The sequence below is a fragment of the Streptomyces sp. NPDC001904 genome (assembly GCF_040297005.1).
Classification (GTDB): Bacteria; Actinomycetota; Actinomycetes; order Streptomycetales; family Streptomycetaceae; genus Streptomyces.
Genome location: NZ_JBEOYI010000002.1, coordinates 104,530 through 162,057 on the forward strand (window position 1 = coordinate 104,530; position 57,528 = coordinate 162,057).

Annotated in this window: 46 protein-coding genes and 1 pseudogene; 20 read left to right on the plus strand and 27 right to left on the minus strand. The window is 72.9% G+C overall.

Annotated features, from left to right (window positions below; translation table 11 throughout):
- Positions 1-30 precede the first annotated feature (30 nt).
- From ABT127_RS02995 to ABT127_RS03020, 6 genes are all read right to left on the minus strand, one after another.
- Complete coding sequence (locus ABT127_RS02995; protein ID WP_351444145.1) at positions 31-642, minus strand: hypothetical protein; 612 nt, start codon at positions 640-642, stop codon at positions 31-33.
- Complete coding sequence (locus ABT127_RS03000; RefSeq protein WP_351444146.1) at positions 639-2,009, minus strand: hypothetical protein; 1,371 nt, start codon at positions 2,007-2,009, stop codon at positions 639-641. Before ABT127_RS03000 ends, ABT127_RS02995 begins: the two co-directional genes overlap by 4 nt.
- Positions 2,006-2,797, minus strand: coding sequence for an ABC transporter ATP-binding protein (locus ABT127_RS03005; RefSeq protein ID WP_351444147.1), 792 nt, complete (start codon positions 2,795-2,797; stop codon positions 2,006-2,008). The genes ABT127_RS03000 and ABT127_RS03005 overlap by 4 nt, the downstream gene beginning before the upstream one ends.
- Complete coding sequence (locus tag ABT127_RS03010) at positions 2,794-3,663, minus strand: zf-HC2 domain-containing protein (RefSeq protein WP_351444148.1); 870 nt, start codon at positions 3,661-3,663, stop codon at positions 2,794-2,796. The genes ABT127_RS03005 and ABT127_RS03010 overlap by 4 nt, the downstream gene beginning before the upstream one ends.
- Positions 3,660-4,229, minus strand: a complete 570-nt coding sequence (locus tag ABT127_RS03015; RefSeq protein ID WP_351444149.1) for an RNA polymerase sigma factor — start codon at positions 4,227-4,229, stop codon at positions 3,660-3,662. The genes ABT127_RS03010 and ABT127_RS03015 overlap by 4 nt, the downstream gene beginning before the upstream one ends.
- A gap of 66 nt (positions 4,230-4,295) precedes the next feature.
- Positions 4,296-7,208 (minus strand): beta-N-acetylglucosaminidase domain-containing protein, encoded by a 2,913-nt coding sequence (locus ABT127_RS03020; RefSeq protein WP_351444150.1) that lies wholly within the window; start codon positions 7,206-7,208, stop codon positions 4,296-4,298.
- Positions 7,209-7,502: 294 nt separating this feature from the next.
- On the opposite strand from ABT127_RS03020, the gene ABT127_RS03025 reads away from it, so the two are divergent.
- The 4 genes from ABT127_RS03025 to ABT127_RS03040 all read left to right on the plus strand — a co-directional run bounded on the left by ABT127_RS03025 (position 7,503) and on the right by ABT127_RS03040 (position 11,697).
- Positions 7,503-7,751, plus strand: a complete 249-nt coding sequence (locus tag ABT127_RS03025) for a hypothetical protein (protein WP_111664625.1) — start codon at positions 7,503-7,505, stop codon at positions 7,749-7,751.
- Positions 7,748-9,802 (plus strand): 4-alpha-glucanotransferase, encoded by a 2,055-nt coding sequence (malQ, locus tag ABT127_RS03030; RefSeq protein ID WP_351444151.1) that lies wholly within the window; start codon positions 7,748-7,750, stop codon positions 9,800-9,802. Before ABT127_RS03025 ends, malQ begins: the two co-directional genes overlap by 4 nt.
- Before the next feature lie 20 nt (positions 9,803-9,822).
- Positions 9,823-10,062: a hypothetical protein gene (locus tag ABT127_RS03035; protein ID WP_351444152.1), complete on the plus strand. Its 240-nt coding sequence runs from the start codon at positions 9,823-9,825 to the stop codon at positions 10,060-10,062.
- 183 nt (positions 10,063-10,245) lie between these two features.
- Complete coding sequence (locus ABT127_RS03040) at positions 10,246-11,697, plus strand: FAD-dependent monooxygenase (protein WP_351444153.1); 1,452 nt, start codon at positions 10,246-10,248, stop codon at positions 11,695-11,697.
- A gap of 9 nt (positions 11,698-11,706) precedes the next feature.
- Here ABT127_RS03040 and ABT127_RS03045 read toward each other — a convergent pair whose 3' ends face one another.
- Positions 11,707-12,210 (minus strand): MarR family winged helix-turn-helix transcriptional regulator, encoded by a 504-nt coding sequence (locus ABT127_RS03045; protein WP_351444154.1) that lies wholly within the window; start codon positions 12,208-12,210, stop codon positions 11,707-11,709.
- A 111-nt stretch (positions 12,211-12,321) separates the two neighbouring features.
- Here ABT127_RS03045 and ABT127_RS03050 point away from each other — a divergent pair, with 111 nt between their 5' ends.
- Positions 12,322-13,437 (plus strand): EamA family transporter, encoded by a 1,116-nt coding sequence (locus tag ABT127_RS03050; protein ID WP_502971635.1) that lies wholly within the window; start codon positions 12,322-12,324, stop codon positions 13,435-13,437.
- An 8-nt stretch (positions 13,438-13,445) separates the two neighbouring features.
- Here ABT127_RS03050 and ABT127_RS03055 read toward each other — a convergent pair.
- Positions 13,446-14,516, minus strand: a pseudogene (locus ABT127_RS03055) (MFS transporter); the annotation flags it as partial.
- Positions 14,517-14,623: 107 nt separating this feature from the next.
- Between ABT127_RS03055 and ABT127_RS03060 the strand changes: the two are divergent.
- Positions 14,624-15,547 carry a LysR family transcriptional regulator gene (locus ABT127_RS03060; RefSeq protein WP_351444157.1) on the plus strand — a complete coding sequence of 308 codons (924 nt, stop codon included), beginning with the start codon at positions 14,624-14,626 and terminating at the stop codon, positions 15,545-15,547.
- Between the two features lie 59 nt (positions 15,548-15,606).
- The gene (gene alc, locus ABT127_RS03065; RefSeq protein ID WP_351444158.1) at positions 15,607-16,731 is read left to right on the plus strand and encodes an allantoicase; all 1,125 of its coding nucleotides are present in this window, start codon (positions 15,607-15,609) and stop codon (positions 16,729-16,731) included.
- 224 nt (positions 16,732-16,955) lie between these two features.
- Here alc and pepN (ABT127_RS03070) read toward each other — a convergent pair whose 3' ends face one another.
- A complete protein-coding gene (gene pepN / locus ABT127_RS03070; protein WP_351444159.1) occupies positions 16,956-19,529 on the minus strand; it encodes an aminopeptidase N in 2,574 nt (857 codons plus the stop codon).
- 123 nt (positions 19,530-19,652) lie between these two features.
- Here pepN (ABT127_RS03070) and ABT127_RS03075 point away from each other — a divergent pair, with 123 nt between their 5' ends.
- Positions 19,653-20,168, plus strand: coding sequence for a DUF1203 domain-containing protein (locus ABT127_RS03075; RefSeq protein WP_351444160.1), 516 nt, complete (start codon positions 19,653-19,655; stop codon positions 20,166-20,168).
- A gap of 12 nt (positions 20,169-20,180) precedes the next feature.
- Here the strand turns inward: ABT127_RS03075 and ABT127_RS03080 are convergent, their stop codons facing one another.
- Complete coding sequence (locus ABT127_RS03080) at positions 20,181-21,341, minus strand: TerD family protein (RefSeq protein WP_351444161.1); 1,161 nt, start codon at positions 21,339-21,341, stop codon at positions 20,181-20,183.
- A gap of 66 nt (positions 21,342-21,407) precedes the next feature.
- Complete coding sequence (locus ABT127_RS03085) at positions 21,408-22,424, minus strand: aspartate-semialdehyde dehydrogenase (RefSeq protein ID WP_351444162.1); 1,017 nt, start codon at positions 22,422-22,424, stop codon at positions 21,408-21,410.
- Between the two features lie 186 nt (positions 22,425-22,610).
- On the opposite strand from ABT127_RS03085, the gene ABT127_RS03090 reads away from it, so the two are divergent.
- Both ABT127_RS03090 and ABT127_RS03095 read left to right on the plus strand, forming a co-directional pair.
- Entirely contained in the window at positions 22,611-23,135 is a 525-nt protein-coding gene (locus ABT127_RS03090) for a sigma-70 family RNA polymerase sigma factor (protein ID WP_351444163.1), read from the plus strand.
- A 1-nt stretch (position 23,136) separates the two neighbouring features.
- Positions 23,137-23,862 carry a hypothetical protein gene (locus ABT127_RS03095; RefSeq protein ID WP_351444164.1) on the plus strand — a complete coding sequence of 242 codons (726 nt, stop codon included), beginning with the start codon at positions 23,137-23,139 and terminating at the stop codon, positions 23,860-23,862.
- A 54-nt stretch (positions 23,863-23,916) separates the two neighbouring features.
- Here the strand turns inward: ABT127_RS03095 and ABT127_RS03100 are convergent, their stop codons facing one another.
- Positions 23,917-27,246, minus strand: coding sequence for a S8 family serine peptidase (locus ABT127_RS03100; RefSeq protein WP_351444165.1), 3,330 nt, complete (start codon positions 27,244-27,246; stop codon positions 23,917-23,919).
- Between the two features lie 329 nt (positions 27,247-27,575).
- Between ABT127_RS03100 and ABT127_RS03105 the strand changes: the two genes are divergently transcribed.
- Together ABT127_RS03105 and ABT127_RS03110 are read left to right on the plus strand one after the other, a co-directional pair.
- The gene (locus ABT127_RS03105) at positions 27,576-28,070 is read left to right on the plus strand and encodes an NUDIX hydrolase (protein WP_351444166.1); all 495 of its coding nucleotides are present in this window, start codon (positions 27,576-27,578) and stop codon (positions 28,068-28,070) included.
- Between the two features lie 221 nt (positions 28,071-28,291).
- On the plus strand, positions 28,292-30,058 hold the full coding sequence (locus tag ABT127_RS03110) for a TIGR03767 family metallophosphoesterase (protein ID WP_351444167.1): 1,767 nt from the start codon (positions 28,292-28,294) through the stop codon (positions 30,056-30,058).
- A gap of 73 nt (positions 30,059-30,131) precedes the next feature.
- Here the strand turns inward: ABT127_RS03110 and ABT127_RS03115 are convergent, their stop codons facing one another.
- The 5 genes from ABT127_RS03115 to pepN (ABT127_RS03135) form a co-directional block, all read right to left on the minus strand.
- A complete protein-coding gene (locus ABT127_RS03115) occupies positions 30,132-31,208 on the minus strand; it encodes a hypothetical protein (protein WP_351444168.1) in 1,077 nt (358 codons plus the stop codon).
- Between the two features lie 187 nt (positions 31,209-31,395).
- Entirely contained in the window at positions 31,396-32,715 is a 1,320-nt protein-coding gene (locus tag ABT127_RS03120; protein ID WP_351444169.1) for a vWA domain-containing protein, read from the minus strand.
- Positions 32,712-33,935, minus strand: a complete 1,224-nt coding sequence (locus ABT127_RS03125; RefSeq protein ID WP_351444170.1) for an AAA family ATPase — start codon at positions 33,933-33,935, stop codon at positions 32,712-32,714. Before ABT127_RS03125 ends, ABT127_RS03120 begins: the two co-directional genes overlap by 4 nt.
- A gap of 89 nt (positions 33,936-34,024) precedes the next feature.
- The gene (locus tag ABT127_RS03130; RefSeq protein ID WP_351444171.1) at positions 34,025-35,308 is read right to left on the minus strand and encodes a hypothetical protein; all 1,284 of its coding nucleotides are present in this window, start codon (positions 35,306-35,308) and stop codon (positions 34,025-34,027) included.
- A 124-nt stretch (positions 35,309-35,432) separates the two neighbouring features.
- The gene (gene pepN, locus ABT127_RS03135) at positions 35,433-38,030 is read right to left on the minus strand and encodes an aminopeptidase N (protein WP_351444172.1); all 2,598 of its coding nucleotides are present in this window, start codon (positions 38,028-38,030) and stop codon (positions 35,433-35,435) included.
- Positions 38,031-38,182: 152 nt separating this feature from the next.
- On the opposite strand from pepN (ABT127_RS03135), the gene ABT127_RS03140 reads away from it, so the two are divergent.
- Positions 38,183-38,824 (plus strand): mycothiol-dependent nitroreductase Rv2466c family protein, encoded by a 642-nt coding sequence (locus tag ABT127_RS03140; protein ID WP_351444173.1) that lies wholly within the window; start codon positions 38,183-38,185, stop codon positions 38,822-38,824.
- Between the two features lies 1 nt (position 38,825).
- Here the strand turns inward: ABT127_RS03140 and ABT127_RS03145 are convergent, their stop codons facing one another.
- The 4 genes from ABT127_RS03145 to ABT127_RS03160 all read right to left on the minus strand — a co-directional run bounded on the left by ABT127_RS03145 (position 38,826) and on the right by ABT127_RS03160 (position 42,920).
- The gene (locus tag ABT127_RS03145; protein ID WP_351444174.1) at positions 38,826-39,044 is read right to left on the minus strand and encodes a hypothetical protein; all 219 of its coding nucleotides are present in this window, start codon (positions 39,042-39,044) and stop codon (positions 38,826-38,828) included.
- 140 nt (positions 39,045-39,184) lie between these two features.
- Complete coding sequence (locus ABT127_RS03150) at positions 39,185-39,826, minus strand: superoxide dismutase (RefSeq protein ID WP_351444175.1); 642 nt, start codon at positions 39,824-39,826, stop codon at positions 39,185-39,187.
- Between the two features lie 135 nt (positions 39,827-39,961).
- Complete coding sequence (locus ABT127_RS03155; RefSeq protein WP_351444176.1) at positions 39,962-41,386, minus strand: amino acid permease; 1,425 nt, start codon at positions 41,384-41,386, stop codon at positions 39,962-39,964.
- A gap of 166 nt (positions 41,387-41,552) precedes the next feature.
- On the minus strand, positions 41,553-42,920 hold the full coding sequence (locus tag ABT127_RS03160) for an amino acid permease (RefSeq protein WP_351444177.1): 1,368 nt from the start codon (positions 42,918-42,920) through the stop codon (positions 41,553-41,555).
- 247 nt (positions 42,921-43,167) lie between these two features.
- On the opposite strand from ABT127_RS03160, the gene ABT127_RS03165 reads away from it, so the two are divergent.
- The gene (locus ABT127_RS03165; RefSeq protein ID WP_351444179.1) at positions 43,168-43,764 is read left to right on the plus strand and encodes a biotin transporter BioY; all 597 of its coding nucleotides are present in this window, start codon (positions 43,168-43,170) and stop codon (positions 43,762-43,764) included.
- A gap of 13 nt (positions 43,765-43,777) precedes the next feature.
- Here the strand turns inward: ABT127_RS03165 and ABT127_RS03170 are convergent, their stop codons facing one another.
- A complete protein-coding gene (locus ABT127_RS03170; protein ID WP_351444180.1) occupies positions 43,778-45,106 on the minus strand; it encodes an FAD-binding oxidoreductase in 1,329 nt (442 codons plus the stop codon).
- A 70-nt stretch (positions 45,107-45,176) separates the two neighbouring features.
- Positions 45,177-45,980, minus strand: a complete 804-nt coding sequence (locus tag ABT127_RS03175) for an LPXTG cell wall anchor domain-containing protein (protein ID WP_351444181.1) — start codon at positions 45,978-45,980, stop codon at positions 45,177-45,179.
- Positions 45,981-46,076: 96 nt separating this feature from the next.
- On the opposite strand from ABT127_RS03175, the gene ABT127_RS03180 reads away from it, so the two are divergent.
- The gene (locus ABT127_RS03180; RefSeq protein ID WP_351444182.1) at positions 46,077-47,768 is read left to right on the plus strand and encodes a serine/threonine-protein kinase; all 1,692 of its coding nucleotides are present in this window, start codon (positions 46,077-46,079) and stop codon (positions 47,766-47,768) included.
- A gap of 73 nt (positions 47,769-47,841) precedes the next feature.
- Here the strand turns inward: ABT127_RS03180 and ABT127_RS03185 are convergent, their stop codons facing one another.
- Entirely contained in the window at positions 47,842-49,251 is a 1,410-nt protein-coding gene (locus ABT127_RS03185; RefSeq protein ID WP_351444183.1) for an amino acid permease, read from the minus strand.
- 166 nt (positions 49,252-49,417) lie between these two features.
- Between ABT127_RS03185 and ABT127_RS03190 the strand changes: the two genes are divergently transcribed.
- Entirely contained in the window at positions 49,418-49,906 is a 489-nt protein-coding gene (locus ABT127_RS03190) for a ribose-5-phosphate isomerase (RefSeq protein ID WP_351444184.1), read from the plus strand.
- A 127-nt stretch (positions 49,907-50,033) separates the two neighbouring features.
- Positions 50,034-50,846 (plus strand): Fpg/Nei family DNA glycosylase, encoded by an 813-nt coding sequence (locus tag ABT127_RS03195; RefSeq protein ID WP_351444185.1) that lies wholly within the window; start codon positions 50,034-50,036, stop codon positions 50,844-50,846.
- Position 50,847: 1 nt separating this feature from the next.
- Here ABT127_RS03195 and ABT127_RS03200 read toward each other — a convergent pair whose 3' ends face one another.
- On the minus strand, positions 50,848-52,077 hold the full coding sequence (locus ABT127_RS03200) for a GNAT family N-acetyltransferase (protein ID WP_351444186.1): 1,230 nt from the start codon (positions 52,075-52,077) through the stop codon (positions 50,848-50,850).
- 210 nt (positions 52,078-52,287) lie between these two features.
- Between ABT127_RS03200 and ABT127_RS03205 the strand changes: the two genes are divergently transcribed.
- Entirely contained in the window at positions 52,288-53,388 is a 1,101-nt protein-coding gene (locus ABT127_RS03205) for a PP2C family protein-serine/threonine phosphatase (RefSeq protein WP_502971618.1), read from the plus strand.
- A gap of 251 nt (positions 53,389-53,639) precedes the next feature.
- On the opposite strand, the gene ABT127_RS03210 is transcribed toward ABT127_RS03205, so the two are convergent.
- On the minus strand, positions 53,640-54,818 hold the full coding sequence (locus ABT127_RS03210) for a cation:proton antiporter (RefSeq protein WP_351444616.1): 1,179 nt from the start codon (positions 54,816-54,818) through the stop codon (positions 53,640-53,642).
- A 157-nt stretch (positions 54,819-54,975) separates the two neighbouring features.
- Here ABT127_RS03210 and ABT127_RS03215 point away from each other — a divergent pair, with 157 nt between their 5' ends.
- Entirely contained in the window at positions 54,976-55,434 is a 459-nt protein-coding gene (locus ABT127_RS03215) for an HD domain-containing protein (protein ID WP_351444188.1), read from the plus strand.
- 4 nt (positions 55,435-55,438) lie between these two features.
- Here the strand turns inward: ABT127_RS03215 and ABT127_RS03220 are convergent, their stop codons facing one another.
- Positions 55,439-56,611, minus strand: a complete 1,173-nt coding sequence (locus ABT127_RS03220) for an acyltransferase family protein (RefSeq protein ID WP_351444189.1) — start codon at positions 56,609-56,611, stop codon at positions 55,439-55,441.
- A gap of 670 nt (positions 56,612-57,281) precedes the next feature.
- Between ABT127_RS03220 and ABT127_RS03225 the strand changes: the two genes are divergently transcribed.
- Complete coding sequence (locus ABT127_RS03225) at positions 57,282-57,476, plus strand: hypothetical protein (RefSeq protein WP_111668373.1); 195 nt, start codon at positions 57,282-57,284, stop codon at positions 57,474-57,476.
- The last annotated feature ends 52 nt before the right edge of the window (positions 57,477-57,528 follow it).

Below are 57,528 nucleotides of genomic sequence, written 5' to 3' on the forward strand. Positions count from 1 at the left end.
CGGGCGCCCCTCTTGTGCATGCGACGACGTCTAGTTCCGGTCGTCGCGCGGCCCCACGCACGCGTACAGGGCCGCGCCCGCGACGAACGCGGCCAGCGCCACGGCCCAGGCCGCGCGCTGCGGACCCGGCTGCATCGACCAGGTCAGCACCGTCGCACCGTGCAGCTTCGGATTCGAGTACGACAGGTAGACGACGCCGAGATAGACCAGCGTCGGCAGCCAGCTCAGACGGGCGCCGACGAGCACCGCGGCGACGGCGGTGAGCCCGGTGGCGCCCAGCGTGTTGCGGACCATGGCCGCCGCGCCGAACTCGTGCACGTGCCCGGGCACGGCGAGCGCGAGGACGGCCGCGGCGAGCGCGGTCAGCGCGAGCAGATGGGCGAGGCGCAGCGGCCACCAGCGGCGCACGGCGGTGCGGTCCAGTTCGCGGGCGTACTGATGGGTGCTCACCCCGATCACCGCCGAGGCGAAGAGCGGGGCCAGCGCGAGCAGCGGGACGCGCTGGTGCGGGTCCACGTACGTGTCGGGGCGCGTCGCCGCCCACAGGGTGAGCAGCGCCGTCGCGACGAGGGCGGCCACCGTCGCGGGCAGCGCCCGGGAGCGGGCGTACAGGACGAAGGGGCGCGGGGCGGCGGCGGTCACAGCGACGGCACCTCGCTCTCGGTGCGGCCGCAGCGGTCCTGCTCCGCGAAGTAGCGGGACAGCCAGGTGCGGCGTTCGGCGGGGGACATGGTGCGCAGGTGGTCGTAGGCGCGCTGCTCGGCCTTGAGGCGGCGCAGGTCCGCCTTGTCGCCCTGGCGGCGGGTGTCTCTGCGGATCAGGTCCTGAACGCGGCTCGGCGCGAGCCAGCGCGCCACCGCGTCGTCCACGATCTCGACCTTCCCCGGTGTCGTCCGGACGAACGGGCAGTCGTAGCCGTCGATCAGGGCCATGGCCGCCTCCCACCGGTACTGCTCCGGATCGGGGACGCGCCCGCGCACCAGACTCCAGCCCAGCGGGGTCAGCATCGGCAGCGCCGCCTCGTCGGCGGCCGGGCGGCCCGGCAGGTCCTCGAAGCGCACGGGAAGGTTCGCCACGCCCTTCAGCCGGTCGGTGAGCGGGCGCAGGGCCTCGGCGACCTCGGGCAACTGGCGGGCGAGAGCCGCGTTCACGCAGACCTGCGGTGCCGTCGAGTCCGTCGTGCACACCTGCCGGTGCGCGCGCGGGTCGGGCCGGGACAGGCCGTCGCCGACCTGCACGAGCAGCGTGGCGGCGACGGCCGCGGCACCCAGCGGAATCAGCGCGGTCCGGCGGCGGTGTGCGGTGTGGGCCAGGACCACGGCCGCCGCGAGGGCGAGGACCCACCAGGCGGTCAGGAACGGATGCCACCACTCGAGCACCACCGCGCGTCGGAACCCCTCGGGCGCGGGTCCGAGGAAACGCAGCCAGGTCCGGGTGGTGCCGGCCACACCGAACTGCGCGTACCCCGCGACCCCCAGCAGCGGTGCGGCCAGCCGCCAGGGCGCGAGCGCGCCCACGGCATGGCCGATCAGGACGCAGGCCACCAGCACGGCCGCGGTGCCGACGAAGGCCGTCGGGGTGAGGCCGCCCGGTGTCGCGTACGGAAGGCTGGCGAGCACGCCGCCCGCGAAAGCCAGCCCGTACGCCACGACCAGCCAGCACGCCAGGGGCAGCGCGGACACCAGCGCCTGGGCGAGCGGGCCGCGCACCGCCGCCGCCCGCAGCACGTCCGTGCCGCGCCGCCGCTCCCGGCCGCCCTGCCAGCACCCCGCCGCGAGCGCCAGCGGGCCGCCGAGCATGACACCGCCGGAGCGAAGCACGCTCATGGTGTCGGTCCAGCTGCCCTGCCAGGTGTCGGCGGTGTTGTACAGGAACCCGCCGAGCGCCACCGCCAGGACGGCGCCGGCCCACGGAGCCAGGCCCCGCAGCAGCTCGGCCCGCAGCGGATGAGGCGCCGGACGAGGCGGCGGGACAGCCGTCCGGTCCGCCACCAGGGTCGGCGCGCTCATCGGCCCGCCTCCGCGCCCCGGTGGGCGCGCAGCGCCGTGGTGTAGCCGCGCTCGATGGCGTTCCCGTCGGCCTCGGTGCCGTCGCGGCCCAGGGCCGACAGGGCCGCGGGGGTGCCCCGGTAGGCGACCCGGCCGCGTTCGATCAGGGTGACGGCCGTGCAGGCCGCCGCCACGTCCTCCACCAGGTGGGTGGAGACGATGACGGTGGACTCCTCGCCCAACTCCCGCAGCAGCGAACGGAATTCGACGCGCTGCTCCGGGTCGAGCCCGGCCGTCGGTTCGTCGAGCAGCAGCAGGCGCGGGCTGTTCACGACGGCCTGCGCGATGCCGGCGCGGCGCAGCATCCCGCCGGACAGCGACTTGAGCTTCGCGTCGATGCGGTCGGTGAGGCCGACCCGCTCGACGGCCCTCTCCACCGCCGCCCCGCTCTCGTCGGCCGGCATCTCCTTCAGCCAGGCCACGTACGCCACGAACTCGCGCACCGTGAAACCCGGGTAGTAGCCGAAGTCCTGCGGCAGATAGCCCAGTTGCCGCCGGGCGGAGCGCCGCTCGCGCGCGTTTCCCAGGTCGCCGCCGAACAGCTCCACGCGGCCCGCGCTCGGGCGGGACACCGTCGCGAGGACGCGGATGAGGGAGGTCTTGCCCGCGCCGTTGGGGCCGAGCAGCCCGTGCACCCCGGTGCCGAAGTCCAGGTCGACGGCGTCGAGGGCGGTGACGCGGCGGTGCCGGACGGTCAGCCCGGACACCCGTATCGTCCCCGCGGTCACGGGGGTGGTCGTCGTACTCACATCGTCTCCAAGCGGTCGTACGCGGACCGGCGTACGGCGATCAGGGCGGCGCTCACCACGAGCGCCGCCGCCCAGCCGGTGCGCGCCGCGGGGTTGTCGAAGCAGAGGGAGAGCTGTTCGGCGAGGCGGGCCGTGGCGGCTCCCGGCACGGCGGCCGTGGGCAGCGCCACCGCCGCGGCCCACCCGGCACCGACCACACAGGTCGCCGCGCGGCACCCGATCCAGCCGCCGAGCGCGAGCGCGGCCAGGGTCAGCGCGAGCCCCGGCAGCAGCCAGGCGGCGGGGCCGGGGCCCGGCGGGTGCGCGGCGGGCAGCAGCAGTCCGGCCGCCGTCAGCACCGGCAGGCTCACCGCGAGCACGGCGAGGGTGCGGACCAGCACGAGCCGCAGGCCGCCGGACGGGCTCGCCGCGGCGATCTCGTGCAGCGGGTCCGCGTGCCGCCCGTACGACACGGCGACCCCGGCCACCGGCATCACCGGAGCGAGGGCGAGCAGCAGCGGCCCGGCTCCGGCGTACCCGGCGCCGTACCCGAGGCCCAACGCGCCGGCCGCCACCGCGAACAGGGCGATCAGCCACGGGCCGCGCAGCGCGGGGCCCACGCTCCACCACAGCCGGCCGAGCCGCCGGGCGGCAGGCACCCGCACGGGCTCCGGTGCGCGGACGTCGGCGAGCAGCGCGGCGCGCACGTCCGCCAGGACCGGCCCCGCCGCTCCGGCGCGGGCCGCGCCCGACACCCGTACGGCACACGCCGCGCAGCTCTCCACGTGCCGCTCCACGGACCAGCCGTCCGGCTCGGGGAGCGTGCCGTCCACGTACCGGGCGGCGGCGCCCTCGGTCACGTGCCAGCCGGTGTCGGGGCCGCTCATGAGGTGCCTCCCAGGGGTTCCAGCGGTCCTGCCGCCGCCAACGCGGCCAGCGCGGACCGCAGTTCACGGCGGGCCCGCAGCGCGCGGGTCTTCACGGTGCCCTCCGGTATGCCGAGCAGCCGGGCGGCCTCCCGGGTGGTCAGGCCGTCGACGACGGTGGCCCGCAGCACGTCGCGCAGTTCGGGCGAGATCCGGTCGAGGGCGGTGCCCACGTCGCCGTACTGGAGCCCGGCCAGCACATGGTCCTCGGCGGACGGCGCCGCCCGGGCCTCGGGCGCCTCGACCCGGTCGGCCCGCGCCCGGACGCGCTGGGCGTCGACCAGGCGGCGGGCGGCGATCGTCCACAGCCAGCCGCCGGTCTCCCCGCCCCGGTGCGTCCCCGCCGAGCGCCACACCGCGAGGAACGTGTCCTGCAGCACCTCGCGCACCGTCTCCGGGTCGTCGCAGCGGCGGCTCAGGCGGGTGTGCAGCCAGCCGGCGTGCCGGTCGTAGAGCGCGGCCAGCGCGTCCGCGTCGCCCCGCGCGACGGCCCGCAGCAGCGCCCGGTCGTCTCGGTCGGCCCCCATGGGGCGGAACAGTCTCACACCCCGTCTATCGACCGGTCCCCGGCGAGCGGTTCACGGCCGCCGGGGTCAGTGGCGCGGCTCCGCCACGGCGTAGGCCTCCACCGACCACAGCGAGATCCCGTACGCGGTCGCCCGCTCGTCCCCGACGACCCGCACGAACCGCGCCCGCCCGCCGTCCGTCCCCACGGACTCGCGTCCGCCCCGCCCGTCCCGCACGGTCGCGGCGGTGCGCCAGGTGCGGCCGTCGGCGGAGGTCTGGATCCGGTACCGCGTGGCGTACGCGTCCTGCCAGCGCAGGACCACCCGGCCGAGCCGGACCGGCTCCGCGAACTCGGCCTGCCACCACTGGCCGTCCTTCGCCGGGGACGACCAACGGGTCCTGTCGGCGCCGTCGTTGGCGGCCTTCGCCGGGAACCGCGGGGTCTCGTCCGCCGAGGACGACGCGGTGGCGGTGCGGGCCAGGTCGGGGCCCGCGGTGCGCGGATGGGCGCGGACCGTCACCGTGCGGGTCTCGTCGCCGAAGGAGACGGGGATCTCGTACACCCCGGCCGGGGTGCCCCCGGGGACCGTGATGTCCACGGGGACGTCGACCCTCGTGCCGCGCGGGAGTGCCGAACTCTCCGGCGTACGGGCCCTGATGCCGTGCGGTGCCTTCGCCGTCACCCGGCCCTTCGTGTCCGCCGGGCGCCGGGACGTCAGCCGCGCCGTCACCCGCCGCGCGCCGCCGCCGATCTCCGCGTCGGTCTCGGCGCGGGCCAGCGAGAGCGTGGCGGCGGGGTCGTCGGCGCACCACGGGACGACATGGCCGACGGCGCCGCCGGGCGCGCCGGAGACCCGGACCGCGTCCGCCCGCGTGCCCCCGGCGTCCAGCTCCGTGAAGCCGCCGTCCGCGAGAGCGCCGATGCGCCGCCAGCCCGCACCGGGGACGTGCGCCTCGACCGTGCCCCCGGTGCCGGGCGTGCTCAGCACGGTGACCGTGGACAGGGCCCGCACGCGCGGGAGTCCGGCCCGCGCGCCCGCGGCCGCGTCCGCCCGGTCGGTGCCCGCCCACGCCGCGAACGCCGTCCCCGCCTTCTTCAGGAACGGGGCCAGCACGCCGTCGCCGACCGTGACCCGGTTCGCGGCGAGCCGCGTCCGCAGCCGCTCCAGACGGCGGGCCGCCGCCCAGGCCGCCGTGCCGTCGCCGCGCGCCGCCGCGTCCAGCATGTCGACGGCGGCCTCGCCCGCCCGCCCGTAGTCGCCCAGCTTGTCGCTCCAGGGGCGCACCTCGGCGGCGAGCTCCGTGCCGGCCAGCGCGTCCGGAGCGGCGCGCATCCGGCCGAACGCGTCGCGCAGGGCGCGGGCCGCCCGGTCGCGGGCCGCGTCCGTCGCCGTACGGGCCTGCCAGAACGCGGCGACGAGCGGCCTCAGGTACGCCGACTCCCGCGCGCCGAGCACCGAGGAGGCGTCGTTGGCGGCCAGTGCCGTCAGGGCCGCCCCGGCGTCCCCGTCGCCGTCCGCGAGGTCGTCGATCGCCGCCTTCCAGGACTCCCCGGGGCGGTAGTCGCGCGGGTTCCAGGCGTAGTCCGCCGACGTGAACAGCGCGATGCGGGAGGCGGCCGGCTGCTCCATCGCGTTGGCCAGCAGCGCGGCCGACCCGGTGGCCACCGCCGGGTCGCGGCCCGTGTACGGGCCGAGGAAGACGCGGTCCTGCGCGTAGTCGTTGACCGGGTAGTTGTCCATCGTGACCAGCGGATGCGCCGTGCCCGACGAGCCGAACGCCCGCCGGGTGTACGCCAGTTCGCGGCCGGAGACGGTGCGCGGCACGACCCCCACCCCGGTCCACGCCACCTGCACCCCGTCGTCGAGGGCGTGCGCCAGCGCCGTGCGGTACGCCGTCCTTCCGTCCTGGTAGTACTCGGTCGGCATCAGGGACAGCGGCCCGGCGTCCGGGTGGCGGGAGGCCAGATGCCCGGCCACCGCGTTCGCCACGGCCGCCTGCGCCCGCGCCGCCGCCCCGGGCCCGGAGCCGAACCGCCGGGCGTCCGCCGCGCAGTGCCACTCGCTATACGACACGTCCTGGAACTGCAGCTGGAAGGCGCGCACGCCGAGCGCCCACAGGGCGTCCAGCTTGCGGTTCAGGGCCTTGACGTCGGCGGCCGACGACAGGCACATCGCCTGCCCGGGGGCCACCGCCCAGCCGAGCGTGACGTGGTTGGCGCGGGCCCGCGCGGCCAGTGCCCGGAACGCGGCACGCTGCCGCGCCGGGTAGGGCTCGCGCCAGCGCGCCTGCCGGTACGGGTCGTCGCCGGGCGCGTAGAGATAGCGGTTCTGCTTGGTGCGGCCCATGAAGTCGAGCTGCGCCAGGCGCTGTTCGGTCGTCCACGGGGTGCCGTAGAAACCCTCGGTCAGTCCGCGTACCGCCGTGCCCGGCCAGTCGCGTACGACAACTCCGGCGATCGTGTGCCCCTCGGTCAGCTGCCGCAGTGTCTGCACCGCGTGGAACAGCCCGTCGCCGCCGACGCCCGCCAGCGCCACGGTCGGCCGCCCGGCCACGGATCCCACCGCGAGGCGGTAGCCGCCCGCCGGCAGGTCGCCGCGGGCCGTGGCGCCGAGCGCGCGCAGCGTCTCCTCCGCCGGGGCGGCCGTGACGACGAGCCCGGCGCCGGACGGCACCGCCGCCCCCGCGGGCACCTCACGGACGTCCCGCGCACCCGCGCCGCGCAGCAGCGTGCGCAGCGCGTCCACCGCGTACCGGTCGCTCCCCGGGGGCACGACGAGGACCACACCGCCGGGGGAGCCGGGGACCGTCACCCCGTGCGCCGAGGCCCGCAGCGACCGCGGCCGGGGCCACACCGAGGGACGGGACGGCTGTGCCGCCGTGCGGTCCGCGCCACCGGGCGGGGCCGGGGCGGCCGCCGCGCCGGCCGCGCCGCCCAGCGTCCCCGCGATGACGGCGACCGCCACAGCGGCGGCCGTCCTTCTGCGCCGGAGCTGCACGGCGTGCTCCTCGTACGGTCAATGAGGACGAAACGGTCCCGGAGTGGCTACCGACCCCACCACTCACCGGGGCCGGGTGTCAAAGCCGTGGCCGTCGTGGCGCGGCGCCCCCGCCGGGTCTGGCGGGAGAGGCGTGATCCGGCGAAGTTCTTCCCGCTTTCGCGGCCCTCTGGTCAATTTCCTTTCGCCGTTCAGAATGTGACCAGTGACACGTTGCCCGGTCGAACAGGTCTGGGGCCGCGATCTCGGGGTAGGGCTTCCGACTCACGACCCCCTTTGACGAAGGAGGCCCCCGTGGCCGCATCGGCTCAGCTTCTGCTCTCGGCCCTGTCCAAACAGGCGGACCCCGTGCTGTCCGTCACGGACCCGCTGACCGGAATCGACACCCTGTCCGGCACCGACACCACCACCTCGTCCTTCGAAGCGCCCCTGACCAGCGAGCCGGCCTTCGCCGACTACGCGCCGCTGACCTCCGAGCCGCCGCTCTCCGACGAGCTGCCGCTCACCTCCGAGCCCACGCCGAGCGGCCTGGCCGCGGGGTGAGCCTCGCCCGCCTCGCCGAGCTGTACGGCGTGGCCACCTCCTACTCCCCGTCACCGGGTGAGACCGTCCGCGCCTCCGACGCGGCCCTGACCGCCGCCCTCGCCGCCCTCGGCGTGGCCGCGGACGCCCCGGACGCGCTCGCGGCCCGGGAGGCCGAACTGGCCGCCCGCCCGGTGCCGCCCACCGTCGTGCTCTGGCTGGACGGCTCCGTCCCCGACTGGCTGCACCGGCTGCCCGAGCGGACCCGGCTCGCCCTGTGCCCGGAGGGGGCGCGGGAGTTCGCCGCCTGGGACCCGACGGTGCCGCCGCCGCCCGGCGTGCACCGGTTACGGGTCGACGAGCCCGGCGGCCGCGGCACCGAGGCCCACCTCGTCGCGGCCCCGCCCGTCGCCCCGCGCCCGCCCGGCCGCAGCCACGGCCTGCTGGTCCAGCTCTACTCCCTGCTCTCCGCCCGCTCCTGGGGCATGGGCGACCTCGCCGACCTCGCCGATCTGGCGTCCTGGTCGGCCCGCACCCACGACGTGGGCTTCCTCCAGGTCAACCCGCTGCACGCGGCCGTCCCCGCCGCGCCCGACGGCACCATGGACCCCTCCCCGTACCGCCCCTCCTCCCGCCGCTTCCCCGACCCCGTGCACCTGCGGATCGAGGACATCCCCGAGTACGCGCACGTGCCCGGCCGGGACCGCGAGGCCGCCGCCCTGCGCGAAGCGGTTCTCGGCAAGGGGGAGTTGATCGACCGGGACGCGGTCTGGGCGCTCAAGCGCGAGGTGCTGGAGACGATCGTCCGGGACGTGCCGCTCAGCCCCGGCCGCCGCGCCGCCTACTGCGACTACCTCGCCGTCCAGGGCACCGCCCTGGAGGACCACGCCACCTACCTGGCGCTCGCCGAGCGGTACGGCCCCGACTGGCACACCTGGCCCACCGCCCTCCGCGACCCGCGCTCGCCCGCGACCGCCCGCGCCCGCAGGGAGTGGATGGACCGCGTCGACTTCCACTGCCGGCTCGCCTGGCTCACCGACACCCAGCTCACCGCCGCCCAGCGCGCCGCCACCGAGGCGGGCATGGCGATCGGGCTCGTGCACGACCTCGCGGTCGGTGTGCACCCCGGCGGCGCCGACGCCTGGGCGCAGCGCGACGTCTTCGCCCAGGGCATGAGCGTGGGCGCGCCGCCGGACGCGTTCAACGCGCGGGGCCAGGACTGGGGCCTGCCGCCCTGGCGCCCCGACCGCCTCGCCGAGACCGGCTACGCCCCCTTCCGCGCCCTGCTGCACGATCTGATGCGGCACGCGGGCGCCGTCCGCATCGACCACGTCATGGGCCTGTTCCGGCTCTGGTGGATCCCCGGGGGCGAGGCGCCCACCGAGGGCTGCTACGTCCACTACGACGCCGAGGCCATGCTGGCGGTGCTGCTCCTGGAGGCGTCGCGCACGGGCACGTACGTCATCGGGGAGGACCTGGGCACGGTCGAACCCGGCGTGCGCGAGACGCTGAGCGCGCGCGGGGTGCTCGGCACCTCCGTGCTCTGGTTCGAGCGCGACTGGGAGTCCCCCGGGGACCCGCCCGTGCCCCCGGGACAGTGGCGCACGGACTGCGTGGCCACCGCCACCACCCACGACCTGCCGTCCACCGCGGCCCGGCTCACCGGCGACGACGTACGCCTCCGGGAGGGGCTCGGGCTGTCCACGGCCACGCCCGCCGAGGCGGCGGCGGAGATCGCCGACTGGCTCGGCCTGTTCGCGCGGCTCGGCCTCCTGTCGGGCGCCCCCGGCGACGAGGAGGAGTCGGTCCGCGCCGTCCACCGCTTCCTGCTGCGCACCCCGGCGCGGATGACCGGGATCTGGCTGCCCGACCTGGTCGGCGACCGGCGCCCGCAGAATCTGCCGGGGACCTGGGACGAGTACCCCAACTGGCGGCTCCCGGTGGCCGATCCCGCCGGCCGCCCCGTCACCCTGGAGGACATCGCCGCGTCCCCGCGCGCCCACGCCCTGCTCAGCGTGTTCTCCGCGCCGGTCGTGCCTCTTACAGACCCCCCGGACGCGCGGCCCGTTTAGGCATTCGCTACGTTTGAACCGTGGACAAGAAGAACGCCCTGCGCGCCGGCGCCCTGGCTTCCGGTACGACGCTGATGATGCTGCTCATGTCGTCCCCCGCGCTCGCGCTCACGCGCGACGACGGCGACGACCCGGGATCCGGCCTGAGCGTGATCGACACGCTCGGTCTGTTCGTCGTGGCCCCGCTGGTCATCTTCGCGGTCATCGCCGGTCTGGTGATCCTCGGCGACAAGTCCCGCAAGCAGCCCGGGCAGGGCTGACCCGCACACTCCCGACGAGGGCACCCGCCACGGCACGGCCGCGGCGGGTGCCCTCGACGCGTTCGCCCGCCCGTCGTCAGGGTGTCGCGGCGGTGGGACAGCCGGGCGGGCGCGGTTCTACAGTGCCGACACACGCCGGCCAACGGGCGTCGGCGCCGTGGACCCCGGCCGTAGGAGGCCACCATGAACGGCACCGCGCACTCCGTGATCGTCGTCGGCTGCGGCCCGACGGGCCTGCTGCTCGCCGGGGACCTGGCGGCCGCCGGAGCCCCCGTCACCCTCGTCGAGAAGCGCCCCCACGGGATCAGCAACCTCTCCCGTGCCTTCGCCGTGCACGCCCGCACCCTGGAACAGCTCGACGCGCGCGGCCTCGCCGACGAGATCGACCGCCTTGGCAGGCCGCTCGGCCGGCTCCGCCTCTTCGGCGGGCTCACCATCGACCTCACCGACCTCCCCTCCCGCTTCAACCACCTGCTCGTCCTGCCGCAGTACGAGGTCGAGAAGGCCCTGGAGCGGCGGGCCGTCGAGGCCGGGGTCCGGTTCGTGTACGAGACCGAGGTGACGGGCCTGGTCCAGGGCGCGGACGGCGTCACCCTCCGGGTCCGGCGCGGCGACGGCGCGCCGGACGAGCTGAGCGCCGCCTACGTCGTCGGCGCCGACGGGATGCGCAGCGCCGTGCGGGAGGCCGTGGGGCTGCCCTTCCCCGGCCGGTCCGTCATCCGCTCGGTCGTCCTCGCCGACGTCCGGCTCGCCGAGCAGCCCGACGACCTGCTCACCGTGAACACCGTCGGCGACGCCTTCGCCTTCATCGCGCCCTTCGGCGACGGCTACCACCGCGTCATCGGCTGGAACCGCGCGCACGACGTCCCCGACGACGCCCCGCTCGCCCTCGACGAGATCAAGGAGATCACCCGGCTGGCCCTGGGCCGCGACTTCGGCATGCACGACGCCCGCTGGATGTCCCGCTTCCACAGCGACGAACGCCAGGCGCCGCACTACCGCGTGGGCCGGGTCCTGCTCGCCGGGGACGCCGCGCACGTGCACACCCCGGCCGGCGGCCAGGGCATGAACACGGGCCTCCAGGACGCGGCGAACCTGGGCTGGAAGCTGGCCGCCGTCCTCGACGGCCGCGCCGAGGAGGGCCTGCTGGACACGTACGAGGCCGAGCGCCACCCCGTCGGCAGGGCCGTCCTGCGCAGCAGCGGGGGCATCGTGCGGATGGCGATGGCCAAGCGCCCGTGGACGCTCGCCGCCCGCGCCGTGTTCACCGGAGTCCTCCGCCGGGTCCGCCCGGCCCGCACCCGCGCCGTCGGCCAGATCACCGGGATCGGTGTCCGCTACCCGGCCCCCAGGGGCTCCCACACGCTGGTGGGCAGGCGGGTCCCCGACGTTCTGCTCGACGGCGGAACCCGGCTTTACGAGGCCCTGCGCGCGGGCGGGTTCGTGCTGATCCTGCCCCGGGGCGAGGCGTACAAGAACGACGCCGTGCGGGTCGCGCACTGGGCGAGCGGCCGGCGCACGGCACTGCTCGTGCGGCCCGACGGCTACGCGGCCTGGGCGACGGACGTGCTGCCGGACGGGGGAGTGGACTCCGCCGGCTTTCCCGGGGAGTTCGCCGGATACGCGCTGCGCTGACCGGCCGGGCTACTCGGCCGGGGCGGTCGTGGTGAGCAACTGGCGCAGCAGCGCCGCGAGCTGGTCGGCCTGCGGGCCGTCGAGGGCGCTCTCCAGGGCCCGCTTCTGCACGGCGAGCCCGGCGCCCACCGCCTCGTCCACGAGGGCGAGGCCCTCCTCGGTGAGGGTGACCTGGAGCCCGCGCCGGTCGTGCGGGTCGGGCGAGCGGCGCACCAGGCCGCGCCGCTCCAGCTTGTCGAGCCGTCCCGTCATGCCGCCCGTCGTCAGCATCAGCGTCTCCGACAGCCGGCGCGGCGAGAGCGTGTACGGGGCGTCCGCGCGGCGCAGCGTGGCGAGCACGTCGAACTCGCCGCGCGCGATGCCGAACCGCGCATAGGCCGCCTCGACGCGGTCGCCGATGGCGCGCGACAGGCGGTGGACGCGGCCGTAGACCTCCATGGCGGTGGTGTCCAGGTCGGGGCGGACCGCCGCCCACTGGTCGATGATCGCGTCGACGGCGTCCTTGTCGGTCATTCCCTCAGTATCGGGTTCCCGATCGCTTCCGGGCAAGAAAGTGGCTTGACGGCAAGTAGCTTACGAGTAAGCTACTTGCCATTGAGCTACATGAAGGACGGGTGGGTTCCGATGAAGGTGAAGATGGTCCTGCTGACCGCGCTGGCCCCGGTGTCGTGGGGGTCGACGTACGCGGTGACGACCGAACTGCTGCCCCCGGACCGCCCGTTGTTCACGGCGGCGATGCGCGCGCTGCCCGCGGGGCTGGTGCTCCTCGTCCTCGCGCGACGGCTTCCGGCGGGGGAGTGGTGGTGGCGGTCCGCGGTGCTGGGGGCGCTGAACATCGGCGCGTTCTTCCCGCTGCTGTTCCTCGCCGCGTACCGGCTGCCGGGCGGACTCGCCGCGGTGGTCGGCTCGGTGGGGCCGCTGTTCGTGGCCGCTCTCGCGGTGCCGCTCCTCGGCCGGCTGCCCACCCGGCGCACCCTGCTGACGGGGATCGCCGCCGCGCTCGGGGTGAGCCTGGTGGTGCTGCGGGCGACGGGGGCGCTGGACGCGCTGGGGATGGCCGCGGCGGTGGCGTCCACGGTGTCGATGTCGACCGGCACGGTCCTCACCATGAAGTGGGGGCGGCCCCCGGGCGCCGGACCGCTGGCGCTCACCGCCTGGCAGCTGACGGCGGGCGGGCTGCTGATCGCGCCGCTCGCCCTGCTGGTGGAGGGACCACCGCCCGCGCTCGACGGCCGGGCGCTGACCGGCTACGCCTATCTGGCGCTCGCCAACACGGCGCTGGCGTACTGGCTCTGGTTCCGCGGCATCGGCCGGCTCGGCGCCACGCAGGCCACCCTCCTCGGCCCCCTGTCGCCGCTGACCGCGGCGGTGATCGGCTGGGCCGCGCTCGGGCAGAGCCTGACGGCCGTCCAGCTCGCCGGGATGGCGCTGGCGCTGGGGGCGACGGTGCGGGGCCAGCGGCCCGACCCGGCTCAGCGCCCCGACCCGGCTCGGCAGTCCGACCTGGCTCAGCCGACCGCGCGAGGGACGGCCGACCGGACCGGGGCGGCGGGCGCCGTCGCCGTCGCCATGGCGGCCAACCGGCGTGCGCACAACCGCCGTTGGAGCAGGCAGAGGCCCGCGATCGCCGCCCCGAGGCCGATCCAGCCGGCCGGGCCGGCCGCCATCACGCCCGACGTCAGGACCGGCGGGCCGACCGACTTCTCGATGGACTGCGACATCCCGGCCACGCCGAGGTAGGCGGGCCGCTCCCGCTCGGGGGCCAGGCAGACGGCCAGCTCCCAGGAGCTGACGGAGCGCATCAGCTCGGCCAGGGTGATCAGCGCCGTGCAGGCCAGCAGGAGCGCCGACGCCGGCCAGGCGCCGCCCGCGGCGGACAGCGGGAGCAGGACGCAGGCGAGCGCGACGAGCAGCCCGTACCGGGGCAGCGCGCGCAGGGCGCCCTCCGGACCCGGGAACCGGGCGGTGACGCGGAGCTGGAGCAGGACGACCAGGGCCGTGTTGAGGACCAGGAAGGCCGGGACGAGGGCGTGCGGGGCGTCGGTGCGGTGGACCAGCCACAGCGGCAGACCCACGTCGAGGACCGCCCCGTCGAGGGTCAGCGGGATGTCGAGCAGGACGAAGAGCAGATAGCCCCGGTCGCGCCAGGGGCCTGCCGGGCGGGCCTGCCGGTGCGGATGGACGGCGACGGGCCGGCGGGCGGAGGTGCGGGCGACGAGCACCGCGGCGGCGACGAACGAGGCCGCGTCCGCCAGGATCAGCGCGCGGTAGGCGCCGAGCGTGCCCACGGCGAGCCCGATCGCGGCGAGCCCGGCGCCGACCCCGTACGCGGCGTTGGCGACACTGCGCGACAGGGCCTGGTAGACGGCCCGGCGCTCCCCGGCCGCCTCCGTGGCGAAGACCATCTCCAGGGTCTTCGCCATCCGGTCCCCGGCGCAGATCACCGCGACGGCGGGCAGCAGGGTCCAGAAGCCGTCCAGGGCGAGGAGGGCGAGCGCCGCCCCGAGCCGCAGCAGATGGCACCAGATCAGCAGCGCCCGGACCGTGAACCGCTGGGCGAGCCGCCCGCCCAGGGGTGAACCGGCGATCCCCGCGACCCCGGCCACGCCGAGCAGCAGCCCGACCTGCCCGCCGTCCAGGCCGGTGACGAAGGTGAAGTAGAGCACCGAGGCCGCCGCCCACACCCCGGTCCCGGCCCGGTCGAGGAACTGCCCGCACAGCATCAGCCGTGCGTCGCGCCCGCCCGGTGGCCGCCGCAGTCCCGCCAGCAGCCCGTCCCCGCCCCGTCGTTGCCGCACTCGGCGCCGCCTCCCGTGCATCGGTCCCGTGATCCCCGTAAGTCTCGGTATCAAGAATCTTGATGTCAAGGTTTTTATGGGAGCGGCCGTGCCGGACCGTCGCGCCGCCCGGCCCGTACCGTGACGCCATGACCGACGACCCGTCCCGCCCCGCGCACCCCGACCGCTGGGACGTCAAGAAGCTGGTGATCCTGCGCACCCTGAGCGAGCGCGGCACGGTCACCGCCACCGCGCGGGCCCTGCAGATGACCCCGTCGGCGGTCTCCCAGCAGCTCACCAACTTCGCCAAGCAGCTCGGGGTGCCGCTCCTCGAGGCGCAGGGGCGCCGGGTCCGGCTCACCGACGCGGCGCACCTGGTGCTGCGGCACGGCGAGGCCGTCTTCGCCCAACTGGAGCGGGCCGACGCCGAGTTGGCGGCCCATCTGCGCGGCGAGTCGGGGACGGTGCGGGTCGCCGCCTTCTCCACCGCCGTGCCCGCGCTCGTCGTGCCCGCCGTACGGGCGCTGCGCGCCGACCGCCCCGGCATCACCGTCCGGGTGCGCGAGGCCGAGGCCGCGCAGGCCTACGAACTGCTCGCAGCCGGCGACGTGGACCTCGCCCTCTCGCTGGCCGCGCACGCGCCGACCGCGCGGGACGCCAGGTTCACGCGGGTGCCGCTGCTCGCCGACCCGCTGGACGTCGCCCTGCCCGCCGGTCATCCGCTCGCCGGGAAGCCGGGCCTCAGGCTCGCCGATCTCGCGGGCGAACCCTGGATCTTCGGCGGTTCGGGCCCCTGGTCCGAGATCACCACCACCGCCTGCGAGGCCGCCGGGTTCGTGCCCGAGCAGGCGCACAGCGCGGCCGGCTGGACCGCCATCCTCGCCATGGTCGAGGCGGGCATGGGCGTCGCCCTCGTCCCGAGGATGGCCGCCGCGCGCCGCGACGGCGTCGTCATGTGCGCACTGGGCGCCGACCGTCCCGTACGGCACGTGGTGGCGGCCGTGCGCCGGGGCGCGGAGGAGGGCGCGGCCGTGCGGTGCGTCCTCGACGCCCTGACCGTTCAGCAGAACTGAACAACCACCCCGAAAACTTTCGATGGACCTGTTGGCTCGCGGGGCCGGACAGTGGGGTCATGACAACGACGCCCGGAACGGACCCGCACGCCAACGACGCCGCCCCCTACGCGGGCGGCGACCCGTACGCCGACTACCGCACCTTCGGTGACCCCGCCGGGTTCACCGAACTCGTCGACCTCGCCGACCGGCGGCTCGGCGCCGGAGTCATCGCCGCCAACGACGAGTTCTTCGCCCAGCGCGAGAACCTGCTGGTGCGCGAGCGCGCCGTCTTCGACCCCGAGCACTTCGGGCACAAGGGCAAGGTCATGGACGGCTGGGAGACCCGGCGCCGCCGCGGCAGCGCCGACCAGCCGTTCCCGGCGCCCGAGGACCACGACTGGGCCATCGTCCGGCTCGGCGCGCCCGGTGTCGTGCGCGGCGTCGTCGTCGACACCGCCCACTTCCGCGGCAACTACCCGCAGCGCGTGAGCATCCAGGCCACCAGCGTCGCCGGTGCGCCCGGACCCGACGAGCTCCTCGCCGACGACGTGAAGTGGGAGGAGATCGTGCCGGTGAGCCAGGTGCGCGGGCACGCCGCGAACCACTTCACCGTCACCTCGGAGCGCCGCTTCACCCATCTCCGGGTCTGCCAGCACCCCGACGGCGGCATCGCGCGCCTGCGGGTGCACGGCGAGGTCGTGCCCGACCCCGAGTGGCTCGATCTGCTCGGCACCGTCGATCTGGTCTCCGTACTCAACGGGGGTGTGTACGAGGACGCGTCCGACAAGTTCTACTCGTCGCCGACACAGATCATCCTGCCCGGCACGTCGCGGAAGATGGACGACGGCTGGGAGAACCGGCGCCGCCGCGTCCACGGCACCAACGACTGGGTCCGCTTCCGGCTCGCCGCGCAGGGGGAGATCCGGGCCGTGGAGATCGACACCGCGTACCTCAAGGGGAATTCGGCCGGGTGGATCGCGCTGAGCGGGCGCGACGGGGAGACCGGCGAGTGGTTCGAGATCATCCCGCGCACCCGGTTGCAGCCGGACACGCTGCACCGGTTCCCGCTGGCCGGGCGGGCCGTGGCCACACATGTCCGGCTGGACGCGTTCCCTGACGGGGGTGTGGCCCGGATGAGGGTGCACGGTGCTCTGACGGAGGCGGGGCGCTCGGCGCTGGCGGAGCGGGCCGCCCGGGGCTGACCGGGTCCGTCGTCGTCCGCGGGCCGGTGGGGCTTCTCGCGCAGTTCCCCGCGCCCCTGAGGCATGCGCTGACGCGCAGCCTCCCCTTGGCGCCCCTGGGCGAGCGAAGCTCGCTTCAGGGGCGCGGGGAACTGCGCGACCAGCCCCCACCGGCCGTCAGCCGACGAACTACCCAGAGGCGCGGGGAACTGCGCGACCGGCAGCACCCCGCGTCCCGGTGAGGGCTAGGCGTCGGCGGCCTGTGCCTTCAGCGCGCGCTCGACGCCCGCGCGGGACTCCGAGACCAGGCGGGTCAGGGCCGCGCTCGGCCGGGCGGACCCGAGCCAGGCGTCCGTCGTGTCCAGGGTCTCCTGGGTCACCTGGACCGACGGGAACAGCCCGACCGCGATCTGCTGCGCCATCTCGTGGGACCGCGACTCCCAGACACCCTTCAGCGCCGAGAAGTACTTCTCCGTGTACGGCGCCAGCAGCTCGCGCTGATCGGTCTGGACGAAGCCCCCGATCACGGCCTCCTGCACCGCGTTCGGCAGCTGGTCGGACTCGACGACCGAGGCCCAGGCCTCCGCCTTGGCCTCGGGAGTCGGCCGCGCGGCGCGCGCGGACGTCGCGTGCCGCTCACCGGCGGCCGTCCGGTCCCGCTCGTACTCGGCGGCGATCTCGGTCTCGTCGAACCGACCCACGGCCGCGAGCCGCTGCACGAACGCCCAGCGCAGCTCGGTGTCGACGGCCAGGCCCTCGATGGTCTGCGAGCCCTCCAGCAGGGCATCCAGCACGTCGAGCTGCTCCGGCGTGCGGGCCGTCGCCGCGAAGGCGCGGGCCCAGGCCAGCTGGTGGTCGCTGCCCGGCTCCGAGGTGCGCAGGTGGGCCAGGGTCGCCTCGGTCCAGCGGGTGAGCAGCGCGTCGCGGTGGGCCGGGGCCGCGTACAGGTCGATGGCCAGCTTCACCTGCCGCTGCAGCGACTGGACCACGCCGATGTCGGACTCCTTGGCCACCCCGCTGAGCACCAGGTCGAGATAGGCGCTGGCGGACAGCTCGGCGTCGCGCGTCATGTCCCACGCGGAGGCCCAGCACAGGGCGCGCGGCAGGGACGCCTCGAAGTCACCGAGGTGCTCGGTCACGAAGGCCAGGGACTTCTCGTCGAGCCGCACCTTGGCGTACGACAGGTCGTCGTCGTTGAGCAGCACGACCGCCGGGCGGTGCTTGCCGACCAGCTGCGGCACCTGCGTCGACTCACCGGCGACGACGTCGAGTTCGACGCGCTCGCCGCGCAGCAGCTTGCCGCTGTCGTCGTCGAGGTCGTAGAGGCCGATGGCGATCCGGTGCGGCCGCAGCGTCGGCTCGCCCTTCGCGCCCGCGGGCAGCGCCGGGGCCTCCTGGCGGACGGCGAAGGAGGTGATGACCCCGTGCTCGTCGGTCTCGATCTCCGGACGCAGGATGTTGATGCCCGCGGTCTCCAGCCACGCCTTCGACCAGGACTTCAGGTCACGCCCGCTGGTCTCCTCCAGGGCGCCCAGCAGATCGCTGAGCCGCGTGTTCCCGAACGCGTGCCGCTTGAAGTACGCCTGCACGCCCTGGAAGAACTCGTCCATGCCGACGTAGGCGACGAGCTGCTTGAGGACGGAGGCGCCCTTGGCGTACGTGATGCCGTCGAAGTTGACGAGCACGTCGTCGAGGTCGTTGATCTCGGCCATGATCGGGTGCGTGGACGGCAGCTGGTCCTGCCGGTACGCCCAGGTCTTCATGGAGTTGGCGAACGTCGTCCACGAGTGCGGCCACTTCGAGTCCGGCGCGTACGCCTGGCAGGCGATCGAGGTGTACGTGGCGAACGACTCGTTCAGCCACAGGTCGTTCCACCACTCCATGGTGACGAGGTCGCCGAACCACATGTGGGCCAGCTCGTGCAGGATCGTCTCGGCCCGCACCTCGTAGGCCGCGTCCGTCACCTTCGAGCGGAAGACGTACTGGTCGCGGATGGTGACCGCGCCCGCGTTCTCCATCGCGCCCGCGTTGAACTCCGGCACGAAGAGCTGGTCGTACTTGGCGAACGGGTACGCGTAGTCGAACTTCTCCTGGAACCAGTCGAAGCCCTGCCGCGTCACCTCGAAGATCGCGTCCGAGTCGAGGAACTCGGCGAGCGAGGGCCGGCAGTAGATGCCGAGCGGCACGCTCTGGCCGGTCTCCGGATTGTCGTAGGACGAGTGCACCGAGTGGTACGGGCCGACGATCAGGGCCGTGATGTACGAGGAGATGCGCGGCGTCGGCTCGAAGTGCCAGACGTCGTCCTTGGGCTCGGGGGTCGCGGAGTTGGAGACGACCGTCCACCCCGTCGGTGCCTTCACCGTGAACTGGAAGGTGCCCTTGAGGTCCGGCTGCTCGAAGTTCGCGAACACGCGCCGCGCGTCCGGCACCTCGAACTGGGTGTACAGGTAAGCCTGCTGGTCGACGGGGTCGACGAAGCGGTGCAGGCCCTCACCGGTGTTCGTGTACGCGCAGTCGGCGACGATCCGCAGGTCGTTCGGCCCCGCCTCCAGGCGGGCCAGCGCGATCCGGGAGTCGCGGAAGACGGCGGCGACGTCGAGGGAGCGCCCGTTGAGCACCACCTCGTGCACCGCGTCGGCGATCAGGTCGATGAAGGACTCGGCGCCCGCCTCCGCGCTGTCGAAGCGCACGCTGGTCACGGACCGGAACGTGCCGCCCTCCTGCGCGCCGGAGAGGTCGAGATCGATCTCGTACGAGTCAACGGTGAGCAGCTCGGCCCGCTGCTGCGCCTCTTCTCGGGTCAGATTGGTGCCAGGCACGCGGTCATCTCCTAGTGCGGTCTGCGTTTGTGACGATTCCGGCCATCCTTCCACGCGGGGTACGCGAACGCGATGTCCGTTTTCCGCCGGTGAACACGGCTCTCCCGCGCGACCGTGAAAGGCATGACCAGGTACCCGGCACGGCCCATCGACCCCACCGCTCTCAAGGAACTGCGCGACGTCGACGACGCGGGCCGCGCCTGCGTCCCGTACCCCGCGACCGCGGCCGACGCGGGCTCCCCGCTGCGCTGCTGTCTGCGCCCGGTCCAGGAGTGCGAGCGCATCGCGCTCGTCTCGTACGCACCGCTGCGCCGCTGGGCGGCACGGACGGGCGCGGCCCCGGGCGCGTACGACGAACAGGGCCCGGTCTTCCTGCACGCCTTCGCCGACGACTGCCCCGGCCCGGAGACCGACCCGGAGCGCTACCCCTTCGACCGGCCCGGCGCCCTGCGCACGCTGCGCCGCTACGACGCCCGCGGGCACATCGTGGGCGGCAGGCTGCTGGAGATCCCGGCCGACGCGACGGCCGGGTTCGACGCGGCCCTCGACGAGGCGTTCGCCGACCCGGCCGTGGTCCTCGTGCACGTCCGGGCGGTGGAGTACGGCTGTCTGCACTTCGCGGTGCGGCGGCCGGACTGAGCGCGGGCCGCGTCAGCCGCCCACCGAGATCTGCCACGGGCCGTCCGCGCCGATGCGCAGGATGCCGGGGCCCTGCACCGGGGCCAGCACGTCGAGCCGGCCCGCCTCGTTGACCAGCAGGTCCTGGTCGTCGGGCCAGTCGGGGTCGGTGGAGCGGAGGTACTGCCAGACGGTGAAGTTGCTCTCGCCCTGGTGCGCGAAGGACAGGACGCCAGGACCGCCCTCGTAGACCAGCAGATCGGGACCGAGGCCGTGCACCGAGCGGTCCAGGCGCCGGGCCTGGCCGAGCGGCAGCACCCGCAGCGTCCACGGGGAGTCCGCCTCCACCAGCAGCGCCAGCGGCCGGTCGTCGGGGACGGTGGCGAGGGTCCGGCCGTGCACCTCGTCGGTGTAGGCGTCGAGCAGCGGTTCGTCGCTGCGGCCGTACGCGTCGCAGGAGGAGATGCTGACCGAGATGCTGTCGTGGCACTCGATCTCGACCACGACCCGGCGGCCCGCGGGCAGGTTCGGCGGGCAGGTGACCCGCTGCTTGGCCCGGCCCTGGTGGACGTAGGGCGGGAAGCCGACGGTGAGTTCGTCCGGGCCGCCCGGGCCCGCCCACGTGCCCGCCGCGGGGACGGGCGCCGCGGACGCCGCGGGCGGGGCGTCTTCGATGCCGATCCCGAAGTCCGTCGCCAGCCCGGCGAGGCCGGAGGCGTAGCCCTGGCCGACGGCACGGAACTTCCAGGTGCCGTTCCTGCGGTAGAACTCCCCGAAGACGAAGGCGGTCTCCGTGCTCGCGTCGCCGATGGCGAAGGAGGCGACCGGCGCGCCCTCGGGGGTGGCGACGTGGACGGCGAGCCCGGGTATCCGGCCGAACGACTCGTTGTCGGCGGAGGCGGCGACCACGACCCGCTCCACCGCGGGCTCCACGGCGTTCAGGTCGAGCCAGATCCAGTCGGTGCCCGAAGGACCCGGGTCCTGTCCCTTGCCGAGGTGGCGCACGGACTTCGAGTGGTGCTCGCGCTGGTTGTAGAAGACGAGGTCGGCGTCCGAGCGGACCCGGCCCGCCGCGTCGAGCAGCAGGGCCGAGACGTCCACATCGGGAGTCCCGGGACCCTGCTGCCAGGCCACCGCCACATGCAGAGCTGCTGAGGGAACAGGAAGGTTTCCGCCCTTGGCCATCTCGGTCATGCGGGGATCTTCACACAACCTCCACGACCGCGTGGCCGGTTTCGCGCAACAGCGCGGGAAGCGGGGTCAGGCCTTGAGCTCGGCCGCCACCAGCTCCGCGATCTGCACCGCGTTCAGCGCGGCACCCTTGCGGAGGTTGTCGTTGGAGACGAACAGCGCCAGGCCGTTGTCGACCGTCTCGTCGGGGCGGATGCGGCCCACGAAGGACGCGTCCTTGCCCGCGGCCTCCAGCGGCGTCGGGATCTCGGACAGCACGACACCCGGGGCGCCGGCCAGCAGCTCGGTGGCGCGCTCCACCGAGAGCGGGCGCGCGAAGCGGGCGTTGATCTGGAGGGAGTGGCCCGAGAAGACCGGGACGCGGACGCAGGTGCCGGAGACCTTGAGCGCCGGGATCTCCAGGATCTTGCGGGACTCGTTGCGGAGCTTCTGCTCCTCGTCCGTCTCGTGCAGACCGTCGTCGACGATGGCGCCCGCGAGCGGCAGCACGTTGAACGCGATGGGGCGCTTGTAGACCTCCGGCTCCGGGAAGTCCACGGCCTCGCCGTCGTGGGTGAGCTTGTCGGCCTCGGCGACGACCTTCTGCGCCTGGCCGTGCAGCTCCGCGACGCCCGCGAGGCCCGAGCCCGAGACCGCCTGGTAGGTGGCGACGACCAGCGCTTCGAGGCCCGCCTCGTCGTGCAGGGGGCGCAGCACCGGCATCGCGGCCATCGTGGTGCAGTTCGGGTTGGCGATGATGCCCTTGGGGCGGTCGGTGATCGCGTGCGGGTTCACCTCGGAGACCACGAGCGGCACCTCGGGGTCCTTGCGCCAGGCCGACGAGTTGTCGATGACGACGGCGCCCTGTGCCGCGACCTTCTCGGCCAGCGCCTTCGACGTGGCACCGCCCGCGGAGAAGAGCACGATGTCCAGGCCCGTGTAGTCGGCCGTCGAGGCGTCCTCGATCGTCACGCCGTCCAGGGTCTTGCCCGCGCTGCGCGCCGAGGCGAACAGGCGCAGCTCGGCGACCGGGAAGTTCCGCTCGACGAGGATCTTGCGCATGACCGTGCCGACCTGACCGGTGGCTCCGACGATTCCGACCTTCACAGGGTTCCTCCGTACGTACAGCAGGCGGCGGGTTGCCGCTCCATGATGCGTCTGTCCAGGCCCGCCTTGTCCAATCGATTGTCCGAGGCGCGGGACGCGTGGGGTTCGCCACAACTCTTTCGCGGCCGGGCCGAACGTTCCGGGGGCGTCCGGCGTCGTAGGGGACACGCGGGGAGGGGAGGGGCAGTGCTGCGCAGAAAGCCCAGGGGCACGGGGGGTCGGCCGGACGACCCCCTGGACGCGGCCGTCGAGGACCGGGTGCGGGCCGTCCTGTCACTGGGCGGGATGCCGTACGCGGATCTGCCGGACGGGGTGCAGCAGGTGCGGCTGCGGCTGCTCGAGCGGGCCGCGAAGGGGGAGGAGGCGCCCCGCGACGTCTCGGCGTGGGCGGCGGTCGTCGCCTCGAACCTCGCCATGGACTGGCACCGCGCCAAGCGCCGTCAGGAACGGCTCGGCGAGCGGCTGGCCGCCCTGCGCCAGGAGGACGCCCGGGACGCCGCCGAGTCCCGCGTGCTCTCCCTCGCCGTCGCCCAGGGCCTCGACCAGCTCCCCGACCAGCAGCGGCAGGTGGTCGTGCTGCGGTTCTACGCGGATCTGCCGGTCCGCGACATCGCGGTGGAGCTGGGGGTGCCCGAGGGCACGGTCAAGAGCCGGCTGCACACGGCGGTGCGGATGCTGCGGGCGCGGCTGCGGGAAGGGGAGGTGGTGTGACATGGAGGACATGACCCGTGAGGACCGGCTCCTGATGCTGGCGGTCTGCGGCGACCCGCTGCCGGACGACGAGCCGGACGCGGCGGACGTCGCGGCCGACGTCGCGCTGCTGCGGGAGCAGGTGCGCGGCATCGGCGACGCGCTGGCGGCCCGGCCCGCCCCGGAGCCCGTATCCGTACCCGTCCGTGCACCCGTGCCGGTCCGCCGTCGCCGCCCGCTGCGGATCGCGTTCGGCGCACTCGTCGCGGCCTGCGCGGCCGGGACCGTGGGCGGTCTGGTGTGGCTCGGCACGAACGCGCCCGGCGGGGTGAGCAGCGACGCCGGTGCCTCCAACAAGTCGGTGGCGGACCCGGACAGCGGCGGGGCGGCGGGCGACGAGGACGGCTCCTCGCCCGCCCTGCACATCGCCTGCTCCAGAGTTCTCGTCGAGGGCCGGGTCGTCAGCATCACCCCGCGCGCCGACGGTGACGTCCGCGTCGTCCTCGACGTCACCCGCTACTACCGCCCCGAGCGCTCGGCCGAGAAGCACCCCACGTTCGCCGTGACCCTGACGGGCTCGGCGAAGGCGGACCTGAAGCCGGGCACGTACACGCTGATCCGGACGCCCGTGCACCCCGGGGACCGGCAGGACTGGGAGACCGGCCGGGGCGTGCAGGACGTGCGCGGCGGCATCGTCGACGCGCTCCCGGAGGCCCGCGGGCTGGCGTGTCCGGGGCCCGGGTACTGACAGCGAGAAGGGGCGGACGCCGACGGCGTCCGCCCCTCGTGGATCACCGCAGGGCTACGGGGTGACCTTCTCGATCTTCACGCTGCCGGTGCCGGTGACGACACCGCGCTCGTTCAGGAGCTGCACCTGTCCGAAGAACTCACGTCCCTCCGGAGCCGGGGCGGCCGCCGTGACCTTCGCGGACACCGTGGTGGACGCGCCGTTGGCCAGCGTGACCGGCTTCGAGTCGTCCACCGTGACCGTGCCGAGGGCCGACGAGAAGAAGACGTCCGAGTAGTCGTACTCGGTCGTCCCCGCGGGCACCGAGTACCCGGCGACCTCCACCGTGTACGTGCCGGCGGCCGGCTTGCTGATCGTCACCGCCTCCTCGGAGTCGCCGTCCGCGGACTTCCCGACCTCGGTGCCGTTCGCGTCGTAGACCGTCAGGTCCAGGTCGGCGGACTTGTCGGAGACGTTGCCGATGGCGACCGTCAGCTTGTCCGCGCCCTCGGGCACGACGACCTCGGAGGTCTGCGTGGCGCCGTCGGCGATGGTGGGCCGGTCCGACTTCGAGGAGCCGAGCGCACCGCCCTGGAGCTTGCCGCCGTTGATGGCCGCGAAGTTGTTCGTGACCTTCCACGACACGTCGGCCGGGGTACCGACCTTCGCCTCGGCCACCGTCTGCACGGCCGGGTCGAACGCGGCGCCGAGCAGGGAGACGTCGAGCTGGTACGGGTTGTCGAGCAGCGGCGACGTACGGCGCGCCTCGACCTCGACCTCCCAGACACCGGCCTGCGGGTCCGCGTACGAACGCAGGTCGGGGCGGCAGCCGTTGCCCGATCCGTCGCCGTAGTTCGGGTAGCAGCTCGGCGTCGACGTGTCGTCGACCGGGACACCGTACGGGTGGATGGAGATGAACCGGGTCTGGCTCTTGTCCTTCAGCCCGCTCATGCGCACCTGGAGCGACTTGGCGCCCTCGGGGACCGTCAGGAAGTACGACGTGGTGCTGTTGCGCTGCACCGAGCCCTTGGCGCTGAAGGTGTACGACGGCTTGGCCACCGGCGTCGAGACGACGACGGTCGCCAGGATCTGCTGGTCCACACCCTCGGTGCGCGGGTCGTCCACCTGGAGGATCGCGCTGTGCAGCCCGGCCGAGCCCGGCCTGGCCTGCACCTTCACGGTGACCGGCTGGTTCAGCGGCAGCCACACGGAGCTGGAGCCGACGATGTCGAAGGTGCCGCCGGAGTTGTTCTTCAGCGACAGCTTGTGCCGGACCGGCTTGGCCGACCCGGACGTACGGGTGACCGTGACGTCGTAGGTCTTCTTCTGCTTGGCCTTCAGACCGCCCTCGCGGTCGTAGATGCCGGTGCCGAAGCCCGGCGTCGCCAGCGCGTAGTCGATCGCGGTGTCGACGGGCGCCTTCACGGTGTACGTGTGCGCGCTCGCCCCGCGGCGGATCGACTTCCAGGCGTCCTCGATGTCGATGAGGCCGGAGCCCTCGGCGTACGCCTGCTCGCCCTTGATGTGGTCCGCGGTGGAGGTCAGCGCGGTGCGCAGGTCCGCCGGGGCCAGACCGATGTGCTTCTGCTTGGCGGCGCTGAGCAGCAGCGCGCTCGCGCCCGCGGCCTGCGGCGAGGCCATCGAGGTGCCCTGGAGCATCGAGTAGCCGGCCGGCAGCGAGTAGCCCGCCTCGGCGACCGGCGAACCGGGCAGCCAGGTCTGGGTGGTGTTGATCGAGGCGCCGGGCGCGGTGATCGTCGGCGTGAAGCCGCCGTCCTCACGCGGGCCGCGCGAGGAGAACGGCATCATCGCGTACGACTTCTGCACCTGGGAGCCGTAGTTGGAGGCCCAGGTCTCCTTGGAGATCGAGGCGCCGACCGAGACGACCTTGTCGGCCAGGCCCGGGTCGCCGATGGTGTTCGCGCCGGGGCCGGAGTTGCCCGCCGAGATCACCAGCTGCACGCCGTAGGTGTCGATGAGGCGCGTGTAGAGCAGCGAGCGCGCGTTGTTGCCGTCGTTCAGCGCCGGCAGACCGCCGATCGACATGTTGACGATGTCGACGCCGCGGTTGGCGACGAGGTCGATCATGCCCTCGGTGAGCGCGACGTTGGTGCAGCCGCCGGACCACGTGCAGGCACGCGACGAGACGATCTTCGCGCCGGGCGCGGCACCGTTCATGTTCTTGTTGCCGAACAGCGAGTTGGCCGAGGTGATGCCGGCGACGTGCGTGCCGTGCTCGGACTCGATCACGCCGATGTTGACGAAGTCGCGCTTCTGGCCGACCCAGTCACCGCCGTAGGGGTCCATCGGGACGTCCTTGCGGATCTCCACGACGAACGGCTGGCGCTCGACGACATCGGTGGACGGGTCGTCCTTGCCGAAGTAGCCGATCTGGTACCCGTCCTTGTACGGCTTCATCGGGGTGTCGTCGGTGAAGTCGCCGTTGTCGTTCAGGTCGACGGTCACCGTGCCCGCGGCGGCGTCGTAGAGCACGCCCCACTTGTCGGTGGTGTCGCCGTCCCGGTTCGCGTCGCCCTTGGCGTCGCCGCCGGTGGTCGCCGCCTCCGAGAAGGTGGAGACGCCGTACGAACCGGCCTTCGCCTTCCAGGTGCGGCCGCCGTACGTGAACGTCGGGCCGGAGACCTGGGTGACCATCGGCCGCCAGGTCGCGTCGCCGTCCACTATCGGGTCGGTGGCGGTGACCCAGTCGACGATCTTGCGCTCGCCGGTGGTGGTCTTCTGCAGCGCCGGGTGGCCGAGGTCGACACCGGAGTCGAGGATGCCGATGGTGACACCGCGTCCGTCGGCCTTCGGGTTGTCCTTCACGAAGTCGACGGCGCCCGTCTCGAAGGACGGGTTGTACGGGTTCTTGGCGGGGGTGTTCTTCCCCGGGCCGCTGTACGAGCCGCTGGAGTGCCGCGACGCGCCCTTGGCGGTGTCGGCGGACGGCGTCGGGTCGTCGAGCGCGATCTCCTGGCGCAGGTCGATGCCGAGCACGGAGTCGAGCTTCTCGGCGGCCTTGATGGCGGCCTCGGCCCTGCCGGTGGGCAGCGTCGCCCGGACGTAGCCGAGCTTGTCGTAGGTGCGGCCGACGGAGCCGCCCTTGACGGAGTCGAACTGCTCGGCCACGGCCTCGGTCTTCCCGGGGGCGGTGGCGACCATGACGGTCACGTTCTTGTCGCCGTCCGCCTGGGCGGCGGCGAGCAGTTGGGCGTCCTGCGAGCCGAGTTTGTCACTGGCGGACTTGACGGCGGGGTCGGCGGGCGGCGCGGAGTCCGCACCCGCCGCGACGGCCATGGGTATCTGCCCGGCCGCGGTGAGCGCGGCCACCAGGCCCGCGGCGGCGGCGAGCCTGGCCGCGCGTCTCGCACCGGATATCGGTGCGCGCTGGGGATCGAGGGTCATCAGCATCCCTGCTACGTAAAGGTGAAGACGGACGATCGAGATGATCGGAACGACTCCGGATTTCGGTGCCGGATGACCGCTCAGCTTTACGTAAGTGACCACGGTTTGGGGAGAGTTGCCCGAGACGGGGGGTGGCCATGGCGGCATTCCGCCATACGTCATCGCGGCCAAACCCCCGCCATCCGGACGTAATTGTCCAGTCCCTTGAACGCTTTTGAAGATCTCGTGGTTCACCTGTCCCCGCTACGGGCGTAGAGCCCGGCCCCCGGCACCGGGCGAAACCCGCCCATCCCCCTGCGCATCGGCCCGGATGCCTCTAGCGTTCGGGAATGCACAAAGAGCTGAGGGTGGCCGCGTACGCGGTGTGCGTGCGGGACGGACAGGTGCTCCTCGCGCGCTGGGTCGCGGGCGACGGCAGCCGGCGCTGGACACTGCCCGGCGGCGGCATGGACCACGGCGAGGACCCGTACGACACGGTGATCCGCGAGGTCGACGAGGAGACGGGCTACACCCTCACGCCCGGCACCCTCCTGGGCGTCCACTCGGTGCTGCGCCGCTACCCCCGCAAGCTGGGCAAGATCGCCGACTTCCACGGGCTGCGCCTGGTCTACGAGGGCGCGATCACCGGCGGCGCCCTGCGGCACGAGGAGAACGGCTCCACCGACATGGCCGCCTGGCACGACCTGGCGGCCGTCCCCGACCTGCCCCGGGTCGAACTCGTCGACGTCGGCCTCGCCCTGTGGCGCGAACGCCCGACCGACGGACATCTGGCCCCGAAGCCCGGCGCGGGGCCCGCCCTTCCCCGCGAAGTGAACACAGAGTGACCGCGAGCGAGCCTGTCGCCCTCCCGTGCATGACAACACGGACCTGACGCGCGCCCCGGCGCAGGCCCCGGTGATCCACGTACGGTGATCGGCGCTGCGCGTTGCGTCCCCGTTCACGCGCAGGTCATCCCCGATGCCAACCATCCAGTACGGACGGGCAGTGCGCAGCAGCGCGGCCCGGCCGCCACTGTCGACGCGTTCGCACTCGGGGAGACCGCGCCATGCCGCGCACACGCTCTGTCACCAAGGCCGCCGCAGACATCGACCGCCGTGCCGTGCTGGCCGCGACCGGCGCGCTCACCGGGACGGCGGCGATCGCCGGCGTCGGCCACCTCATCGGCCCCGGCGGGCACGAGTCCGCCGCCCGTCCCGTACCCGCGCAAGCGCTGACCCGCGAGGCTCCCGCGTCCGCGGCGGCCCGCGTCCCGTACACCCGCGGCACCACCCTCGCCTCGGTCGCCACCGGGCACGGCTCCGGCTACCGGCGCCTGGGCGACGGCCCGGCCTGGCCGCGCGTGGTCCGCTCCGACCTGCGGGCCGCCCGCTCCGGCCGCGCCGCCCGCCGCACCGCGCTCGCCGCCTTCGTCCAGTTCACCGACCTGCACCTGGTCGACGTCCAGCACCCGCTGCGCTACGAGTACCTGCGCTCCCAGACGTCGAGCGCCTGGCGTCCGCAGGAGGCGCTGTCCGTAGCGGGCGCGGTGTCGCTCGTCGAGCGGGTCAACGCCCTGCGCGGCGCGCCCGTCACCGCGGCGCCGCTGCACTTCGTGATGACGACCGGCGACAACACCGACAACAACGCCCGCTGCGAACTCGACTGGTTCCTCACGGCGATGAGCGGCGGCCGCATCACCCCCAACACCGGCGACCCGCGCCACTACGAGGGAGTCCAGGACAGCGGCATCCCGCTCTACTGGCACCCCGACTCCGCACTGCGCGACACCGACAAGCGGGACCACCACTTCCCGCGCCTCGACGGCTTCCTGGCCGCCGCGATCTCCGAACTGCGCAGCCCCGGCCTGAACCTGCCCTGGTACTCCACCGTCGGCAACCACGACGCGCTGCCCGGCGGCTGCTACGCCCCCGGCGACTCCTACTTCGCCGAACTCGCCGTCGGCGGCCGCAAGCTGATGGACCTCCCGGCCGCCCAGGGCAAGGCGATCTGGGACAACGTGAAGCGGGGCGGCGACCCGCGCGGCACCGCGTTCGAGGAGCTGCTCCGCGCACAGGCCCGGCACATGCGCCCGGTCACCCCGGACGAGTCCCGCGCCCCCTTCACCCCCGCCGAGTACGTCGCCGCCCACCTCGACCCGGCCCGCACCGGACCCGGTCCCGTCGGCCACGGCTACACCCAGGCCAACCTCGCGGCGAAGACCCAGTACTACACCTTCCGCGTCTCGGACGACGTCGTCGGCATCAGCCTCGACTCGACCGACCCCGGCGGCCACTACGAGGGCTCGCTGGGCACCACCCAACTCAAGTGGCTCACCGCCCGGTTGAAGGACGCCGAGCGGAACGGCGACCACGTCGTCGTCTTCTCCCACCACACCAGCAGGACCATGCGCAACCTCAACGCGGACCCCGGCAGGCCCGGCGAGCGGCGGCACGGCGGCGACGAACTCGCCGCGCTGCTGGCCGCCCACCGCCCGGTCCTCGCCTGGGTCAACGGCCACAGCCACAAGAACGCCATCACCCCGCACAAGGGCACCGGCGGCTCGCACGGCTTCTGGGAGATCTCCACCGCCTCCCACGTCGACTTCCCGCAGCTGGCCCGCATCATCGAGATCACCGACAACCACGACGGCACGCTCTCGCTGTTCACCACGCTCATCGAGTCCTCGGCGCCGCACCGCACCGACTTCACCGACCTGAGCCAGACCGGCCTGGCCGCCCTCTACCGCGAACTCGCCTTCAACGCGCCGGGATCCCGTGCGACCCTGTCCGGCACCGCGGGCGACCGCAACACGGAGCTGGTGCTGCGCAAGTGAGGACGTGCGAAGGGACGGGACCCTCGCGCGGCCCCGCCCCTTCGCTCCCCTCCTGGTGCCGCCCGGTCCGTCACTACCGGGGCAGCACCACGACATGCGCCGCCGGGTCCCGGTCGCCGGACGCCATCAGCGCGGTCCGGACGACGGCGGCCTGCTGCTCGATCGACTCGCGCAGCTTCCTCGGCGTGATGTGCACGACCGTGATCCCCAGCCGCTCCAGGTGCTCGCGCTTGCGGACGTACTGGCTGAACAGCGGGTCGTCGTCCCCGCCGAGGCCCGCCCGGGGCGCCCGCGTGTCCAGTTCGACGGCGACCGCGTGGTCCGGCCAGTAGGCGTCCACACCGCCCAGGTGCGGGCCGCCCGGCAGCCGCAGGTCGACGTTCCACACCGGGTCCTCCAGGCCGCCGTCGCGGACCATCGCGTACAGCCGGTCCTCGGCGATCGCCCGCCCCTCGGCGAGCAGCGAGTCCACGGCGGCCACCACGTGCGGCCGGGTCAGCAGCCGGGCCGCGGTCAACTCCCGTACGACGGACGCCGGGTCGCAGTGGCCGCCGCGCACCGCCTCGGTGAGCAGCCGGCGCACCTCCTCCGCGTCGGAGAGCTGCGCCACGGCGTCCGCGAGCGCCCGCGGCACCGGCGCCACCGGAACCCCGTCGAGCAGGACGGGCACCGGCAGCCCCGGCGAGCGGACGAGACGCGCGAAGTCGGTCGACCGCAGCCGCCGGGTGCGCGGGACGAGCACGTCGACGTGGTCGAGGGAGAGCAGCGGGGGAGCGGCCGAGAAACCGTGCAGGGCCAGCGCCGCCAGCCCGGTGACCAGGACGTCGGCATACGGGGTGGAGGGCGCGCCGGGCACCGCGTGCGGGTCGCCCGCGGCCGGCTGCACGGGCACGGCGGCGGCGCGCCGCTGCGCGGTCCGCCCCGCGTACAACAGCACCGCGTGCAGCCGCTCTTCGCCGGTCGGCGGCCCGGCGTGCAGCAGGAACACCCCCGGCAGCACCTGCTGCCAGGGCCCGCCCGCCCGGCACTGCTCCTGCGCGGCGGAGGCGGAGACCCCGTGCGCCTTCAACTGGGCGCCGCTCAGGACGCGCCGCTGGGCCGAGACGAGGTGGCGCAGGGGGCGGGGGGAAAGGGGGGTGTTGTGGTTCATGAGGTGGTTGTGCCCATCGGCACCGCCCCCGCTAACCGCTGTTACAGCCCTGTCGGCAAAACCGGACAAGCCCGTCCTAAAGCCTGGCTCCCCATCTGCCGAAAACCCCAGGCCGCACGGGAGGTCACGCCCCCGGATGACCGCATTCCGTAACACTCGTAGCCTGAAGCAATCTCCCGGCCCCGCCTCACCCGATCTCGACGACCCGGGCCCACTTCGGCGGCGAGTCCGGCACGAACTCCGGATCGTCCTCGTCGACGTACCCGGCGCCCCGGGGAAACAGCCCGACCACCACCCGGCACGGAGGCCGCCCGGACGGCCAGGGGGTCTGACCGTCCGTCAAGGCGACGATCACATCCGGCGGGTGCCGCCCCCGCAGCGCCCGCGCGAACCCGGACCGCAGATCGGTCCCCCCGCCCCCGACCAGTTCCAGGCTCTCCGCCCGGCACAGCGGCACGGCCACTCCTGCCGCCGCGTCGCAGGAGATCACCGACACCAGATCGCGCCGCCCGCCCACGGCCCGCGCGATCGCCGCGACCTCCAGCAGGGCCGCGCCCAGCTCGGCATCGCTCACCGACCCCGAGGTGTCGATCACCACGCACACCCGGGGCGGATTGCGCCGCAGGCTCGGCAGCACGACACCCGGCAGGCTCGCCGAGCGGCGCGAGGGCCGCCGGTAGCTGTGGTTCTCCCCGGTGCCGGGCGCCCCCGCCGCCGACCGCACCGCCGCCCCCAGCAACTGCCGCCAGGGCTGCGGCGCGTGGAACGCCTCGTCCGCCCACCGCCGCCAGCCGTCCGGCGCCGAACCCGGCCGGCCCTTGATCCCCTCCGCGACCCGGAACCGCACCGCGTCCCGCTGCTGCCGGGTCAGCCCGTTCGCCCCCTCGGGCCCCAGCTCCCACGGCCGGGCGTGCCCGTCGGCGCCGCTGCCGCAGTCCAGCCAGGCCAGTTCGGGGCCGAGGTCGGCCATCGACGCGGTCCGCAGGTACTCCTCCATCAGCAGCCCGTCGTCGAGCCGGAGCATCGAGGGCAGCACGACACCCACGGGCTGCTTCAGCCCGTCGCCGTAGATGTCGTCGTTGATCTCGAAGTCGGCGGCGATGTTGCGCCGCAGCCGCTCGCCGGGACCGTGCTCGCCGTGCGTGCGGGCGTACCGCTCGCCCCGGCCGTGGTGGTCGCGGAGCAGGTGCGACACCTCGTGCACCCAGACGCCCGCCAGATCCTCGACGGGCGTGCGGTCCACGAAGCCGGGGGAGACGTAACAGCGCCAGTACGCGTCCACGGCCATCGTCGGCACCGACGGGTCCTCCACCACGTGCAGGGCGAAGAGCGCGGCGGCCAGATACGGGCGGACCTTCACCGCGTGCAGCCGGGCGGCCAGCAACTTGTCGAGGTCGAGAGGCAGTTCGGGGCGCGCCCGACGGTCCTTCGGCGGCTGCGTCAGCGGGCGGGGCGGCGTGGGCCGGGGCATCGGGTGCGGCACCGGGTGCCGTGCGGGGGCGCTCATCGGCGTACGGCCGTGGCGACGCCGCCCACGGTCCTGGCGACCGACCGCTCGGCGCGCTCGGAGATCCCGACGACCCCGGCCAGCCGTTCCACGGTGTGCGGCACCTCCCAGTCGTCGCGGCGCAGCGCGGCCAGCGCCGTCGCCGGGGCGACCAGCAGGTCTGGGGCGCCGGTCTCCAGGGCGCGGACCAGGACGGCCCAGGCCGCCTCCCAGCGGGCACGTTCGGGGCGGGCGCCGACCGCGGCGATCACCGCTTCCAGGGCGGCCTGGCGCAGGTCGCCGCGTTCGGGGAGGGCGGCGGTGGGCGGGTCGGCCAGCAGGGACTCGGGGTCGGGCAGGTCCATCCGGTCCAGGTGGGCGAGGAGTTCGAGGCCGGGGCCGTCACCCACGGCGCCGCGCACCAGCAGCGCCAGGACGTCGCGGGAGACGGACGCGGCGGTCCCGAAGGCCAGCAGGGTCAGCGCGGTCTCCCAGCTGCGCGGCGAGGGCCAGGCGCCGCCGCGCCGCGTCTCGCTGCTCGGCAGCCGGTGGATCAGCGTGGGCCTCGCCTCCAGGAACCCGCACACCGCGCGCCGCGCGTACGCCACCGCCGGGGCCAGCGCCTCGGGCTCCAGGCGCGGCAGTTCGGCGCGCGGCCAGACCCCGCCGAGCCCGCGCACCACCACCTCCCGGTCGTGCACCCATTGCAGGTGCACGAAGCGGTTGGCCAGCGGCGGGCTCAGCTCCCAGCCGTCGGCGGCCGACGCGCGCGGGTTGGCCGCCGCCACGATTCGTACCCCGGGCGGGAGTTGGAGGGCGCCGACCCTGCGTTCCAGGACGACGCGGAGCAGGGCCGCCTGGACGGCCGGGGTGGCGGTGGACAGTTCGTCGAGGAAGAGCAGGCCGTGCCCGGCGCGGACCAGTTCCACCGCCCACTGCGGTGGCGCCATCGGTACGCCCTGCCCGGCGGGGTCGTCGCCCACGATCGGCAGGCCGGAGAAGTCGGACGGTTCGTGGACGCTGGCGATCACCGTGGTCAGCGGGAGACCGAGCGACTCGGCGAGCCGGGTGAGCACCGCCGTCTTGCCGATGCCGGGTTCGCCCCACAGCAGGACCGGGAGGTCGGCGGCGACGGCGAGGGTGAGCGCTTCGAGCTGTTCGTCGGGTCGCGGCTCGGACTCCGTGGCCCGGAGCAGGCTCAACAGGGTTTCGGCGAGGGAGAGTTGGCTGGTGTTCGTCATGGGGCATCACCTGGGGTGGAGTAGGGGTGGGAAGAGTGGTGTGGCCGGTCGCGCAGGTCCCCGCGCCGCCTGGACGAGCGGAGCTCGTTTCAGGGGCGCGGGGAACTGCGCGAGAAGCGGCCACCGGGCCGCGGACGAGGAACGACCCGGGAGCGCGGGGAATCGAGGCCGGCCCGGAAGAGGCCGGAGTCGACGAGGCGACCGGCAGCCGACTCCAGCTCGTCCCGGAGGGCCCCGTCCCGCAGAACGGCCCCGGCCCCGAGCAGCCCCTCGACGACACGGATCGCCCCGCCCCCGTCCCCGTGCAGCAACCGCTCCCGCACGGCCGGCAGCGCCTCGGGGCTGCGGTGCACCGCGTCGATGGCCCGCAGGCACGGAAGCCCGGGCCCGCCGAGCGCCACCAGCAGCTCCTCGCGGCGCAGTTGGTCCGGATCGTGGTCGACGGCCGACAGCACCCCGTCCCGCAACGCGATCCGGTGCACCTCACCCCGGCACTCCACCCGATGCGGATCACCGGGATCACCGGCATCGGGAACACCACCGGCGCCACCGGCATCCCGCAGCGCCGCTCCGACCAGCGGATGCAGCCGGTCGACGGAGACGAGCCCGGCCCGGAGCAGTTCGAGATCCGGCAACGGCCGCGCCGCCGCCTCCGGCAGCACCGGAAGCGCCGCGACGACCTGCGCGGGCAGCGCCTCGCGCACCGGCCGGCAGACCGGGGCATGGCTGTCGTCCGGGGCGAGGAGTTCGAGGACCTCGTGCCCGCGCGCCCCGCGCCGCACGGTGAACGCCCCACGCGGGGAGCCCTGTTCGGCGCGGAGCAGCAGCTCCGCCTCCGCGGCCCACCCGGCTTCGGCGCGTACCGCGAGGTCGGGAGCGCGCCCGGCGTCCCACAGGTGCCGGTGCAGATCGAACCGGAACCGCCGTGCGGGATACGGATGGGGATGCGGGCGGACCGGGCCGGTCCCGGGCCCCTCCCACAGGGCGAGGGACAGCCGCTGCCCGCCGTCCGCCCGGGACGGCGGCGTCCGCACGACGAGGCGGAGCGGCCCGTACCGGGCGAGGGCGACGGTCAGCGCGGGCCGCAGCCGCCCGTCGGGGGCGATCCGGGGCAGGTGCCAGCGCAGCAGATCCGGTGCGAGGCAGCGCAGATCGGCCCGCAGGCGTCGGGTGAGTTCGAGGCCGTGGCGACGGCGCACGGCGCGCAGATCGAGATCGACGTCGACCCGGGCGGCGGCGCAGGCCCCGGCCCAGTCACCGGCGGCACGCCGCGCGGTGCAGGTCTCGATCATGGACGGTGGCACGGCGTACGCACGTACGCGCTGCCACATCGACAGGCGGGTCGGAATCCCGTTCACGAGGTGGGGTGCCATCAGCACTCACCTTGCGCGAACGAGTCCCCCAATCCGTACAAGGAGAAGTTCGTCATCGCGCGCATCATAGGCACGGACCATGTGCGTGGGGCGAGCGCTTTTACGGGCGCCCGCCCCACGACCCCTACGACAGTGCCGTCGGCCGGCCGTCGGCCGCCCCGTCGCACGCCTGCGCCCGCAGCGCCCGGTCCAGATCGTCGCGGGACTCCAGCACCAGGCGGCGCAGCGCCGGCGCCGCGTCCTCGTGGGCGGTCAGCCAGGCGTCCGTGGCCGCCAGCGTCTCCGGCGAGTCCTGGAGGTCGGGGAAGAGCCCCCGCACCACGTCCATGCCGATCTGGATCGACCGGTCGGCCCAGACCCGCTCGATCGCCGCGAAGTACTTCTCGGCGTACGGCGCGGTGAGTTCGCGCTGCGACGACTGCTGGAACCCGGCGATGGTCGCCTCCACCAGCGCGTTGCTCAGCGCGTCCGACTCCACGACCTGCGCCCAGCCCTGCGCCTTGACCGCCGCCGACGGGCGGGACGCCAGGCAGCGCACCTGGTGCCGCTTGCCGGACGCGGTGTCGTCCCGGGCCAGCTCCGCGGCGAGCGCGGCCTCGTCGGCGACGCCCTGCGTCGTGAGCGTCTCCAGGAACGCCCAGCGCAGCTCCTGGTCGACCTCCAGGCCGTCGATCCGGGCGCTGCCCGCGAGCAGGCCGCTCAGCAGCTGCAGATCGGCGTCGCTCGACGCGACCGACGCGAAGAAGCGGGCCCACGTCAGCTGGTGCTGGCTGCCCGGCTCGGCGAGCCGCAGCTCCTTCAGGGCGCCTTCGGCGAGCAGCCGCCCGCCCTCCTCGCGCCATCCGGGGGCCACGTAGTGCACCAGCGCGCCGCGCGCCCACGCGTGCAGCATCTGCAGCACGCCGATGTCCGACTCGCGCCCGGCGAACCGCAGCACGAGGCCGATGAAGTCGCGGGCCGGCATGAGCGCGTCCCGCGTCAGGTTCCACAGCGCGGACCAGCACAGCGCGCGGGCCAGCGGGTCGGTGATGTCGCCGAGCCGCTCGCGCAGCGTCGCCAGCGACTGCTCGTCGAACCGGATCTTGCAGTAGGTGAGGTCGTCGTCGTTGACCAGCACCAGCTCGGGCGCCTCGGCGCCGGCCAGCTCGCCGATCACGGTGCGCGGCCCGTCCACGTCGGCCTCGGCGCGCGCGTACCGCTCCAGGGCGCCCTGCGCCGTACGCCGGTAGAGGCCGATGGCGACCCGGTGCGGGCGCAGCTCCGGGTGGGACTCGGCGGCCTCCTGCACCACGGCCAGCTCGGTGATCCGGCCCTCGCCGTTCAGGATCACCTGCGGGGTCAGCGAGTTGACGCCCGCGGTCTGCAGCCAGGACCGGGACCAGGACGCCATGTCGCGCCCGCTGGTCTCCTCCAGGACGGACAGCAGATCGCCCAGGCGCGTGTTCCCGTACGCGTGCCGCTTGAAGTAGCGGCGCGCGCCCTCCAGGAACGCGTCCCGTCCGACGTACGCGACGAGCTGCTTCAGCACGCTCGCGCCCTTCGCGTACGTGATGCCGTCGAAGTTGAGCTTCGCGTCCTCCAGGTCACGGATGTCGGCCGTGACCGGGTGGGTGCTCGGCAGCTGGTCGGCGCGGTAGGCCCAGGCCTTGCGGTTGTTGGCGAAGGTGATCCAGCCGTTGGTGAAGCGCGTCGCCTCCACCATCGAGAACGACCCCATGAAGTCCGCGAAGGACTCCTTCAGCCACAGGTCGTCCCACCACTGCATGGTGACGAGGTCGCCGAACCACATGTGGGCCATCTCGTGCAGGATCACGTTCGCACGCCGCTCGTACGACGCGGTCGTGACCTTCCCGCGGAAGATGTACTCCTCGCGGAAGGTGACGATGCCCGGGTTCTCCATCGCGCCGAGGTTGTACTCGGGCACGAACGCCTGGTCGTACTTGCCGAAGGGGTACGGGTAGTCGAAGTTGTCGTGGAAGAAGTCGAGGCCCTGCTTGGTGATCTCGAAGACGTCGTCGGCGTCGAAGTACGGCGCGAGCCCCTTGCGGCACATGGCGCCCAGCGGGATGACGAGCTTCGAGCCGTCGTCCAGGGCACGCTCGTAGGAGTCCGTCACATAGTGGTACGGGCCGGCCACGACCGTCGTGATGTACGTCGAGATCGGCTTGGTCTCCGCGAACTGCCAGACGCCGTCGACGAGTTCACCCGCGCCGTTGGACCAGGCCGTCCAGCCCTGCGGGGCCTGCACGGAGAACCGGTAGGGCGCTTTCAGGTCCGGCTGCTCGAAGTTGGCGAAGACGCGGCGCGCGTCGGCGGGCTCGTACTGCGTGTAGAGGTAGACCTCGCCGTCCTCGGGGTCGACGAAGCGGTGCATGCCCTCGCCGGTGCGCGAGTACGCGCACCGGGCGTCGACGACCAGTTCGTTGTCCTCCGCCAGGCCCTCCAGGTGGATGCGGCTGCCGTCGAACACGGCCGCCGGGTCCAGGTCCTCGCCGTTCAGCGTCACGGCCGTCACCGACGGCGCGATCAGGTCGACGAAGGTGCCCGCCCCCGCCTCGTTCGCCCGGAACCGGAGCGTGGTCACGGACCGGAAGGTGCGCGGCCCGTCGGCCGGGGCGTCGCCGACCGCCGAGCGCAGATCGAGCGCGACCTCGTACCCGTCGACGGACAGCAGACCCGCCCGCTCGCGGGCCTCGTCGCGGGACAGATTCTCTCCGGGCACGGGCGGTACTCCTTCGTACGGTGCGGCGTCCTCGTGGGACTGTGCGGGACTCGTCGGAACTGTCTGACTCCTCCGATCCTCGCACGGGAATGAGGGCGGCGGCCGTCGCGTTGCCGCAGGCGAGACCACCCCGGTGACATCTGAGGAGAGCCATGTCCACCACGGCTGAGAAGACCCCCGTCGACTTCTGGTTCGACCCCCTGTGCCCCTGGGCCTGGATGACCTCGCGCTGGGTCCTGGAGGTCGAGAAGGTCCGCGACATCGAGGTCCGCTGGCACCTGATGAGCCTCGCGGTCCTGAACGAGAACCGGCTCGACGAGCTGCCCGAGGAGTACCGCGAGATGCTCGCGACCAAGGCCTGGGGCCCGGTCCGGGTCGTCATCGCCGCGCAGGAGGAGCACGGCCCCGAGGTGCTCGGCGCCCTGTACACCGCGCTCGGCACCCGGATCCACAACCGCGGCGAGGGCCCCACGAAGGAGGCCGTCGCCGGTGCCCTGGAGGAGGTCGGCCTGCCCGCCTCGCTCCTCGACCACTGGGACGGCACGAAGTACGAGCCCGAGCTGCGCGCCTCCCACAAGGAGGGCATCGACAAGGTCGGCCAGGACGTCGGCACCCCGGTCATCGCGGTGCCGGGCGCCGACGGCGAGCAGATCGCCTTCTTCGGCCCGGTCGTCACCCCGGCCCCCAAGGGCGAGGAGGCCGCCAAGCTCTGGGACGGCACCCTGCTCGTGGCGTCGGTCCCCGGCTTCTACGAGATCAAGCGCACGCGCACGCAGGGCCCGGTCTTCGACTGAGTCAGGCCAATTCCTCGGGGAGGGTGTATCCCTCGCTCTGATTGAGATGGTGCTGCACCCTGCGGCACGCGCCGTCCATGCCCTGGCAGCGCCAGAAGCCGTTCGCCTCCGCCGGACTCAGCTCCTTCTCCTTGATCAGGTAGATCTGCTCGGCCTCGACGGTGTGGCGGAAGGGCTGCAAAGGGCCTTTGCAGTTGACGCAGTTCTTGTACATCGGCATAAAAGTCAGAGTTCCCCGGAACCCCGCATACCGACAGACCCCGCGAGTCACGTCCTCGCGGGGTCTGTCCTTTTCAGCCGCCGACCCGCGTGAAGGTTGAGAAGACGATCACGAGGCGGGGCGTTCGGGGGAGCCGGGGCTCAGGGGACCAGCAGCAGGTTGTAGGCGCGCTCCTTGGCGGCCGCGTAACGCTTGGCGACGTCCTGCCAGTTGACGACGGCCCACATGGCCTCGATGAAGTCGACCTTCTGGTTCTTGTACTGCAGGTAGAAGGCGTGCTCCCAGGCGTCGAAGACGAGGATCGGGGTCGAGCCCTGTCCCACGTTGCCCTGGTGGTCGTAGATCTGCTCCACGATCAGCCGCCCGCTCACCGGCTCGTACGCGAGAACGCCCCAGCCGGAACCCTGCGTCGTCGCGGCGGCCTTCGTCAGCTGCGCCTTGAACCCGGCGAACGAGCCGAACGACTCGGTGATCGCGTCCGCGAGGTCGCCCACGCCGTCGGCGGCCAGCGGCTCACCGCCGCCGTCACCGGTCATGTTGTGCCAGTAGATGCTGTGCAGGATGTGGCCGGAGAGATGGAAGGCCAGGTTCTTCTCCAGCCCGTTGAGGGAGCCCCACTGCTCCTTGTCCCGGGCCTCCGCCAGCTGCTCCAGGGTGTCGTTCGCGCCCTTCACGTACGCCGCGTGGTGCTTGTCGTGGTGCAGCTCGATGATCTGCGGGTTGATGACCGGCTCAAGTGCCGCGTAGTCGTACGGAAGTTCAGGAAGCGTGTACGTGGCCATGTCTAACCGTGCCCTCCGACTGCTTATTGCAAGTTATTCGCAAGTGCAGGCTAGCAGCAACAGTGCCACGCGCAACGAGAAGGACCCCCGGGCCGAGTGGTCCGGGGGTCCTTCAGGAGGTACGTGGGGAGGGGGTTACTTCCGCTCGGCCAGCTTCTGGCGCGCGTACCCGACGACCGCGAGGATCACGGTGAGTCCGCCCGCGTAGTAGAGCTGCTCGCGGGTGCCCTCCTCGCGGGCCATCAGGACGAAGACGACGGCCATGCCCGCGAGGGCCACCCAGGTCAGATACGGGTAGGCCCACATCTTCACCACGAGCCGCTCCGGCGCCTCGCGCTCCAGCCGGCGCCGCAGGATCAGCTGGGACACGGCGATGAAGAACCAGACGACGAGGATGATGGCGCCGATCGTCTTCAGCAGCCACTGGAAGATGTCGTCGGGGCGCCAGTAGCTGAGCAGCACGCAGACGAAGCCGAACACCGCGGACAGCAGCACGGCGATGCGCGGGACGCCGCCGTGGATCCTGCCGATGACCTTGGGGCCCTGACCGCGCGCGACCAGCGAACCGGCCATGCGCGAGGCGCCGTAGATGTTGGCGTTCATCGCCGAGAGCAGCGCGACGAAGACCACGATCTTCATGATGACGCCGGCGGCCGGCAGGTCCAGGTGCTCCAGGGTGGCGACGTAGGACCCCTTGTCCGGGTCCACCAGCGCCTTGTCCGACCAGGGGATCAGCGCGACGACCACGGCCATCGAGCCGACGTAGAAGAGCGCGATGCGCCACATCGCCGTCCGCACGGCCTTCGCCACGCCCTGCACCGGGTGCTCGGACTCGGCCGCGGCGATGGTGACGGTCTCCAGACCGCCGTACGCGAAGACCGACGCGAGCAGTCCGGCGATGAGGCCCTCGGTGCCGTTGGGCATGAAGCCGCCGTGGCCGGTGAGGTTCTCGGTGCCCGGCGCGTCGTTGCCGAGCAGGCCGAAGAGCGCCAGGACGCCGATGACCAGGAACGCGACGATCGCCACGACCTTCAGCGTCGCGAACCAGAACTCGAACTCGCCGAAGTTCTTCACGGCCGAGACGTTGGTGCCGGTGAACACGAGCATGAACAGGGCGACCCAGAGCCACTCCGGCACGCCCGGGACCCAGCTGTGCGCGATCTGCGCCGCGCCGATGCCCTCCAGGCCGACCGCCACGCACAGCAGGAACCAGAACGCCCAGCCCGCCGTGAACCCGGCCCACGGACCGATGGCCCGCTCGGAGTGCACGGAGAACGAGCCGGACGCCGGGTACGCCGCCGCCATCTCGCCCAGCATGCGCATCACGAGCATGACGAGGGCGCCCGATATCGCGTAGGCGAGGACGATCGACGGGCCGGCCGCGGCGATCGCGGTGCCGGAGCCCACGAAGAGCCCCGCGCCGATCACGCCACCGAGCGCGATCATGGAGAGGTGGCGCTGCTTCAGGCCGGGCGAGAGCGACGAGGTGTCCACCGGCTGGTCGGGGCGGCCGGCCGACGGTTGCGCGTCGGCCGACGACTGCGTGGACGTCCGAGACATGGAATTGCCCTGTTCATTAGCTGAGACGGGGTGCGGGTGCGCCGATGTAATGAGCGCGTAAAGCCGCCACAGTCTGAGCGTGTGATCCGCTCACAGGGAAGACGTTTCCGGAATACGGACACGATGCTCACACTCGGCGACGCCGGTGTCGACGTACCGTGAACGGTCAGGCACGCCGTGCGCGCAGCTCCCGCACACCCGCGACGCCGAGCACCACGAGCGTCGCCCCCGTCGACCACAGCAGCTGCGGACGGGCCGTGTCGTCGGTCAGCATCAGCACGAAGACCGCCGCCATCGCGGCGAGCGCCGCCCAGGTCAGCCACGGGAACGCCCACATCCGCAGCACGAGACGCTCGGGCGCCTCCCGCTCGATCCGGCGCCGCAGCCGCAACTGGGACAGCGCGATCAGCGCCCACACGAACAGCAGCACCGCGCCGACCGAGTTGAGCATGTAGAGGAAGACGGTGTCCGGCCACTCCAGATTGAGGAGCACCGACACGAAGCCGAACGCCACCGACGCGAGCACGGCCCGCCGGGGCACCCCGCCCCCGCTCACCCGCAGCAGCGCCCGGGGCGCCTCCGCGCGCTCGGCCAGCGAGAAGACCATGCGGGACGAGCCGTAGAGATTGGCGTTGAGCGCGGACAGCAGCGCCACGAAGACGACGATGTTCATGATCTGGCCGGCCGACGGGATGCCGATCGAGTCCAGGACGGTGACGTACGGGCTGATGCCCGCCTTCTGGTCGGTCCAGGGCAGCACCGTGACGATGACCAGCATCGAACCGACGTAGAAGAACAGGATCCGGAACACCGCGCTGCGCACCGCCCGCGCCACCGAGCGCACCGGGTCCTCGGACTCGGCCGCCGCGATGGTGACGACCTCCAGACCGCCGAACGCGAAGACCACCGCGAGCACGCCGGAGACCACGCCCTGCCAGCCGTTCGGCAGGAAGCCGCCGTCGCCGGTGAGATGGGTCAGGCCGACGGGGTCGGTGTCGGGGAGCAGACCGAAGATCGCGAGGGTGCCGAGCACCAGGAACGCGACGATCGCCACGACCTTGAGCGTCGCGAACCAGAACTCGAACTCGCCGAAGTTCTTCACCGCCGTCAGGTTCGCCGCGGTGAACACCAGCATGAACAGCAGGACCCAGGCCCACTGGGGAACGCCCGGCACCCAGCCGTTGGCGATCTGCGCGGCGCCCGTCGCCTCCACGGCGAGCACCACCACGAGCAGGAACCAGTACAGCCAGCCGGCGCTGAACCCGGCCCACCGGCCGAGCGCCCGCTCGGCGTGCACCGAGAACGAGCCGGACGCGGGCATCGCCGCCGACATCTCGCCGAGCATCCGCATCACGCACATCGCGATGGCGCCCGCGATCAGATACGAGAGGACGATGCCGGGGCCCGCGACCTGGATCCCGGCGCCCGAGCCGACGAAGAGCCCGGCGCCGATGACACCGCCCAGGCCGAGCATGGTGAGGTGGCGCTGCTTGAGGCCCCCGGCGAGCGGTTCGGGCGGTGCGTCGTCGTGCATGGGGGTTCAGCCGATCTGAGCTTTGGCGGGAACCTACAGTCTCGCTTTCGGGCGCCCTCCCACGCAAAACGGACCCCTCCCAGTGACGAGCGTCACCCCGTATGTGGTGTACATGCGGTTCTTTGTACGGAGCCCACCAACGCGGTGCTCAAGCCTTTGTCGACCGGTGACCGTGATCGGCAGAACCCTCCTGGGATAGCGTCACGACGTCCCACCCCTGCCCACCCACGAACCTCGCGGAGTCCCCATGAGCACCGCCGCCGCAGTCGCCCGCCCGGGCAAGGTCCTGGCCGACCTCCTCCCCGCCTCCCGCACCAGGTCCGCCGTTGTCGCGAGGAGTGCGGCGCTGGTCGTCGGCGGCGCCGTCCTCACCGGCATCGCCGCGCAGATCGCGATCCCCGTCCCGGGCTCGCCGGTGCCGGTCACCGGGCAGACCTTCGCCGCGCTGCTCGTCGGCACCGCGCTCGGCGCCCGCCGCGGCTTCCTCTCGCTCGCGCTGTACGCGCTCGCGGGCATGGCCGGCATGCCGTGGTTCGCGGAGGGCGGCTCGGGCTGGGCGACCGCCTCGTTCGGCTACGTCATCGGCCTGATGCTGGCCGCCACCGCCGTCGGCGCACTCGCCCGCCGCGGTGACGACCGCTCGGTGTGGCGCACCGCCCGCGCCTTCCTGATCGGCGAGGCCATCGTCTACGCGGTCGGCGTCCCGTACCTGGCGCTGTCCACCGGCATGGGCCTGAGTGCCGCGCTCGCCGCGGGCCTGACCCCGTTCCTGATCGGCGACGTGCTCAAGGCCGTCCTCGCCATGGGCGCGCTGCCCGCCGCCTGGAAGCTCGCCGACAAGTAGCGGCAGCGGTTCCTCAGCTCTTCCGGAAGAGGTTCGCCGGGTCGTACGCGGCCTTCACAGCGGCGAGCCTCTTCCGCGTCCGCGGGTCGTGGAGTCCGTCCGTACGGTCGCCGCCGCCGAACGAGAAGTTCAGCGAGCGGCCCACCGTACGGCCGGCGACGGCCGCGAACGCCCGCGCGTGATGGGCCCGCGCCGCGTCCCTGCCGCCCTCGCCCAGCGGTGACAGGATGCGCACCAGCCAGCCCGCCGACCGGTACGGCACCGCGTTCGGCGCGGGCCGCGACAGCGCGCCGCCGAGCTGGTTGAGCTGGACGACGTGCATGCCGTCGGCGGCCGGACCCGAGAGCCGGAACAGCTCGCCGAGCCCCTCCGCGTCCGCACGGTCCAGGACCGCGCTGTCCCCGTAGTAGGGGTGCGGGAAGTCCGGATCGGCGTGGATGGTGTGGCTGTCGCCGTACGGCATCTCGCGCACCGTGTCCGTGACGGGCACCCCGAGCGCGGCCCGCAGCGGAGCGACCAGCCGCTCGCCCTCGGCTGCCGGTTCGGTGCACGCGATCCGTACGGAGATCACGTACCGCCCGCGCAGGTGCGGCGGCATCGCGGGGGAGTCCGGATAGACCAGCGCGGCGAGCGACGAGGTCAGGGTCTCCGGGACGGTCGCTGCCCAGGCCGTGTAGGCGCGCACGGCGTCCGCCACGTCCGTGACCCGCCCGTCGTAGGCGAGCGACCCCCCGTACAGCCGGGCCACCGGCACCAGGCCGACCTCCAGGGACGTCACCGCGCCGAGTCCCGCGCCGCCGCCCAGCAGCGCCCAGAACAGCTCGGGGTCGTTGTCGGCCGTGACGTGGCGCAGGACGGCGTCGGCGGTCACCACGTCCAGGGAGCGCACATGATCGGCGGTGTAGCCGAACTCCCGGGCCAGGATGCCGAGTCCGCCGCCCAGCGTGTAGCCGACCGCGCCGACGCCCGGCGCCGAGCCGTTCAGCGGGGCGAGTCCGTGCGGAGCCGCGGCGCGCACCACGGCGCCCCAGGTGGCGCCCGCGCCGACGCGCACGGTGCGGGCCGCGGCGTCGACGCGGACGTCGTCCATCCGCCGTGTCGTGACGAGCACCCCGCCCGTGGAGCCGTCCGGCAGCCCGTGGCCGGTGGCCTGGACGCCCACCGGCAGCCCGGCCCGCGCGGCGTACGCCACGGCGGCCACCACGTCGTCGGGGCAGGACGCCGCGTGGATCACGTCGGGGTGCTGGGTGAAACCGGTCTGGAAACCGGCGCGCTCGTCGTCGTAGCCGGGGTCCGCCGGGCGGAGGGTGCGCGCGGAGCGCGGGTCATCGGTCGTCGTCATGTCCCGCACTCTGCGCCCTTGACCTGACAGATTCCGTCAGGTTTTCGGCGGGTCGTCCCCCCCTCCGGTCTCAGCGGGTCGGCGAGGACGCCTCCGACGGACGGCGCCGGGTCCACCACAGGCCCGCCCCGCCCGCCGCGAGCAGCGCCGCGCCCACCGCGCCGAGCGGCAGCACCCGGTCGGCGGGGCCCGTCGAGGGCAGCTCGCCCTTGCCGCCGCCCTTGTCGCCGGCCTTGTCCCCGCCCGTGCCGCCGTTCTTGTCACCGGCCGGGGTGGCCGGTTTGTTCTCTGTGTTGAGCAGCAGCGGTGTCACCGGCGCGTTCGGCGAGGGGCTGGTCGTGCCGAACGGCACCGGCCCCTGCTGCCAGAACGTCGTCTTGGCGTCCCCGCTCTGCACCGGTAGGCAGATCTTCCCGGTCTTCGCCAGATCGAAGGTCGCGGCGACCTTGAACGTTTTCGATTTACCGGCCCCGAGATTCGACACCGGGCAGGTGAATCCGCTGTTCGAGCCCTTCGGCAGCTTGTTCTCCGGAATAGGTGTGCAGCCGGGTACATCTTTCACGGCGAGGCCGTCGAATCCGACGATCAGCAAAGAAATCTTCCCGCTGTCCTTCGTGCCCTTGTTGCTGACGGTCGCGACGAGATCCTTGGTCTTTCCCGTCGCGTTGTCGACCGTGATCTTCTTCGGCAGCGCGGTGGTCGGCTCGACGCCGTCGGGCGCCTTGCCCATGACCTTGCCCCCCTCGCTGCTGCCCCCACCTGGTGCGTCGTCCGCGACCGCGGTGACGGGCAGGACCAGCGCCGCCGCGACGGCCGCGGTCAGCAGCGACCCGGCCGTGGCGGTCCGCCGCCGTGCGCGCGCAATTGAACTCATGTTCGTCCCCCTTGGTGTTTCTGTTTCCCCCGTGACGCCTGCAACTGCGTCCGAATTCGCAGTACTTGAAGAGGTACCACAAGATTTCTCCCCACTATGCTGGGACGGCGTGATGTATCGATTTTGTGTTTCTCTGTGTTTCGGGGGTGCAGTCGATTGCCAGGGCAGTCAGGAAATGCAAGGGGAGGCGTCCGTGGATTGGTGGTGGCTGGGCGCTACCGCTTGGACGAACACATAGGCCAGGGGGGCATGGGGCGTGTGTGGCGTGCGGCCGACGAGATGCTGGACCGGCCCGTCGCCGTGAAGGAGATGCGCATCGACGGCCTCGACCCCGAGGACGCCCGCACCCGCCGCGAGCGCACCCTGCGCGAGGCCCGCGCCACCGCCCGGATCGACCACCCGGGCGTGGTGCGCGTGTACGACGTCGTGGACGAGGGCGAGCGGCTGTGGATCGTCATGGAGCTGATCGACAGCCGCTCCCTGGAGCAGACCCTCGTCGAGGACGGGCCGCTCGGCGTGGACGACGTCGCGGGGATCGGCCGAAGCCTGGCCGAGGCCCTGCGCGAGGTGCACGCGGGCGGCGTCCTTCACCGCGACATCAAACCGGGCAACGTCCTGCTCGAACGGGTGGGCAGGCGCCGCGTCATGCTCACCGACTTCGGGATCGCCGCCATCCAGGACACCGAGGCGCTCACCATGGTCGGCATGCTCATCGGCTCGCCCGACTACATGGCGCCGGAGCGCATCTCGGGCAGGCCGCAGGGCCCGCCCTCGGATCTGTGGTCGCTCGGGGCGACGCTCTGCGCGGCGCTCGGCGGCAGCTCCCCGTTCAGCCGGGACACCACCCTCGCGACGCTGCACGCCGTCCTGTACGAGGAGCCCCGGCTGCCGCCCGACGCGGGCCGGCTGACACCGCTGCTGACCCGTCTGCTGGCGAAGGAGCCGCAGGACCGCCCCGGTCTCGACGAGGTCGTGAACGCGCTCGCGCCGCAGGTCCCGGCGGCCCGCCCGGGCACCCCCACCCTGGACATCGGCCTGCGCCGCCCGGCCCTGCCGCCGCCCCCGGAACCGGCCCCCGCGCGGCCGGGGGGCTTCGCGCGGGAGGCCCCGACCGAGTGCGCGAAACCGGTGCCCGGCGAGGACCTGCCCGGCCCGCCGTCGCCCACGCGCCGCGGACCCCGGCGCCGTGGCCTGCTGATCGCCCTCGCCGTGGCGCTGGCCGCGGGCGTCGCGGCGGCGCTCGCGCTCACGCTGTCCGGCGACAACGGCGGGGGAGGCGCGCAGGCGGGCGGTGCGAGCCCCACGACGACCACGCGCCCGCCCACCGTCGAGGGCACCTCGCGCCCGCCCACGGCCCAGACCCTGCCCCCGGGCTCGATCCGCGAGGTCGGCTACGCGTGGGTGCCGCCGCGGGGCTGGAAGCGGGCGGTGAAGACGGCGTCCGAGGTGCACTACACGGCCCCCGACGGCACCCAGGAACTGGTCACCCAGTCCGCGCTCGCCAAGGACGACCTGCTCGCGACCTGGCAGAAGTCCGAGCGCGACGCCCACCAGGGCCAGGACTACGTGAAGATCCGCCTGGACCGCACGACGTTCCGGGGCCGCCCCGCGGTCGTCTGGGAGTACCTGTTCACCCTCGACGGCCGCCGCTGGCACGCCGAACTCCTCGGCTTCGACCAGGAAGAACGCTCGTACCAGATCGGCACCTGGTACCAGCCGCAGGTGGCGGGGGCGGCGAACGCCCGGTACGAGCGGATCAAAAACACGTTCACGGTGCTGCGACCGTAGTCGCGGCACCGTGAACGGAAGCGAGGAAGGGCGATTGGACGGAAGGGGGGAGCGGACCGAGGGGAGGAGGAGGTCAGCTCTTGCCGCTGCGCTGCACCCGTTCCCGTACGAGCGCGAACGCCACCACGAACACCGCCACGAGCAGCGACAGCAGCACCTGCTCGCGCCCGGCGTCGTCGGTCAGCATGTAGACGAGGACGAACGAGATCATCGCGATCGTCGCCCACGTCAGGTACGGGAACAGCCACATCTTCACGACGAGCTTCTCCGGCTGCTCGCGCAGGATCATGCCGCGCATCTTCAGCTGCGTGAAGCAGATGACGAGCCAGACGAAGAGGGCGACCGCGCCGGAGGAGTTCAGCAGGAAGTTGAAGACGGTGTCCGGCCACTGGTAGTTGAACCAGACGGCGAGGAAGCCGAAGACGACCGAGCCGAGGATCGCGGTGCGCGGCACGCCCCGCGAGGTGGTCCTGGCGAACGCCTTCGGCGCGTCACCGCGCCGCCCGAGCGAGAAGGCCATGCGGGAGGCGGTGTAGAGCCCGGAGTTCAGGCAGGACAGCACGGCGGTCAGCACGATGACGTCCATGACCTGGCCGGCGTGCGGGATGCCGATGGAGTTCAGGGCGGCGACGTAGCTGCCGTCCTTCACGATCGACGGGTCGTTCCACGGCAGCAGCGTCAGCACGACGAAGATCGAGCCGAGGTAGAAGATGCCGATCCGCCAGATCACCGAGTTCGTGGCCCGGGTCACGGCCTTCTGCGGGTCCTCGGACTCACCGGCGGCCAGCGTGACGATCTCGGAGCCCATGAAGGAGAAGACGACCATCAGCACACCGGTGAGGATCGCCCCCGGGCCCTTCGGGAAGAACCCGCCCGCGTCGGTCAGGTGACCGAATCCGGCGCCCGGGTTGTCCGAGCCCGGCAGCACCCCGAACACGGCGAGCAGCCCGATGATCACGAACGCGCCGATCGCGACGACCTTGATCCCGGCGAACCAGAACTCGAACTCGCCGTACGACCCCACGGCCGCCAGGTTCACGACGGTGAGCACGATCATCACGATCAGCGCCCAGGCCCACTGCGGCACGGCCGGTATCCACCCGTTGAGGATGGTCGCCCCCGCGGTCGCCTCCACGGCGAGCACCACGACCCAGAAGAACCAGTACAGCCAGCCGATGGAGAACCCGGCCCAGCGCCCGAGCGCCTGGTCGGCGTAGGCGGAGAAGGAGCCGGACGACGGCCGCGCCGCGGCCATCTCGCCGAGCATCCGCATCACCAGGACGACCATCGCGCCGACCAGGGCGTACGAAATCAGGATGGCGGGCCCGGCCGCCGCGATCCCGGAACCGGAGCCGACGAACAGTCCGGCGCCGATGACACCGCCGATGGCGATCATCGACAGGTGACGGTTCTTGAGTCCGGCCTTGAGGCCGTCCCCCTCGGGCGGTGTCTCGTTCGGCGCCAGGGTTGACTGCGAAGACATGCAGACTTCCTTAGGTTCTCGGTGGGGCGAGCCCTGGCATTCAAAGCTCAGGATCAGCCCTTGCGGAAGGGCTGACTCCGGATTGTTGTCTTTGTTACGCCGGTGAATCAGGAGGTCAGGGCCCCGCCAGCGACTACCCGGCCCGTGCCGTGCCACACTCGGATCCATGCGCGTCTATCTCGGCTCCGATCACGCCGGCTACGAACTCAAGAACCACCTGGTCGAATGGCTGAAGGCCCACGGCCACGAGCCCGTCGACTGCGGGCCCCACATCTACGACGCCGTCGACGACTACCCCCCGTTCTGCCTCCGCGCCGCGGAGCGCACGGCGGCGGACCCCGACGCCCTGGGCGTCGTGATCGGCGGCTCGGGCAACGGTGAGCAGATCGCCGCGAACAAGGTCAAGGGCGTCCGTGCCGTCCTCGCCTGGAGCGAGCAGACCGCGGCCCTCGGCCGCGAGCACAACAACGCCAACGTGATCTCGGTCGGCGGTCGCATGCACACGCAGGAGGAGGCGACGAAGTTCGTCGAGACCTTCCTCGCCACCCCGTGGTCCGGCGAGGAGCGCCACCAGCGCCGCATCGACATGCTGACCCGCTACGAGGAGACCGGCGAACTCCCCGAGATCCCGGCCCACCACCCGCAGCAGGGCTGAGCCTTTCCGGAGGGGCTTGATCATTCAAGCCCCTTCCGCCCCCTCAAGCCCCTCCGGCGATTGAGGAGCGGGGTCTGGGGCAGAGCCCCAGGACAGCAACCCGAACGCACCCGAGGAGACCGCGGTCGTGCCCGAAGGCCACACGATCCACCGCCTGGCCCACGACCACGCGGAGCGCTTCGCGGGCCGGAAAACACAGGTCACCAGCCCCCAGGGCAAATTCTCCGACGCGGCAGAACTCCTCACCGGCCAGGAACTCACCGCCACCGAGGCCCACGGCAAACACCTGTTCCTCGGGTTCGGCGAGAGCTGGGTCCACATCCACCTCGGCCTCTTCGGCAAGTACGCGCTCGGCGACACCCCGGCCCCGCCGCCCACGGACACGGTCCGCCTGCGCCTGCGCAACGACGCCCACTACGCGGACCTGCGCGGCCCCACCACCTGCGCCCTGATCACGGACGCCGAGAAGCAGGCGATACACGACCGCCTCGGCCCGGACCCGCTGCGCCCGGCCGACACCCCCGCCAGGGCGTACGCCCGCATCTCCCGCAGCCGCACCACGATCGCCGCGCTCCTCATGGACCAGAAGGTCATCGCGGGCGTCGGCAACGTGTACCGGGCCGAGGTCCTCTTCCGCCACGGCATCGACCCGTACACGCCGGGCCGGGAGATCACCGAGGCCGCGTTCACCGCGATCTGGGACGACCTGGTGGCCCTCATGCGCGAGGGCGTCCGCCTCAACCGCATCGACACGGTCCGCCCCGAGCACACCCCGGAGGCGATGGGCCGCCCGCCGCGCGTCGACGACCACGGCGGCGAGGTCTACGTCTACCGGCGCGCCCCGCACCCCTGCCACCTGTGCGGCACCGAGATCCGCACCGCCGAACTGGCGGCGCGCAACCTCTTCTGGTGCCCGACCTGCCAGCCGGGCACCCCCTAGCTCAGAACCCGTGCTGGAGCCACGGCGCGACGGCCGACCCGAACGCCACCGACGCCTCCGCGAGCGCCCCCTGCCGCAGCTCCCGCACCCGCCCGGCACCCGCCAGCGCGGCCAGTGACGTGTCACCGAGGTAGGCGGACCCCAACTCCCTCACGGACAAGGACAGTTCGGGAGCGTCGTCGGTCCGCTCGCAGGAGGCGCCCTTCGCGTCGCCGGTCAGCCGCCAACGACCCGCGTTCCAGGGGCAGAAGGCGTCCTCGACCTCGAACACCACGTCCACCGGCGTGAGATACGTACGCGCCGCGAGCGCCGCGCCGACCTCCACCAGACGTACGTGCATCGAGTCGCGCATCCGGACGGCGCACCGCCGGATGTCCGACACCATCGCCAGCAGCGGATCGTCGACCGGCAGGTTCCGCGTCTCCACGAACTCCGTCAGGTCGACGGAGAGCAGGAACCGCCACAGCGCCGCGTACGCCGCCGGGTCGAGCGCGCTGATGTGGCGCACCTGGATCCTGCTGGTCGGCACCGACCACTCGGAGCTGGGCTTGATGTGGAAGCGGACGAACCCCACGAGCTCACCGGCCCGCTCGGCGAGCACGCACTGCATCGCCGACCCCCCGTTCCGCTCCTCCGGCGGGTCGAGCAGCGGCAGCCGCTCCCAGCCGGGGGAGCGGGCCAGGTTCCCCGGCCGGGTGCCGATCGTGCGCGCGTAGACGGCCTCGCACCGCTCGGCGGCCTCCGTCACGTCCGCGAACCGCAGCGAGACCTCGTCCGTCCCGTCCGGAGCCTCGATGCGCACCCGCGACGACTCGAGGGTGAGGGCCAGCTGCCGGGTGGCGAGGCCGTACCCGAAGCGGCCGTAGATCGCCGGTTCCGACGCGGTGAGCACGGCGAGGGCCTCGCCCCGCTCCCGTACGTCGTCGAGCTGGCGGCGCATCATCGAGGTGAGGATGCCGCGCCTGCGATGGGTGGCGGCGACGCTCACCATGGTCACGCCCGCGGCGGGCAGGAACGTGCCGCCCGGCACGGCGACCCGGTACGAGAACGCGCTCGCGGTCCCCACGCACTCCGCGCCGTCCCAGGCCCCGATCGACCGGTCGAACTCCGTCAGGTCGTCCATCAGCCGCTGCTCCTGCGGCGGCTCGGGCACCCCGCCGAAGGCCAGCATCAGCCGCTCGTACCAGCGGGTGTGCTCGTCGCGGCTCAGCGTGCGCAGGTCGATCGTCATCCGTCATGCCTACCAGGGCAAGAGGGACAACAGCGAGCGAATTTACCGGCCCGCCGCGGCTCCGGACGTGCCCGGAAAGGGGGACAAGTGGGACCTCCCGTGCACAGGTCCAGGCCCGATGGATAAGGTCCACGAGCAATGGCCGTACGACGAGACAGACGGGCGCGCGCACAGCGCGCGGCAGCCGAGACGTTCCCGGCCCGGTTGAGAATGCGTGTCCACCGGGTCCGCACCGCCGTGCGCAAGTCCGGGGTGGACTACTTCCGCGGCGACGGTTCGGACTGGATCGCCCTCGCCGGCCTGCTGCTGATGATCCCCCTGATCGCCTGCGCCACGATCCTCAACCCGGTCTGGTGCTCCCCGGCCGTGCTCGTCCTGCCGATCGTCGCGGGCGGACTGCTGCTGCGCCCGGCCAGCCTGCTCGGCCTGTACGCGGCGGCCGCCACGGCGCTGATCGTCGAGTCGTACCGGCTCGGCCCCTACGAGCAGCATCCCGCGGCGGTCACGCCCGGCACCGTGCTCACGGTCGCCGCATGCGGCTTCTTCGGCCTGCTGATAGCTCAGTTCCGCAGCCGGGTCGGTGTGCCGTGGCGGCGCGGCGGCACGATGCTCTTCGACCTGCGCGAGCGGATCCGCACCCAGTCCCGGCTGCCGAAGCTGCCGGTCGGCTGGCACCGCGAGATGGCGCTGCGGCCGGCCGGCGGCCAGTCCTTCTCCGGCGACTTCGTGGTCGCGGCCCGCACCAACAACGGCCGCACGCTCGAAGTCGTCCTCACCGACGTCTCCGGCAAGGGCATGGACGCCGCGTCCCGCGCGCTGCTCCTCGCCGGTGCCTTCAGCGGCCTCCTGGGCTCCCTCCCGCCGCACGCCTTCCTCCCCGCCGCCAACGGCTATCTGCTCCGCCAGGACTGGGACGAAGGCTTCGCGACCTCCATCCACCTCGTCCTCGACCTGGAGTCGGGCGACTACGAGCTCTACTCCGCCGGTCACCCGCCGGGCCTCCAGCTGAACGCCGGTACCGGCCGCTGGGAGGAGAAGGCCGCCGAGGGGCCGCTCCTCGGGGTCTACGACGGTGCCGAGTTCGACGCGACCAAGGGTTCCCTGCGGGCCGGCGACGTCCTGATGCTCTTCACCGACGGCCTGGTCGAGACGTCCGACCGCGACATCGCCGAGGGCATCGACCGCCTCACGGGCGAGGCCGACCGCTATGTCCAGGGCGGCTTCCACGGTGCCGCCTGGCACTTGATCGAGGCCGTGGCCAAGGACGTCAACGACGACCGGGCCCTCCTCCTGATCTGCCGCGACGCCTGACGGCTCCGCCGGACTCCCTTCGTCCGCGGCCCGGTGGGGCTTCTCGCGCAGTTCCCCGCGCCCCTGAGATGCGCACTTCGTGCGCCATCTCATCGGGCGCTCGCCCCAGGGGGAGGCGGCGCGAAGCGCCTGCCTCAGGGGCGCGGGGAACTGCGCGACCAGCCACGACGAGAGCCGCGCGTGACAGACGGCCCAGGGGCGCGGGGAACTGCGCGAGAAGCGGCCACCGGCCCGCGCCCGGCGACGAAAGGTCAGACCCCGGCCCCGACCCGCTCCTCCACCGGCAAAGACACCCGCCCCCCAGGAAGAACCCGGGCCAGCCAAGCGGAGCGCCCGGCGGCCAACGGCCCGAGAACGGCAAGCACCAGCACATACCCCGCGATGAACGGAGAAAGCCGCTCGTCCAGCCCGGCGCCGGCGGCCATCGTGGCAAGGATCAACGCGAACTCCCCCCGGGCCAACAGCGTCGTAGCGATATTGGCAGCGGGCCCGCTCCCGAACCCGTACACCCGCGCGGCCCCCAACCCGGCCAGCACATTCATCACCAGAGTCACCGCGACAGCGGCCAGCACCGGCCACACCACACTCGGCAGATCCCCGGGATCGATCGACAACCCGAACCCGAAGAAGAAGATCGCGCCGAAGGCGTCCCGCAACGGATGCACCAGCTTCAGAATGCGCGCGCCCGACGAGGTCGACCCGAGCATGAGCCCGACCATGAACGCCCCGATCGCGTCGGCCACCCCGAACCACTCTGAGACCCCGGCGACGAACACGGCGGCACCGAGGAACGAGATGACGAGGAGCTCGTCGTCCTTGGTGTTGAAGAGCTTGCCGACGACCCGGGTCCCGAACCGCGCGGCGAGCGCCAGCAGCAGCAGGAACCCGAACGCCTTCCCGCCGTCCATGATCGCGGCGGACAGCGAGTCGGCCCCGGACAGGATCGGCTGCAGCGCGGCGAGGTAGAGCGCCAGGAAGATGTCCTCGACCACGATGATGCCGAGGATCGGCTTGGTCTCCGGATTGCCCAGCCGCCCGGTGTCGACCAGCACCTTGGTGACGATCGCGGACGACGAGATGCCGAGTACCCCGGCGAGGACCAGAGCCTCGGAGGTGCCCCAGCCGAGGGCGAATCCGAAGCCGAGGCCGGCGCCGACGTTCAGCGCGAGGTACGTCCCGCCGGCGACGGCCATCTTGCGGCCGCCCGCCTTGAGGTCGTCGATGTGGAACTCGAGGCCGAGATAGAAGAGCAGCAGCACCAGGCCGAGAGCGGAGAGCATCTCCAGGTCGTGCGGGTCCGACAGGAGCACGACGCCCGGTGTGTGGGGGCCGAGCAGGATCCCGGCCAGGATGAACAGAGGGATGGTGGGAAGTCCGATGCGCCCGCCGAGGCGGGCGAGAACGGCGGCGGCGAGAAAGGCGCCGCCCATGGCTATCAAGGTGTCTGCGTGTCCGATGGGCCCGTTCCTCCTTGTACTGGCGACCGACCTTGGTAAAGGGATCGTCAAGAAAACGTCAATAGTTAGCTTACCAAAGTACTAGGAGGGTGGGCCGAAGGTCCCGACACGGCACCCCTACGCTCGACCCATGCTCACTCTGACCGAGGTAGAAGCCCTGGCCCGCCGGGCCCACGCCCACCAGACCGACAAGGCGGGCCGCCCCTACGCCGAGCACCTGCAAGCCGTGGCCGACGGAGTCGCGGCCCGCGGCGGCACGGAAGAACAGATCGCGGCGGCCTGGCTGCACGACGCCGTCGAGGACGCGGCGCTCTCCGAGGAATGGCTGACGGCGGCACCGCTCACCGACACCACGAAGGCCCTGGTCCGGGCCCTGACAAAACAGAAGGGCGAGGACCCGGCGTCGTACGCACGCCGTATCCTCGCCACTCCGGGCGCTCGCCTGATCAAGGAGGCGGACCTGGCCCACAACGCGAACCCGGCCCGCCTGGCGGTCCTGGACGAGCCCACCCGCACCCGCCTGACCCGGAAGTACGCGACGATGCGCGCCCTCCTGGGCCTCGCCCCGGACCCGGACCCGGCCCGGTGAAGAACTAGGCCCCGCGCCGCTGCCGGGCCAGCTCGGCGGCATCCCGCCGGAACGCCCACTCCATCTTCGGCTCCATGGCGAACCGGAACAGCCGCTGCACCGGCGGCGTGCACAGCACGGTGATGACGGACGCGGCGACGACGGTGACGACGATCTGGCCCCAGGGAGTGTGCACCCAGGCGGCGTCGAACCAGCCCCAGAACCGCGACCCCTTCGCCAGGAACCCGTGCAGCAGATACCCGTACAGGGTTCCGGCGCCGAGCACCGTGAACCACATCCTGCGCCCGGGCACCCAGGCGAAGAAGCACGCGGTGAGCACGATCGAGGCGCCGAACAGCGCGAGCGTCATCACGATGCCGGCCCACCACGGAGCGCCCAACTCCTGTGCGCTGTCCCGGTGGTAGAACCAGGCGGACGTCATCCGCGGCCCGGCCCAGTACGCGAGCGCCAGCGCGCACAGCGCGACCGGCACGGCGATGATCCGCACCTCGCGCCGCCGCACCAGCTGGAAGTGCTCGGGCTTCAGGCACAGCCCGAGGACGAAGAAGGGCAGGAACTGCAGCACGCGCTGGAGATCCAGATCGTCACCGACCTCCGGCGAGATGGACGCCAGCGCCGCGACGACGACGGCCAGCGGCAGCGGCCACCGCACGATCTTCCAGATCGGCGTGGTCAGCCGCCACACGAACAGCGCGACCAGGAACCAGGTCAGGTACCAGGGGTCGAGCAGGCTGATCGGGTAGTCGGGGTCGCCCCCGGCGGTCCGCTTGAAGAAGGTGTACGCGATCTCGAAGAGAACGTACGGGACCGCGACTCCGGTGATGAGCCGCTTGAGTCTGTGGGGGCTCGCGTCGAAGGACCGCGAGAAATAGCCGGAGATGATGATGAACGCCGGCATGTGAAAGGTGTAGACGACCATGTACAGCGCCTCGGCGGCGCGACTGCGGTCGGTCAGGGGCTCCCAGGAATGCCCCATCGCCACGAACACGATGGCGAGGTACTTCGCGTTGTCGAAGAACGCGTCCCGCTGCTTCGGCCGGGGAGTGCCGGCCGGGGCGGGAGCGGACACCGGAGCGGGGGGCTGCCGGGTCTGTGGGGACGGCACGCCGTCCGCGGGCATCGCGGCCGGGGGGAGGGGCGTGCGATGCGAGCCGTGCGGATACAGCGAGCTGGTCACAGGCCCTCCCGTCGAAGAATCGGGGGGACCGTCCGGGACCGCACTGCGCCGGAGGGGGTCATGGCAGTGTCGAGCATCTGAGGCACCCTAGTAGCGCCTGTGGGATTTCGTAAAACCCGCAATGTGATTCCTCCTTATCGTTCCCGGGTACCCCCGGATTCGCGGAAGTCGACATGCGTCCGTACGTCGTTGAACTCGTGCCGATCTGTCCGTCATCACACTGTTAATCCCACTTAAACGCCGCATATCGCCCTCGTTCGACTACGGCGGAACGCCCCCTTGTGAACCCTTTCGCACCGCGCGGCGGCAGGGCGGGAATGAGCCGCTGAATTCCCTGGATTCACCTGTGCGTACGACACGGGGAAAGTGCGGGAAAACCGGGAACGACATGCGAGGGGCATGTGTGCCCCGCACGTGCCCCGATGGAAACGATCAAGCCGAATTCCGACCCCCGCCGTCACCCCTGCCGACCCCCGTCGCCCCCGCCGCGACGTGCGCCGCACCCGCGCCGCGGCCATGCGCACCCTTCGCGCCCCCGTGCGCGCGTGGCCGACGATGCGTCACGGACCGCATACAGGGGCCGGGTTGGTGGCACGATGGTCCTGGCGGGGGGTGTGTGGGGCTGTGCCCCCCGGGCCGGGAGAGCGGACCGACCTAGGGTGTGATCAGTGTGGCCATTTCGCTGTCAGTGGTGCTGTTGTTGGCGATCGTCCTCGTGGTGCTCATGCGCGGAGGATCGATCAAGGCGGGACCCGCCATAGTCGCGGTGCTCTTCGGCTTCTTCCTGGCGTCGACCGGAATGGCCCCCGCGATCAACAACTTCCTCAACTCCGTGGCGGAGAGCATCAGTTCGATCAACTTCTGACGCCCGGCCGGGGAGTCGGGCGTCGAAGGGCCGCCGACGTCACGCGTCGTCC

Excerpts from the sequence above, each read along its gene's own strand:
- ABT127_RS03000 (WP_351444146.1), bottom strand. The coding sequence starts at position 2,009 with ATGAGCGCGCCGACCCTGGTGGCGGACCGGACGGCTGTCCCGCCGCCT.
- ABT127_RS03010 (WP_351444148.1), bottom strand. The coding sequence starts at position 3,663 with ATGAGCGGCCCCGACACCGGCTGGCACGTGACCGAGGGCGCCGCCGCC.
- ABT127_RS03015 (WP_351444149.1), bottom strand. The coding sequence starts at position 4,229 with ATGGGGGCCGACCGAGACGACCGGGCGCTGCTGCGGGCCGTCGCGCGG.
- ABT127_RS03040 (WP_351444153.1), top strand. The coding sequence starts at position 10,246 with ATGAACGGCACCGCGCACTCCGTGATCGTCGTCGGCTGCGGCCCGACG.
- ABT127_RS03045 (WP_351444154.1), bottom strand. The coding sequence starts at position 12,210 with ATGACCGACAAGGACGCCGTCGACGCGATCATCGACCAGTGGGCGGCG.
- ABT127_RS03050 (WP_502971635.1), top strand. The coding sequence starts at position 12,322 with ATGAAGGTGAAGATGGTCCTGCTGACCGCGCTGGCCCCGGTGTCGTGG.
- ABT127_RS03060 (WP_351444157.1), top strand. The coding sequence starts at position 14,624 with ATGACCGACGACCCGTCCCGCCCCGCGCACCCCGACCGCTGGGACGTC.
- alc (WP_351444158.1), top strand. The coding sequence starts at position 15,607 with ATGACAACGACGCCCGGAACGGACCCGCACGCCAACGACGCCGCCCCC.
- ABT127_RS03075 (WP_351444160.1), top strand. The coding sequence starts at position 19,653 with ATGACCAGGTACCCGGCACGGCCCATCGACCCCACCGCTCTCAAGGAA.
- ABT127_RS03080 (WP_351444161.1), bottom strand. The coding sequence starts at position 21,341 with ATGACCGAGATGGCCAAGGGCGGAAACCTTCCTGTTCCCTCAGCAGCT.
- ABT127_RS03095 (WP_351444164.1), top strand. The coding sequence starts at position 23,137 with ATGGAGGACATGACCCGTGAGGACCGGCTCCTGATGCTGGCGGTCTGC.
- ABT127_RS03100 (WP_351444165.1), bottom strand. The coding sequence starts at position 27,246 with ATGACCCTCGATCCCCAGCGCGCACCGATATCCGGTGCGAGACGCGCG.
- ABT127_RS03105 (WP_351444166.1), top strand. The coding sequence starts at position 27,576 with ATGCACAAAGAGCTGAGGGTGGCCGCGTACGCGGTGTGCGTGCGGGAC.
- ABT127_RS03110 (WP_351444167.1), top strand. The coding sequence starts at position 28,292 with ATGCCGCGCACACGCTCTGTCACCAAGGCCGCCGCAGACATCGACCGC.
- ABT127_RS03115 (WP_351444168.1), bottom strand. The coding sequence starts at position 31,208 with ATGAACCACAACACCCCCCTTTCCCCCCGCCCCCTGCGCCACCTCGTC.
- ABT127_RS03120 (WP_351444169.1), bottom strand. The coding sequence starts at position 32,715 with ATGAGCGCCCCCGCACGGCACCCGGTGCCGCACCCGATGCCCCGGCCC.
- ABT127_RS03125 (WP_351444170.1), bottom strand. The coding sequence starts at position 33,935 with ATGACGAACACCAGCCAACTCTCCCTCGCCGAAACCCTGTTGAGCCTG.
- ABT127_RS03130 (WP_351444171.1), bottom strand. The coding sequence starts at position 35,308 with ATGGCACCCCACCTCGTGAACGGGATTCCGACCCGCCTGTCGATGTGG.
- ABT127_RS03140 (WP_351444173.1), top strand. The coding sequence starts at position 38,183 with ATGTCCACCACGGCTGAGAAGACCCCCGTCGACTTCTGGTTCGACCCC.
- ABT127_RS03145 (WP_351444174.1), bottom strand. The coding sequence starts at position 39,044 with ATGCCGATGTACAAGAACTGCGTCAACTGCAAAGGCCCTTTGCAGCCC.
- ABT127_RS03150 (WP_351444175.1), bottom strand. The coding sequence starts at position 39,826 with ATGGCCACGTACACGCTTCCTGAACTTCCGTACGACTACGCGGCACTT.
- ABT127_RS03155 (WP_351444176.1), bottom strand. The coding sequence starts at position 41,386 with ATGTCTCGGACGTCCACGCAGTCGTCGGCCGACGCGCAACCGTCGGCC.
- ABT127_RS03160 (WP_351444177.1), bottom strand. The coding sequence starts at position 42,920 with ATGCACGACGACGCACCGCCCGAACCGCTCGCCGGGGGCCTCAAGCAG.
- ABT127_RS03165 (WP_351444179.1), top strand. The coding sequence starts at position 43,168 with ATGAGCACCGCCGCCGCAGTCGCCCGCCCGGGCAAGGTCCTGGCCGAC.
- ABT127_RS03170 (WP_351444180.1), bottom strand. The coding sequence starts at position 45,106 with ATGACGACGACCGATGACCCGCGCTCCGCGCGCACCCTCCGCCCGGCG.
- ABT127_RS03175 (WP_351444181.1), bottom strand. The coding sequence starts at position 45,980 with ATGAGTTCAATTGCGCGCGCACGGCGGCGGACCGCCACGGCCGGGTCG.
- ABT127_RS03180 (WP_351444182.1), top strand. The coding sequence starts at position 46,077 with ATGCTGGGACGGCGTGATGTATCGATTTTGTGTTTCTCTGTGTTTCGG.
- ABT127_RS03185 (WP_351444183.1), bottom strand. The coding sequence starts at position 49,251 with ATGTCTTCGCAGTCAACCCTGGCGCCGAACGAGACACCGCCCGAGGGG.
- ABT127_RS03190 (WP_351444184.1), top strand. The coding sequence starts at position 49,418 with ATGCGCGTCTATCTCGGCTCCGATCACGCCGGCTACGAACTCAAGAAC.
- ABT127_RS03200 (WP_351444186.1), bottom strand. The coding sequence starts at position 52,077 with ATGACGATCGACCTGCGCACGCTGAGCCGCGACGAGCACACCCGCTGG.
- ABT127_RS03205 (WP_502971618.1), top strand. The coding sequence starts at position 52,288 with ATGCGTGTCCACCGGGTCCGCACCGCCGTGCGCAAGTCCGGGGTGGAC.
- ABT127_RS03210 (WP_351444616.1), bottom strand. The coding sequence starts at position 54,818 with ATGGGCGGCGCCTTTCTCGCCGCCGCCGTTCTCGCCCGCCTCGGCGGG.
- ABT127_RS03215 (WP_351444188.1), top strand. The coding sequence starts at position 54,976 with ATGCTCACTCTGACCGAGGTAGAAGCCCTGGCCCGCCGGGCCCACGCC.